The 57,671-nt window shown below is 67.0% G+C and carries 36 protein-coding genes (1 of these 36 running past the window's edge); 23 read left to right on the top strand and 13 right to left on the bottom strand.

Annotation, left to right across the window (positions count from 1 at the left end):
- The 14 genes from AC1DVI_RS07385 to AC1DVI_RS07320 form a co-directional block, all read left to right on the top strand.
- Positions 1-863 carry the 3' portion of a rhamnan synthesis F family protein gene (locus tag AC1DVI_RS07385; protein WP_476957379.1) on the top strand. It extends 181 nt beyond the left edge of the window, so the window shows 863 of its 1,044 coding nt (coding positions 182-1,044); the start codon falls outside the window, past its left edge; it ends in the stop codon at positions 861-863.
- A 146-nt stretch (positions 864-1,009) separates the two neighbouring features.
- Positions 1,010-2,482 (top strand): mannose-1-phosphate guanylyltransferase/mannose-6-phosphate isomerase, encoded by a 1,473-nt coding sequence (locus AC1DVI_RS07380; protein WP_476957378.1) that lies wholly within the window; start codon positions 1,010-1,012, stop codon positions 2,480-2,482.
- Positions 2,483-2,620: 138 nt separating this feature from the next.
- Positions 2,621-3,700, top strand: coding sequence for a glycosyltransferase family 61 protein (locus AC1DVI_RS07375; RefSeq protein ID WP_476957377.1), 1,080 nt, complete (start codon positions 2,621-2,623; stop codon positions 3,698-3,700).
- Between the two features lie 17 nt (positions 3,701-3,717).
- Positions 3,718-6,216 carry a glycosyltransferase family 2 protein gene (locus AC1DVI_RS07370; protein ID WP_476957376.1) on the top strand — a complete coding sequence of 833 codons (2,499 nt, stop codon included), beginning with the start codon at positions 3,718-3,720 and terminating at the stop codon, positions 6,214-6,216.
- A 499-nt stretch (positions 6,217-6,715) separates the two neighbouring features.
- Positions 6,716-7,486: a glucose-1-phosphate cytidylyltransferase gene (gene rfbF, locus AC1DVI_RS07365; RefSeq protein ID WP_476957375.1), complete on the top strand. Its 771-nt coding sequence runs from the start codon at positions 6,716-6,718 to the stop codon at positions 7,484-7,486.
- 58 nt (positions 7,487-7,544) lie between these two features.
- Positions 7,545-8,591 carry an NAD-dependent epimerase/dehydratase family protein gene (locus tag AC1DVI_RS07360; RefSeq protein WP_476957374.1) on the top strand — a complete coding sequence of 349 codons (1,047 nt, stop codon included), beginning with the start codon at positions 7,545-7,547 and terminating at the stop codon, positions 8,589-8,591.
- A gap of 18 nt (positions 8,592-8,609) precedes the next feature.
- Positions 8,610-9,176: a dTDP-4-dehydrorhamnose 3,5-epimerase gene (gene rfbC, locus AC1DVI_RS07355; RefSeq protein WP_476957373.1), complete on the top strand. Its 567-nt coding sequence runs from the start codon at positions 8,610-8,612 to the stop codon at positions 9,174-9,176.
- A complete protein-coding gene (locus AC1DVI_RS07350) occupies positions 9,173-10,111 on the top strand; it encodes an NAD-dependent epimerase/dehydratase family protein (protein ID WP_476957372.1) in 939 nt (312 codons plus the stop codon). Before rfbC ends, AC1DVI_RS07350 begins: the two co-directional genes overlap by 4 nt.
- 89 nt (positions 10,112-10,200) lie before the next feature.
- Complete coding sequence (locus tag AC1DVI_RS07345; protein WP_476957371.1) at positions 10,201-14,949, top strand: glycosyltransferase; 4,749 nt, start codon at positions 10,201-10,203, stop codon at positions 14,947-14,949.
- A 91-nt stretch (positions 14,950-15,040) separates the two neighbouring features.
- Positions 15,041-16,081: a UDP-glucose 4-epimerase GalE gene (gene galE, locus AC1DVI_RS07340; protein ID WP_476957370.1), complete on the top strand. Its 1,041-nt coding sequence runs from the start codon at positions 15,041-15,043 to the stop codon at positions 16,079-16,081.
- 292 nt (positions 16,082-16,373) lie between these two features.
- Entirely contained in the window at positions 16,374-19,373 is a 3,000-nt protein-coding gene (locus AC1DVI_RS07335) for a glycosyltransferase (protein ID WP_476957369.1), read from the top strand.
- Positions 19,370-21,334: a glycosyltransferase family 2 protein gene (locus tag AC1DVI_RS07330; RefSeq protein WP_476957368.1), complete on the top strand. Its 1,965-nt coding sequence runs from the start codon at positions 19,370-19,372 to the stop codon at positions 21,332-21,334. The genes AC1DVI_RS07335 and AC1DVI_RS07330 overlap by 4 nt, the downstream gene beginning before the upstream one ends.
- A 61-nt stretch (positions 21,335-21,395) precedes the next feature.
- Positions 21,396-23,501 (top strand): class I SAM-dependent methyltransferase, encoded by a 2,106-nt coding sequence (locus tag AC1DVI_RS07325; protein ID WP_476957367.1) that lies wholly within the window; start codon positions 21,396-21,398, stop codon positions 23,499-23,501.
- A gap of 66 nt (positions 23,502-23,567) precedes the next feature.
- The gene (locus AC1DVI_RS07320; RefSeq protein ID WP_476957366.1) at positions 23,568-24,491 is read left to right on the top strand and encodes a class I SAM-dependent methyltransferase; all 924 of its coding nucleotides are present in this window, start codon (positions 23,568-23,570) and stop codon (positions 24,489-24,491) included.
- Positions 24,492-24,598: 107 nt separating this feature from the next.
- Here the strand turns inward: AC1DVI_RS07320 and AC1DVI_RS07315 are convergent, their stop codons facing one another.
- Positions 24,599-25,369: a CatB-related O-acetyltransferase gene (locus AC1DVI_RS07315; protein WP_476957365.1), complete on the bottom strand. Its 771-nt coding sequence runs from the start codon at positions 25,367-25,369 to the stop codon at positions 24,599-24,601.
- Between the two features lie 431 nt (positions 25,370-25,800).
- On the opposite strand from AC1DVI_RS07315, the gene AC1DVI_RS07310 reads away from it, so the two are divergent.
- On the top strand, positions 25,801-26,979 hold the full coding sequence (locus AC1DVI_RS07310; protein WP_476957364.1) for a hypothetical protein: 1,179 nt from the start codon (positions 25,801-25,803) through the stop codon (positions 26,977-26,979).
- A 33-nt stretch (positions 26,980-27,012) separates the two neighbouring features.
- Here the strand turns inward: AC1DVI_RS07310 and AC1DVI_RS07305 are convergent, their stop codons facing one another.
- The 3 genes from AC1DVI_RS07305 to AC1DVI_RS07295 form a co-directional block, all read right to left on the bottom strand.
- Complete coding sequence (locus AC1DVI_RS07305) at positions 27,013-28,251, bottom strand: peptidase G2 autoproteolytic cleavage domain-containing protein (protein ID WP_476957363.1); 1,239 nt, start codon at positions 28,249-28,251, stop codon at positions 27,013-27,015.
- Entirely contained in the window at positions 28,248-28,577 is a 330-nt protein-coding gene (locus AC1DVI_RS07300; RefSeq protein WP_476957362.1) for an NAD/NADP transhydrogenase alpha subunit-like protein, read from the bottom strand. Before AC1DVI_RS07300 ends, AC1DVI_RS07305 begins: the two co-directional genes overlap by 4 nt.
- 191 nt (positions 28,578-28,768) lie before the next feature.
- Positions 28,769-30,985, bottom strand: coding sequence for a glycosyltransferase family 2 protein (locus AC1DVI_RS07295; protein ID WP_476957361.1), 2,217 nt, complete (start codon positions 30,983-30,985; stop codon positions 28,769-28,771).
- A gap of 376 nt (positions 30,986-31,361) precedes the next feature.
- Here AC1DVI_RS07295 and gmd point away from each other — a divergent pair, with 376 nt between their 5' ends.
- The 7 genes from gmd (at position 31,362) to AC1DVI_RS07260 (ending at position 40,914) form a co-directional block, all read left to right on the top strand.
- Positions 31,362-32,444: a GDP-mannose 4,6-dehydratase gene (gmd, locus tag AC1DVI_RS07290; protein WP_476957360.1), complete on the top strand. Its 1,083-nt coding sequence runs from the start codon at positions 31,362-31,364 to the stop codon at positions 32,442-32,444.
- A gap of 196 nt (positions 32,445-32,640) precedes the next feature.
- The gene (locus AC1DVI_RS07285; protein ID WP_476957359.1) at positions 32,641-33,486 is read left to right on the top strand and encodes an ABC transporter permease; all 846 of its coding nucleotides are present in this window, start codon (positions 32,641-32,643) and stop codon (positions 33,484-33,486) included.
- Positions 33,486-34,247, top strand: a complete 762-nt coding sequence (locus AC1DVI_RS07280) for an ABC transporter ATP-binding protein (RefSeq protein ID WP_476957358.1) — start codon at positions 33,486-33,488, stop codon at positions 34,245-34,247. Before AC1DVI_RS07285 ends, AC1DVI_RS07280 begins: the two co-directional genes overlap by 1 nt.
- 40 nt (positions 34,248-34,287) lie before the next feature.
- On the top strand, positions 34,288-35,268 hold the full coding sequence (locus AC1DVI_RS07275; RefSeq protein ID WP_476957357.1) for a GDP-L-fucose synthase family protein: 981 nt from the start codon (positions 34,288-34,290) through the stop codon (positions 35,266-35,268).
- A gap of 325 nt (positions 35,269-35,593) precedes the next feature.
- A complete protein-coding gene (locus AC1DVI_RS07270; protein ID WP_476957356.1) occupies positions 35,594-37,831 on the top strand; it encodes a peptidase domain-containing ABC transporter in 2,238 nt (745 codons plus the stop codon).
- Complete coding sequence (locus AC1DVI_RS07265; RefSeq protein ID WP_476957355.1) at positions 37,794-39,152, top strand: HlyD family type I secretion periplasmic adaptor subunit; 1,359 nt, start codon at positions 37,794-37,796, stop codon at positions 39,150-39,152. Before AC1DVI_RS07270 ends, AC1DVI_RS07265 begins: the two co-directional genes overlap by 38 nt.
- Positions 39,153-39,189: 37 nt before the next feature.
- Entirely contained in the window at positions 39,190-40,914 is a 1,725-nt protein-coding gene (locus AC1DVI_RS07260; RefSeq protein WP_476957354.1) for an SEL1-like repeat protein, read from the top strand.
- 15 nt (positions 40,915-40,929) lie between these two features.
- Here AC1DVI_RS07260 and AC1DVI_RS07255 read toward each other — a convergent pair whose 3' ends face one another.
- From AC1DVI_RS07255 to AC1DVI_RS07215, 9 genes are all read right to left on the bottom strand, one after another.
- Positions 40,930-41,784 carry an N-acetyltransferase family protein gene (locus tag AC1DVI_RS07255; RefSeq protein WP_476957353.1) on the bottom strand — a complete coding sequence of 285 codons (855 nt, stop codon included), beginning with the start codon at positions 41,782-41,784 and terminating at the stop codon, positions 40,930-40,932.
- Positions 41,785-41,822: 38 nt separating this feature from the next.
- Complete coding sequence (locus AC1DVI_RS07250; protein WP_476957352.1) at positions 41,823-43,502, bottom strand: glycosyltransferase family 4 protein; 1,680 nt, start codon at positions 43,500-43,502, stop codon at positions 41,823-41,825.
- Between the two features lie 101 nt (positions 43,503-43,603).
- Positions 43,604-45,298, bottom strand: coding sequence for a M10 family metallopeptidase (locus AC1DVI_RS07245; RefSeq protein ID WP_476957351.1), 1,695 nt, complete (start codon positions 45,296-45,298; stop codon positions 43,604-43,606).
- A 509-nt stretch (positions 45,299-45,807) separates the two neighbouring features.
- Entirely contained in the window at positions 45,808-46,380 is a 573-nt protein-coding gene (gene gmhA / locus AC1DVI_RS07240) for a D-sedoheptulose 7-phosphate isomerase (RefSeq protein ID WP_476957350.1), read from the bottom strand.
- A gap of 149 nt (positions 46,381-46,529) precedes the next feature.
- The gene (locus AC1DVI_RS07235) at positions 46,530-48,122 is read right to left on the bottom strand and encodes a methyltransferase regulatory domain-containing protein (protein WP_476957349.1); all 1,593 of its coding nucleotides are present in this window, start codon (positions 48,120-48,122) and stop codon (positions 46,530-46,532) included.
- Entirely contained in the window at positions 48,119-49,396 is a 1,278-nt protein-coding gene (locus AC1DVI_RS07230; protein ID WP_476957348.1) for a glycosyltransferase family 4 protein, read from the bottom strand. Before AC1DVI_RS07230 ends, AC1DVI_RS07235 begins: the two co-directional genes overlap by 4 nt.
- Before the next feature lie 75 nt (positions 49,397-49,471).
- Positions 49,472-50,140: a class I SAM-dependent methyltransferase gene (locus AC1DVI_RS07225; protein WP_476957347.1), complete on the bottom strand. Its 669-nt coding sequence runs from the start codon at positions 50,138-50,140 to the stop codon at positions 49,472-49,474.
- Between the two features lie 21 nt (positions 50,141-50,161).
- Positions 50,162-54,298, bottom strand: a complete 4,137-nt coding sequence (locus tag AC1DVI_RS07220; protein WP_476957346.1) for a glycosyltransferase — start codon at positions 54,296-54,298, stop codon at positions 50,162-50,164.
- A gap of 310 nt (positions 54,299-54,608) precedes the next feature.
- Complete coding sequence (locus tag AC1DVI_RS07215) at positions 54,609-55,628, bottom strand: calcium-binding protein (protein ID WP_094306803.1); 1,020 nt, start codon at positions 55,626-55,628, stop codon at positions 54,609-54,611.
- Positions 55,629-56,154: 526 nt separating this feature from the next.
- Here AC1DVI_RS07215 and galE (AC1DVI_RS07210) point away from each other — a divergent pair.
- Positions 56,155-57,174, top strand: a complete 1,020-nt coding sequence (galE, locus tag AC1DVI_RS07210) for a UDP-glucose 4-epimerase GalE (RefSeq protein ID WP_476957345.1) — start codon at positions 56,155-56,157, stop codon at positions 57,172-57,174.
- Positions 57,175-57,671 lie beyond the last annotated feature (497 nt).

The raw sequence follows: 57,671 nt of genomic DNA, 5'->3' as shown, positions 1-57,671 counted from the left end.
TGTTCGTCCATTACGACCGGCAGGGCGTGGTCCACGACTTCGTACGGCATTACCTGCGCCAGCTCCACGACATCGGCTTCGCCATCGTCTTCGTGAGCAACGCGCCGCGCCTGATGCAGGTGGAGACCTTGCAGGAGATCTGTGCCCTGGTCATCCGGCGCGACAACGTCGGCTACGACTTCGGCGCCTACAAGGAAGGCATCGCGGCCGTTCCGGATCTGGGCGCCCTGGACATGCTGCTGCTCGCCAACGACAGCGTCTACGGCCCCTTGTACCATCTGGGCGGCCTGCTGGACCGGATGGGCCCGGAGGAGGCCGATGTCTGGGGGGCGTCCGACAGCTGGGAGCGCTCCTTCCATCTGCAGAGCTATTTCCTGCTGTTCCACAAGGCAGCCCTGACCGCGCCGGCCTTCGCCGCCTTCTGGCGGCAGCTGCGCTACGTCCAGTCCAAGACGTGGATCGTGCGCAAGTACGAGATCGGGCTGACCCGCGCGCTGCGCCGGTCCGGACTGCATTGCCGGGCCGCCTTCCCGTACCGGCAGGCCGCCGCCGCCCTGATCGAGGCGGTGGTGGAGGGCAACGTCACCGGCGACGCGTTGCAGGACCCGGTGCGCAAGCGGTTCATCCAGCAGGTCTTCCACACGATCAACGCCGGCGTTCCACTGAACGGGACGCACTTCTTCTGGGATTACCTGATCGCCCGCATGGAGTTCCCATTCATCAAACGCGACCTGCTGCAGAAGAACCCGGCGCACATCCCGCTGCTGAACTATTGGGAACGGGTGGTCCGCAGCTCCACCGATTACGACACCGACCTTATCCTGCGCCATCTGGAGATGGCTCTGAAGAACCGCAGCGTTTGACGCGGTGCCGACGCCAAGCGGGGCGCTGAAAGGAGAACCCACTTTGGCCAAGTTGACAGGAATCAGAGACCTCTCGTACCCACAATGGGTTGCTGCCGCACGGCACGTCGGGCGGTGGTCCCTTGCGACGCACACGATCGGCGATCATGACCAACACTTCGCATAACGCCCGCATCTTCCCCGTCATCCTGTCCGGCGGTTCCGGGGTCAGGCTCTGGCCGATGTCGCGGGAACAGTATCCCAAGCAGTTCCTGCCGCTGTGCTCGGAGCGCTCCATGCTGCAGGAAACCGCCCTGCGGGTCGCCGACCCGGCGCTCTTCGCGCCGCCGCTGGTCGTCTGCAACCAGGAGCACCGCTTCGTCATCGCCGAACAGATGCGTCAGGTCGGGCCGATGCGCGGCCAGGGCCAGGAAGGCGTGCCGGGCGGGGCGCGGATCGTGCTGGAGCCGGTCGGCCGGAACACCGCCGCCGCCGCCGCCGTCGCGGCCCTGATCGTCGCGGAGCAGGACCCCGACGGACGCCTCCTGCTGCTGCCGGCCGACCATGTCATCCAGGACCAGGCCGCCTTCCTGAAGGCGGTGGGCGCCGCCGCCCGGGCGGCGGATGCCGGACGGCTCGCCACCTTCGGCATCGTGCCGACTGCGCCGGAGACCGGCTACGGCTACATCCGCCGGGGGCTCCCCCTGGACGGGCACAAGGATGCCTACCGCGTCGCGGCCTTCGTCGAGAAGCCGCCGCGGGCGGAGGCCGAGCGGTACCTGGCCGAAGGGGACGTCTTCTGGAACAGCGGCATGTTCCTGCTGCCCGCGCGCCGCTATCTGGAGGAGCTGGAGCGCTGGGAGCCGGCCGTGCTCGCCGCCTGCCGCGCCGCGCTCACCGGGGCGCGCGCCGACCTCGACTTCTTCCGGCTGGAGGAGGAATCCTTCGCCGCCGCCCCGTCCATTTCCATCGATCATGCCGTGATGGAGCGCACCGACGCGGCCGCCGTCGTGCCCTGCGCGATCGGCTGGACCGACGTCGGCGCCTGGTCGGCGCTGTGGGACATCGGGACCAAGGACGAGGGCGGCAACGTCTGCCATGGCGACGCGATCGCCTGGGACAGCCGCGGCTGCTACGTCCGCAGCGAGGACGGGGCGCTCGTCGCCCTCCTCGGCATGGAGGACGCGGTGGTCGTCGCCACCGAGGACGCCGTCCTGGTCGCCGCGAAGGACCGGGCGCAGGACATCAAACCGCTGGTCGAGCACCTGAAGGCGCAGGGCCGTGACGAACCGCGCCAGCACCGCCGCGTGCACCGGCCCTGGGGCTATTACCAGTCGCTGCACGCCGGCGACCGTTTCCAGGTGAAGCGGCTGACGGTGGCGCCCGGCGCCCGCCTGTCCCTGCAGAAGCACTATCACCGCGCCGAGCACTGGGTCGTGGTGAACGGCACGGCCCTGGTCACCCGCGGCGAGGAGCAGATCCTGCTGCGCGAGAACGAGTCCGTCTACATTCCGCTGGGCACGATGCACCGGCTGGAAAATCCGGGCAAGGTGCCGCTGAACCTGATCGAGGTGCAGTCCGGCGCCTATTTGGGCGAGGACGACATCGTTCGTGTCGACGATCATTACGGCCGCCCGTGACGGGGGGCCGTGAGGGCAGGGCTGTGAGGAGGTGGTTGCCGCGGTTCGCGCCGCGCTCAAATTTTGCATCGATTTTTTGACGTCGGGACGCCATAGGATGGGCCTCCGCCACGGAAAATCCGTCAAGAAGCCCGCTGCATGCCCCCGACACCGATCAGCCTGCCCGACGGCGCCGTCATCCTGTCCCTGACGTCGCCGGGATTCGACGCCGCCTACCCGCGGGTGGTCAACAAGGAGCTGATCCCCCCCGACGTCCTGCAGCCGATGGAATGGGCGTGGACCACGCGGCGCTTCCCGGAGCGCCCGGTCCGCGTCCTGCGCCTGACCGACGTGTGGGTGGCCAAGGAAGGGCTGGTGTTCGACCGTGACGGGACCCTCTACCGCGAGACCATCACCCAGCATTCCATGGGGGAGATCGAGCAGGCCCAGGCGGCGGTGCTGGAGGCGATCGGGCGGGGCGGGCCGGCGGCCGAGCCGGACGCCGGCGGCCCGGTCCTGCTGTGCAAGAAGCGCGGCATCGGCAACTACGGGCATTGGCTGATGGAGATGCTGCCCAAGGCGCAGCTCGTCCACCACCACCTGCCGGAGCTGGAGGCGCGCTTCCTCGTCGCCCATGCGCCGGGCCAGTTGAACGACACAATGGCCTTCTCCCTGTCCATGCTGGGCGTCGACCTGGCCCGGACCATCGTCGCCGACGACACCCCCCGGCGCTTCGCCGACCTGCTGCTGGTGGACGGGCTCAGTGAGCATGGCGGCTACATGTCGCCGCTCGTCCTCGGCAGCGTGGAGGCTCTGGCCGCCCGCGTCCCGGCGGCGGGGGCGGAGCGGCTGTTCGTCACCCGCCGGTCGACCGGCTTCCGCTGCGTCGTCGGCGAGGACGACCTGATCGCCCATGCCCAGTCCCGGGGCTACGCGCCGGTCGACCCGGGCGCCCTGACGCTGCCCCAGCAGGTGTCCCTGTTCAAGGGGGCCAGGCGGATCGTCGGCGTTATGGGGGCGGCGATGACCAACATCGCCTTCGCGCCGCCCGGCGCGCGGGTCGTGACCCTGACGCCCGCCGGCATGCCCGACACCTTCTTCTGGTTCATCGCGACGCTGCGCGGCCTCGACTACGCCGAGGTTCGCTGCCCGCAGAGCGGCCCCGTCCTGGGCGTCATGCCCTGGGACACCGACCTGGTCCTGTCCGCCAGGGACCGGGAGCGGATTTTCGCGGATTGAAGCGGGAGCATGATGCGATGACCACGCACGGGGCGTTCGCGTTCTTCATCGAGCGCATCGAGGTCGGGACCGAGCTGCGGGTCGAAGGGTGGGCCTTCCACGACCGGCACGGCCTCTGCGGCTTCGACGTGGTCGTCGACCACGGCAACCGCCCGCCCGCCCTCCACGTCCAGCGGGGGATCGGCCGGCGGGATGTCGCCCTGGCCCTCGGCGAGCCGATGGCGGAGCGTTCGGGCTTCGTGGTGGTGGCGGCGCTGCCGCCGGGCACCTCCGCCGTCGCCCTGCGGCTCAGCGCAGGGGCGGAGCGGGAGGCCGTCCCGTTGATGCTGCGCACGGGCCTGTCGCTGCGCAGCTGGGAGGTGGGTTGCGAGCGCGCGGTGCCGGCGGTGGAGCACCGCTTCCTGACCGAGCGCGGCCTGCGCTACGCCGCCGCCCTGCCGGCGCCGCTGACCCGCGCGCGGGCGGCGCTCGCCCTGACCAACGGGGCTCCAGGGGCCGGTGCGCCGCTCCCCGCGCCGTTAGCCGCCCCTGTGTCCATCGTCGTGCCGGTCTATGGCGGCAAGGCCTTCCTGACCCCGCTCGTCCACGCGCTGATGGAGACGGTGGAGCCGCGGCACCGCATCGTGTTCGTCGACGACGGCAACCCGGACCGCAGCATCACGGCTTTCCTGGTGGCGCTCGGCGTCTCGCTCGACCATGTGACGGTCGTGGTCAAGCCGCGCAACGAAGGCTACCTGAAGGCGGTGACCGACGGGGTGGAGGTGGCGACCCGCCTCAACCCGGACGGCCACATCGTCCTGCTGAACACCGACGTGGAGGTGCCTGCCGGCTGGCTGGAGCGGCTGGTCGGCCCGATCGAGGCGAGTCCGTCGATCGCCAGCACCACCCCGTTCACGAACGCCGGCACCATCTGCGGCTTCCCCACCATGCCGGAGGACAACCCGCCGTTTCTCGACGCTCCGATCGGAGATATCGATGCCGCCTTCGCGGCCATGGCCGGGCTGCCGCCGGTCGAGGTGCCGACCGGCGTCGGCTTCTGCATGGCCCTGAACCGTCGGGCGCTGCGGGAGATCGGCTTTTTCGACGCGGCGGCCTTCGGGCGCGGCTACGGCGAGGAGGTGGACTGGTGCCGGCGCGCCATGAGGCACGGCTTCACCAACGTGATCGTGCCCGGCCTCTACGTCCACCATCGCCACGGCGGCAGCTTCCCCAGCGCGGAGAAGGCGGCTTTGGTCGAGGCGGCCGGGGCGGTGATCCGGCATCGCTACCCGGAGTTCGACGCGGAGGTGCAGGACTTCATCCGCGCCGACCCGCTGCGCCCCATCCGGGCCGCGGCGGCGGTCCGCATCCTGTCGACGCACGGGCTGCCCGGCCGCCCGCGGACGGTGCTGCTGTTCGACCATCCGGGCACGGGCGGGGCCGCCACCTTCCGCGCCAAGGAGGTCGCGCGCCTGCAGGTGCAGGGGCAGGCGGTCCTGCTGGTGCGGCCGACCGCGGAGCCGGTCCTCGGCATGCCCGAGGGCGCGCTGGACATCGAGCTGCTGCACGGGGGCACCGCCTTCCGCTTCCCGGCGAACGACCTCGCCGACTTGGCCGCCCTGGCCTCCGCGCTGCCGCTCTCGGAGGTCGTGGTGAATTCCCTGGTCGGGTATGCGGACGTGGACAGGATCATCGGCTTCGTCCGGGCGCTCCGGCAGGGCGACGATGGGCGGTCCGTGCCGCTGAGACTGCTGCATCACGACTATTTCCCGGTTTGCCCCTCGTTGAACCTGATCGATTCGGAGGACCGCTACTGCGGCGTGCCGGCGCTGGAGCGCTGCCGGACCTGCGCCCCGGCGAACGCCCATTTCCGGTGGCGGGAGGGAAGCGCCGCCAGGATCGACGCCGGGACCGTCGGCACCGACGCGGACTTCGACATGGCCGCCCGCCGCCGGGCGTGGCAGGTGCTGTTCGACGCGGCCGACCGTCACGTCGTCTTCTCGCGGAGCGCGCTCGCCGTCCTGCGCCGGGCCTTCACACTGCCGGACGAGCGGGTGCGAGTCGTTCCGCATCTGGCCGACCATGTGGCCGTGGCGCCCCTGCCTCCGCCAGTTCCGCGGCCGGTCGTCCGCGTCGCCGTCGTTGGCGGTCTCAACGTCGCCAAGGGCGCCGCGATGCTGGCCGGGATGGTGCGCATGGCCGAGGCGCACCGGCTGCCGGTTCAGTTCGAGCTGTTCGGCAACATCGACCGGCGGCTGGACTCGGTGCATTTCCACGACAACGGCCGCTACGAGCCGGAGCAGCTTCCCAGGCTCCTGGCCGAGCGGGGCTGCCACGCGGTTTTCCTGCCGTCAATCTGGCCGGAAACCTACTGCTACGTGCTGGACGAGGTGGTCGGGCTGGGGCTGCCGGTCGGTGCCTTCGACATCGGCGCGCCGGCCGAGCGGCTCCGCCACTGGCCGAACGGTTTCATCGTGTCGACGGTCACGCCGGAGGCGGCGCTGTCGGCTTTGCTGCGCATGAATGGCCTGCGGTGACCTTCTGCAGGCTGACGCTATCACTTGCCGGCATCATGTCGCGTCTCGGTTCTTCCGCTAGGAATGTTTCCGGATTTTAACAATAGTCATGAGCTATTTTATTGAATTTTTCACCTTTATGCCGGATGGTGCCGGTGCCTAGGGCACTTGGCGTAATCAGGTTATGACAAAGGCTATTATGACTGGGGAACCCGGAGACGGGGCGTGCAAGAGCGCTCCTTCGCATGTTCACGGCGAAGGAAGCCAAGCCTCTTTCGTCACCATCCCAAGGCGTCCAAACATCCTTCGCATCATTCCGAAAGGCCGAAATTCCGGCCAAGGGCAGCGTTCTGCTGTAATATCTTTTGGCAGATGCAATTGTAAGCTTTGAGAATTTCAAAAAAACACCGAAATTCCATTGGAAGAATGGTCTTCCTTTCCAAAGAAGGCCATCAGTGGTTGCAAGTTTTGAAGCAGGTGGGTTGAGAGTCGGGGCAGAGCCATTTAAGGAGAGGGTGTGATGAAGGCGGTAATATTGGCTGGCGGGCTGGGTACGAGAATATCCGAGGAAACGGCGTTGCGGCCGAAGCCCATGGTCGAGATTGGTGGACGCCCTATACTTTGGCACATTATGAAGATGTATTCTTCTTATGGCATCAACGAGTTCGTTGTTTGCCTGGGATACAAAGGCTATTTCATTAAAGAGTATTTTGCGAATTACTTCCTGCACATGTCCGATGTGACCTTCGACATGCGCGCGAACGGCATGGAGATTCATCAGAATTACGCCGAGCCGTGGCGCGTCACGTTGGTCGATACCGGCGAGGAGACGATGATCGGCGGGCGCATCAAGCGCATCCTGCCCTATGTCGAGGCCGACGAGGCGTTCTGCCTGACTTATGGCGACGGCGTGGGCGACGTCGACATCCGGGCCGGCATCGACCTGCACAAGCGCGAAGGCCGCCTGGCCACGGTCACGGCCGTGCAGCCTCCCGGCCGCTTCGGCTCGCTGCGCTACGAGGGGACGAGGGTCATCGCCTTCGAGGAGAAGCCCCTGGGTGATGGCGGCTGGATCAACGGCGGCTTCTTCGTCCTGTCGCCGCAGGTTGGCCGTTACATCGACGGCGACGCGACCGTCTGGGAGCGCGAGCCGCTGGAGAACCTCGCCAAGGACAGCGAGCTCAGCGTCTACTTCCATCACGGCTTCTGGCAGCCGATGGACACGCTACGCGACAAGCGGTACCTGGAAGATCTGTGGAGCGGCGGCAATCCTCCCTGGAAAAGCTGGTAAGCCACCCGCTTCCCGCCCGATCAGCCCCTTGCCCCGCCTTCGATTGTAGAGACGCACGATGAAGATTCTGATCACAGGCAACATGGGCTATGTCGGCCCGGTGCTGACCCGTTACCTGCGCGCCCGGTATCCCCATGCCGTCATCATCGGTTATGATTCCGGCTTCTTCGGCCATTGCCTGACCGGTGCGGGCCTGCTCCCGGAGGCGCAGGCCGACGTTCAGCATTTCGGTGACGCCCGTCTCCTGCCGACGTCGCTGCTGGAGGGCGTCGACGCCGTCGTGCAGCTGGCGGCCGTGTCGAACGACCCGATGGGCAACCGCTACGAGGCGGTGACCGACGACATCAACCACCGGGCCGCCGTGCGCACGGCCGAGCTGGCGCGCGACGCCGGCGTGAAGAATTACGTCTTCGCGTCGAGCTGCAGCATGTACGGCGCGGCCGAGGGCGGACCGCGCCGCGAGACGGACCAGCTCAACCCGCTGACCGCCTACGCGCGCTCCAAGGTGGCGACCGAGCGGGGGCTGCAGACCATCGAGCTGGGCGGCATGGTAGCCACGGCCCTGCGCTTCGCCACCGCCTGCGGCATGTCGCCGCGCACCCGCCTCGACCTCGTGCTGAACGACTTCGTGGCCTGCGCCCTGGCGGCCGGCGAGATCACCGTGCTGAGCGACGGAACCCCCTGGCGCCCGCTGATCCATGTCGAGGACATGGCGCGTGCGATCGACTGGGCGATCCACCGCGAGGCCGGCAACGGGGGCCAGTTCCTGGCCGTCAACACCGGCTGCAACGAGTGGAACTATCAGGTCCGCGATCTGGCCAACGCGGTCGCCGAGGCGATTCCGGACACGCGCGTCAGCATCAACACCGACGCCCCGCCGGACAAGCGTTCCTACAGCGTCGACTTCTCGCTGTACCGGGAGCTGGCGCCCGGTCACCAGCCGCAGGTGTCGCTCGCCGAAGCCATCCTCGGCCTGAAGAACGGGCTGGAGGGCATGAACTTCCGCGACGCGTCCTTCCGCAACTCGCAGTTCATGCGCCTGAAGGTGCTGGAGCGCCACATGGAGGAGGGCCGCCTCGGCGAAGACCTCCACTGGATCCGCTGAGCGACGGGAGCCGACGCGATGAAGTTCCACAAGACCCCCCTGCACGGTGCCCACCTGATCGAGCTGGAGAAGCGCGGCGACGACCGCGGCTTCTTCGCCCGCTTCTTCTGCGAGCGCGAGTTCGCCGAGGCCGGGCTGTGCACCCGCTTTGTGCAGATCAACAACTCGCTCAGCGCCAAGGCCGGCACGCTGCGCGGCCTGCACTACCAGCTCACCCCCGACGCCGAGGTGAAGGTGGTGCGCTGCCTGAAGGGCGCGCTCTACGATGTGATCCTCGACCTGCGGCCCGACTCCCCGACCTACGGCAAGTGGTTCGGGGCCGAGCTGAACGAGGAGAACCGGCTGATGATGTACGTGCCGCAGGGCTTCGCGCACGGCTTCATCACGCTGACCGACAACACCGAGGCGCTCTATCTGGTCAACGCCTTCTATGGTCCAGACAACGAGCGGGGCGTGCGTTACAACGACCCGCGCTTCGGTGTGGAATGGCCGATCGCGCCGACCGAGGTTTCGGACAAGGACCGCAACTGGCGCGACTTCGATCCGGAATGGCACGGCGTGGAGCGCCTGCGGGGACTGGTATGAAGATCCTCCTGACGGGCGCCAGCTCCTTCACGGGCTATTGGATCGCCCGTGCGCTGCACCAAGCCGGCCATCATGTCGTCGCAACCCTCCGGGGTGCCCCGCAGGGATACGACGGCGTACGCGGCGAGCGGGTGCGCCGGCTGGCCGACTGCGCGGAGATCGTGCCCGATTGCGTGTTCGGCGAAGCGCGGTTCCTCGATCTCGTGCAGGCCGGCGGATGGGATCTGCTGTGCCATCACGCGGCCAACGTCACCAACTACCGCAGCCCGGATTTCGACGCGGCCGGCGCCCTTGCGGAGAACACCCGCAACCTGCCGGCGATCCTGCGCCGGCTGGCCGACCAGGGGTCCCGCGGCGTCGTCCTGACGGGAAGCGTGTTCGAGCAGAACGAAGGGGCCGGCACGCAGCCCCTGCACGCCTTCTCCCCCTACGGCCTGTCCAAGGGCCTGACCGATCAGACCTTCCGGTACTGGACGGCGGCCATCGGAATGCCGATGGGAAAGTTCGTCATTCCAAACCCGTTCGGTCCGTTCGAGGAGCCGCGCTTCTGCGCCTATCTGCTGAAGTGCTGGAGCAAGGGCGAAACCGCTTCGGTGAAGACGCCCCTCTACGTTCGGGACAACATCCACGTCGATCTGCTCGCCCTGTCCTATGCGGCCTTCTGCGCGGACCTGCCGGAGACCCCGGGTTTCCATCGCAGGAACGTCAGCGGTTATGTCGAGAGCCAGGGGGCCTTCGCAGTGCGCTATGCCGCGGAGCTGCGGTCGCGCGTCGGGCTCGACTGCCGGGTGGAACTGATGGAACAGACCGATTTCAGCGAGCCGATGGTCCGGATCAACACCGACCGGGTCGACGCCGCGCCGCTCGGCTGGTCGGAGAAGGACGCCTGGGACGCCATCGCAGCCTATTGCCGGGAATTCGGCCTGCTGGCCTGAACATACGCTCGGGGCTTGCTTTTCGCAGGGTATCCGAGACTGTTCTTTGCTGAACATCATCATGACAGACGCTGGGGTTGCGGACGCTCATGAAACTCGTCAAGCCGGTCATAACCGCGAACGCGGCGGCATCGCGCATCGCGACGCTTCAGGCCGAACTGGACGAGGCGAACGCCCGGCGCAAGGCGTCTGAGAGCCGGCTCGCCGACGAGCGCCGACGGGCCATGGACATGGTCGCCGAGGTTACCGGCCGCACGCGGCAGGGGGCGGCGGCCGTTCGTTCGGCGCAGGCGGCCGCCGCGCTTCGCTTCACCCTGACGGCCCCGCCGGCCCCGCCGTCGGCCGGGGAGGCGGCCCTGATGGACTGGATCGCCGTGTCGGGCCTGTTCGACGAGGCCCATTACGGCGGCCTTTTCCGGCTGCATGGCCTGCCGGCCCCGGACGGCGCGCTTCTCCATTTCGTGCGGTTCGGGGTCTCCCTGGGGCTCGATCCGTCGCCGTTGTTTGACACGGCCTTCTACATCCGCCGGAACCCGGACGTGGACCTTTCGGCCTGTCCGGCTTTCGTGCATTTCCTGGCCGTCGGCGGGTTCGAGGGGCGGGACCCCAACCCGTTGTTCGACGTGCGTTTTTATCTGGGCATGGATCCCGGATTGGCGGAGCGCGCGAACTCGCTGTTTCCCCAGGCCGCCCGCGTTCTGCAAAGCGAGGCCGTAGCCCGGCGGTACAACCCTCTCGTCCATTACGTTCGCGAGGGCGCGGCCGAGGGGCGCGCGCCCTCACCCTATTTCGACGGCCGCTTCTACACGGACAGCTATCCGGATGCGGCCTCGGGCGCGAACCCGCTCGCCCATTTCCTGGCGGTTGGGCTTGCGCGGGGCTGCCAGCCCAACCCGCTGTTCGACGTTCGCTATTATCTGGAACGCCACGCCGATGCCCGTGCGTCCGGCCTCAATCCGGTCGAGCATTACGTCGAGATCGGAACCGCCAAGGGCTGCAAGCCGCATCCCTATTTCGACACGGCCTTCTACCTCGACGCCCACCGGGATGTCGGCGATGCCGGCGTCAACCCGCTGGCGCATTTCCTGACGAACGGACGGGCCGAGGGCCGGTCGCCCAATCCGCTGTTCGACCCGGCCTTCTACCGGTCCTCGGCATCGGCCGACCTGCCGCCCGGGACCGATCCGCTCGACCATTACATGCGGCGCGGCGCGGGGGAGCGGCTCCGGCCGCACGCCGACTTCGATCCGGCCTACTATCTGGACGCCAACGCGGACGTGCGCGAGGGGGGATGCGATCCGCTGGCGCATTTCCTGGACTATGGCGTGTTCGAAGACCGCCGCCCGAACGCCGGTTTCGACCCCGGGGCTTACCGCAACCTGCACCCGGAGCTGCGCGGCTCCGCCGAACCGCCCTTCCTCCATTTCCTGCGCCACCGCGGGCGTTCCGGCGGAACCGCTGGGACGGAAGGCTTCGCGGATCTGCCATGGCGTCACGATGGTCCGGCAGAAACGGCGGCCGGGCTCGGGCGGAAGCCCTTCCGGGTCCTGTTCGTCACCCACATCGCCAACCGGACCGGCGCGCCGCTGTGCATCCTGCGCCTGCTCGAACAGCTTGCCACGCGGCCGGACCTGGACTGCCGCGTTCTGGTGAACGAGGACGGCGATCTGACGCCGCAGTTCGCCGCGCTGGTTCCGACCTTGCGGATCGCGGACGTCGCGGCCAGTGGCGGTGGCGCCCGGTCGGCGGCCATCGATCGGGTGGCCCGGCTGTTCCGCGAGGATTCGACCCGTTGCCTGGTCGTCGTCAACACGGCGGCCTGCGCGGAGTACGCCGAGATGTTCGGACGCTGGCGCGTGCCGGTTCTGGCGTGGCTGCACGAACTGCCGACCTCGATCGAAGCCTTCCTGGACGGGGCTGCGACCGTGGCGCGGATCGACCGGGCGGCGAGCCGAATCCTGTGCCCCTCCGAGTGCGTACGCGACGCGCTGGTCTCCCACTACGCGCTCGATCCCGGCAAGGTCGTGGCGATCCGCAACGGCACCGACCGTCCGCCGGCCGATCTCGACCGCGCCGCCGCCCGCCGGCGGGTGAGGGAGGAGTTCCGGCTTCCGCCCGACGCCCGGATCGTCCTGGGCTGCGGCACGGTGGACATGCGCAAGGGCGCGGACCTGTTCGTCCTTGCCGCCCATTCCCTGCTGTCGGCCGACGCCGGGCGCGCGTCGGACACCTGGTTCGTCTGGGTCGGCGACGGTTACGACGGGCGCTTCCGCCGCTGGCTGGAGCATGACGCGGTCCGCCTGGGCGTTGCCGACCGCGTCATCCTGGCCGGGGCGCGGGCCGAGCCGGCACCTTACTTCGCCGCCGCCGATGCGTTCGCGCTCACCTCGCGGGAGGACCCGTTCCCCATGGTGAACATGGAGGCCCTGTCGCACGGGCTTCCGGTCGTTGCCTTCGAGGGGGCCGGCGGGGCCGTGGAGATGCTGGGCGACGGGCAGGGCGTCGTCGTCCCCTACGCGGACGCGCGCGCGATGGCCGTGGCCCTGGGCCGGCTCCTCGCCGATCCGGCGGCCACGCGGCGCCGGGGGGAGATCACGGCGGCGCGGATCGCCCGCGACTGCGGCTGGGACCGGTACGCCGCCCGTTTCGAGGAGCTGCTGGCGCAGGCCTTCCATTACCGCCGGCAGCGGACGCTGACGGTTTCCGTCATCATCCCGAACTACAATTACGCCGCCTATCTGCCGCAGCGGATCGAAAGCATCCTGAAGCAGACCCGGCTTCCCGACGAGATCGTCTTCATCGACAACCGGTCCGAGGACGACAGCGTGGCGATCGCGCGCCGCTACGCCGCCGTCTCCCCGGTGCCGTTCCGCGTCGTCGTCAACGAACAGAACAACGGCAGCACCTTCCGGCAATGGCTGCGCGGCTTCTCCCTGGTGTCCGGGGACCTCGTGTGGATCGCGGAATCCGACGATTGGTGCGAGCCGGATTTTCTGGAGCGCGTGGTTCCGGAATTCTACGACGACGCGGTGAAGCTGGCTTTCGCGCAGTCGGACATCGCCGGCCCGAACGGGGAGATCTACGCCCCAGACTATCACGGCTACACGGACGAGCTTTCCCCGACGCACTGGCGCGGCTGGTACTGCGTGCCGGCGGCGGAGGAGGTGGCTCTGGCGCTGAGCCAGAAGAACAGCATTCCCAACGCCAGTGCGGTCGTCTTCCGCCGGCCCGATCCCGGCGCGGTGGAGGCGAAGCTCCTGGAATACCGCCTGTGCGGGGATTGGTGGTTCTACGCGCACACCATCCAGGGGGGCCGGATCGCCTTCGTGCCACAGGTCCTGAACCATCACCGCCGCCATCCGAAGACGGTCACGCACACCATCGAAAAGGAAGACCGGGCGATCGGCGAGGCCCTGGCCGTCAAGCGGGAGCTGTTCAACACCTTCCGGGTGCCGGCGCAGGCCAAGTGCCGCAGCATCGCCTGGTCGGCCTACGAGTACGACCGGCTGACCCGGCAGCATGACCTCCGGCGGCCGGGGATGTTCGAGAATCCGGCCTTCGCGTCCGTCCTGTCGGACCTCCACCGCAGCATCCACCCGGACGGTTCCGCGCGGCGGCTGCGCATTCTGACCGTGCTTCCCGACGCCGAGGTGGGGGGTGGGCAGACTGCCGCGATCCGCTTGGCCAACGCCTTGGCCGGAGCGCACGACAGCTTCATCGTCAACGCCCGCCCGGCGCTCTGCGACTCCGATGTCACCGGGCTGGTGAGCGACCGCGTCCTGCCATTGGAAGGCACGCTGGGGATGACGGAGTGGGCCGCCCGGCACGACCATGGCCACAATCCCAATCAACTGGCCGAGGGGCCCGACCGCATCCGCCTGCTGCGCGACCTGATCGCGTTCCACCGGATCGACGTCGTGCTGTCCCATGTCTGGTGGGCCGACCGCCTGGCCCATGCCGTCACCCGCGGCCTCGGCGTCCCCTGGTTCCTGCGGATGCACGGGTGCTACGAGGGGCTGATGAACCATCCGGACTGGGACCCGGAGTTCCACGGCCTGGTGCCGTCTCTGCTGCAATCGGCGTCCGGAATCATCTACTCCACGACACGCAACCTCCAGGTTTTCCGCCAATACGGCCTGCCGATGCCGCAGGTGACCGTGCAGCTCTTCAACGGTTTCGATCCGGCGGAAGTGCCGAAGGCGCCCAAGACCCGATTGCGGCGGGCCGCGGACGAGTTCGTGTTCTGCCTCTGCTCGCGCGCCATTCCGGAAAAGGGCTGGGAGGAGGCGATCGAGGCCGTGGCCGGCATCAACGCCCTCCCGCCCGCGCAACGCGGCGGGAAGCGCGCCCGTCTCGTGCTGGTCGGCGGCGGCCCGTACGCCGACGAGCTGGCCGAGCGCTTCGCCGGGCTGGACGCCGTCGATTTCCTTGGCCAGATGCCGCGCGTGGTGGAGGTGGTGGCGCAGTGCGACGCCGGGCTGCTGCCCAGCCGCTTCCTGTCGGAATCCCTGCCGTCCACCATCATCGAGTATTTCGCCTGCGGCATTCCTGCGGTCACGACGGACAACGGCTCGATCGCGGAGATGGTGTCGGCCGATGGGCGCGCCGCCGCCCTGGTGCTGCCGTTGCGCGGGGTGCTGTCGTTCCAGGCCGGCGATCTCGCGGGATTGATGCTGCGCTACATGACGGAACCCGGTCTCTACGCCGAACACAAAGCCAACGCGCGCTATGTGTTCGACAAGCTGTTCGATGCAAGTCGTGTGGCGGGTGAATACTTGCGGATCATGGAAGAGACATTGCGGAAGAACAAGAAGCTCGTCATGCTTCTTACGGTCTGAGGACGGCGAAGATGAAGCGTGCGCGCTGGACGCGGGCAGTGGACCGTGGCGATCCCGAACGCGGGGATGCCGGGACCGAAAAAGGTGCTCCATGACAGCCGTGCTGGTGACGGGCGGCGCCGGCTATGTCGGCAGCCACGCCTGCAAGGCCCTGGCGGCGGCCGGCTTTCTGCCGGTGACCTTCGACAGCCTGGAGCATGGCCGTCGCGACGCGGTTCGCTGGGGGCCGCTGCTGCAGGGCGATCTCGCCGACCGCACCGCGCTCGACCGGGCCTTTGCCGAACATCAACCCGTGGCTGTGCTTCATTTCGCCGCATACGCTTATGTCGGGGAGTCGGTGGCCAAGCCGTTGCGCTATTACCGGAACAACGTGGCGGGGACGCTGACGCTGCTTGAAGCCTTGGCCGCGGCGGAGGTCGGGATGCTGGTCTTCTCCAGCACCTGCGCCACTTACGGCGTGCCTCGGGTGACCCCCATTCCGGAGGATCACCCTCAGCAGCCGGTGAATCCGTACGGGGCCAGCAAGCTGATGGTGGAACGGATGATCATGGACGTCGGTGCCGCCTCCGGCCTGCGCGCCGTGATCCTGCGCTACTTCAACGCCGCCGGCGCCGACCCGGAGGGTGAGATCGGAGAGAACCACGATCCGGAAACCCACCTGATCCCCCTGGCCCTGGATGCCGCTCTGGGCCGCATTCCGCATCTGACGGTCAACGGCGACGACTACGACACCCCGGACGGCACCTGCGTGCGCGACTACATCCACGTTTCCGATCTGGCGGACGCCCATGTCCGAGCGCTGCGCCATCTGCTCGACGGCGGCGACAGCGTGGCGCTGAACCTGGGTAACGGCCAGGGATTCTCGATCCGAGAGGTGGCCGATGCGGCCGAGCGCGTCACCGGCCGGCGGGTGCCGTTGACGGTGGGGCCGCGGCGGCCGGGTGATCCGCCGGTTCTGGTGGGCGATGCCAAGCAAGCCCGCGCCTTGCTGAAATGGCGACCGCAGCGCGATGACCTCGACGTGCAAATCGCCGATGCGTGGCGGTGGCGGCAACGGGAGTACACAGTCAGTCAGGAAGCGGTCCGGTGCCGGTCACCCGACGGCAAGGAGACAGGAGCGGAGAAAAAATAATGTCTCCGATTCTGGACTTGTCAGAACGGGCCGGACCACGTAATCCATTCGGTCGTTCCTCTTACTACTTTGCGCCTGGGGCGGTTTTCCGGCCTTTGGGACGTGTCGTGTTTGCTCGGCTGGAAGAGCGGCTTTAGAAAGTTGGATCGCCCCTATGGACGCAACAAAGAGTCTCCGAATGATGCAAGCCACGTCGAATGAAGCCGATCTGAGGGGACGCTTTGAAGGTTTCTCCGGTGTCTTCGCCACTGGTTGGGCAAGCTGGGGAGAGGGCTGCGAAGACCATGCGAGGGTGGTCGTCCATATAGACGGGCAGACGATCGCCCAGAGCATCGCCAACTGCCACTTCCCGTATCTCGGCAACGGCCCGGAAGCCCACACGGGCTTCCGCATCCCACTGCCCGGCCGGTTCTTCAGCGGCGCCGCGCACAAGGTCGAGGTGTTCGCCGTCCAGGAAGACGGCGTGCTGGCCCCGTTGCCGGGAGGCCCCTATTTCCTGGGCAAGGATCAGTTCGACGGCTTCTTCGACTACATCAAGGATGGGGCGGCAGAGGGCTGGTGCTGCCCGCGCTCCTTCACAGACCCGTGCCGCGTCGACTTGTACGTGGATGGCGTGCCGAGCGGCAGCGCGACGGCGGACCATCCCCGCGCCGACCTCGCCTCGACAGGCATCCACATCAGGAATTCCGCCTACTCGATTCCGCTGCCCCCGATCTGCGTCGACGGCCGTCCGCACACGATCGAGGTGCGCTGCAACGGGGTCCCGCTTCACGGTTCGCCGAGGACCTACCAGGCGGACTATCGCGGATTCATCGATTCCGTGGACTTCCATAAGATTTCCGGCTGGATCATCAACAAGACCCCTGGGTCCGGGCCGGTGAAGCTTGATATCTCCGCCAACGAGAAGACCTTCACGGTTCTGGCCGATGGCGTCAGAACCGATCTTTTCGGCGAGTACGGCAGCACCCGCCACGGCTTCCACCTGGACATCTCAAGGGAGAATCTGGGAAGCGATGTCCTGAGCATCGCGGTCAAGCTGCATGGCGTGGATGTCCCGCTGACCAAGGCGCCGCTGACGTTCTACTCGGCGCGGGGCCTGGACAGCATGAAGGCCCGTTTCATCGATGCCATCATGGGGATGTGCCCCTCGGTGCCGGGGAGCGGCGGCGTCGATCTCTCCATCCTCCACTCCTCGCTGCACAATCTCCCGGCCATATTGGGGGTTCCGCGGGAGAGCTACTGGAACGACGATCAGACGATCTACGGCCCGGAGCGTCAGCTCCATGTCCTGGAGACCGTCCATTCGCCGACCCGCGGGATGCCGGTCACCATGGCGGTGCTCGTCGACGAGAAAACGGCCGATGCAATCGACTTCGGCGCGTTTCTGGCCTCCCTGAAGGCCTTCACGCTTCCGGGACTCGATGTCGCGGTTGTCAGAACGGGAACGGTGGGCGCGGAAATCAACGACTTCATCAAGCGGCTGTACGAGGCCGGTGTCCCGTGCCTTGCGGAATCCGCTTTCGTCCGCCTGTTCATGCAGGCCCCCGCCGCGTTCGTCGAGGGGCGTGGGGAAAAGAGCCTGCGAGGCTTGATGATCGTCCCCGCCGACAGTGTTCCCTCGCCCGAGGCCGTTCGCGTGTGGTGCCGGCAGTTCGAAGCCCACCCGGCTTTGACTTCCCTGTCGTTGCTGACCCTGTCCGACGCCCAGGCGTTTGCGCCGAAGGGCCGGGGGCCGCAGGCGGCCGCGGCGATCCGCCGGAACCTGGGGATTGACCTGGAAGCCGGCCCGGCGGTGACCGCGGCGGCGCAGCCGAGGCTGGCCTTCCTGAAGGCGCCCCGAACCGGATTCACCCTGTTGCGGTTGGCTCCCCTTCTCGACGCGGCCCCGGTGGAGGATGAGGACGAACTCTCCCTTGCCGATTTCCTCGATCTCTGGCTCGGCACCCTGTCCGACAGCGAGAACCTGCACGGGCTGACCGACGCCGTCTGCGTGCCGAGCAGCGTCCCGGCCCTGCGGAGGACGGATTTCCTCTCCTCCAACGATCATGCGCTTTGCCGGTCGATGGCTGAAGCGGTCGCCGTTGATCTGCTGCTGCGGGATGGGCGTCCCACCGTCCTTCATGTGATGCACAACCTCGACGGGGGAATTCTGCGGCATTGCAGGGACGTGGCCGAGATGCTGGAGGAGGCAGGGGTGCGCCCCCTGTTCTTCAGGCCCGTCCATGGCGGGCTGGCCGATCTGTACGATCCGGTGTCCGGGCTTGGCCGCCGCGTCGCCTTCAGCGAAACCGAGGACGGCCTGACCGAGGTCGCCCGGAACCTGAACATCCGTTCTGTCCACATCCACCATGTCATCAATCATGTGGAGGCGGTGTGGAAGATCGCGGAACGGCTGGGCGTTCCCTACGATGTGACGATCCACGACTATTACTGGGTCTGTCCGCGGGTGACCCTGATCGACGACAGCGGGCAATATTGCGGCGAGCCGTCGGCCTCCGCGTGCAATCGCTGCATCGCGATGTCGGGCTGCTACGACAACGTGCAGGACAGCTACGATGCCCTGGGCGGGACCGTGTCGGCGTGGCGCCGGCACCATGGCGCGCTGCTCGCGGGGGCTCGAACGGTCCTCGCGCCGTCCGGCGACGTCCTGGAACGGATGAAGCGGTACGTTCCGGAGGCCAATCTCCACGTCCTGACCCATGCGGAAGCCGTTCCGTCCGCCGTCCACACCCGCCGGAGTGCCGCGTCCAGCCGGATCGGCGTCGCGGTCATTGGCGGCATCGGCCCGCACAAGGGGTTCGAGCACCTGATCCGGCTCGCCCGTTGGTCCGATCGGCGCAACCTCAATCTTCACTTCTATGTCGTCGGCACGGTTCCCGACACGTCGAAGTTCGATGGGCTGGACAACATCACCCTCACCGGCGGCTACAAGCAGCCGGAGCTTCCGGAGCGGCTGGCCGCGCTGGACTGCCAGCTCGCGCTGTTCCTCAGCGTCTGGCCGGAAACCTACTGCTACACCCTGTCGGAGGCGCTCGCCGCCGGGCTGACGCCGGTGAGCTATGACCTGGGGGCGGTGGGCGAGCGCCTGCGCGCCCTGGGCGTCGGCACGCACATTCCCTTCCCGTCCACGCCGGAGATCATCGTGCGCGCCCTCATGGAGACCTACACCTGGCGGTCCACCCTGGCCGCCCCGGTCTCCATCGACATTGGCCTGTCTCCGGACCGGTACACGGACGCGTATCTCACATTCATCGATCTGCGCGAGCGGTCGCAGGCGGGGGCAGCCCAATGAAGTGCTACATCGAGAATGTCGGCTATGACGGCCTGCTGAACCTTCGCGGCTGGCTGTTCGACCCTGAACGCCCCATCGCCCGGATCGAAGTCTGCTCGACCGGACCGTTGGGGAGCGATGTCCGCGCGGCGACCTGGGGATTCGTGCGGAACGACGTCTTCGAGGACAATGGCCGCTGCGAGGCCGCCCTGAAATCGGGCTTGCATGTGCTCGGGCTCCAGGTGGGGACGCGGGCGCAGATCGACCTCCGTGTGGTCTTCGAGGACGGCACGGCGACCGAACTGCCGCTCGCCCTGTTCAGCCACGACGAAGCCGCGGCCGATCCGGACAAGGCGTTCTCGCTCACGCCGCTGGCCCCGGTCATCACTTCCGGGCTCAGCGTCGGCCACGCCGGCGGCCATGATCTTGCCGATGTGGTCGGCCGCTTCGGCGCCGCTCGCCCGCCCAGCGGCGCGGGTGCGGCGGCGGAGCCCGTCAATGTCCTGGTGTCCGTCTACAAGGGCCTGCATTTCCTGGCTCCCTTCTTCGAATCCATTTTCGCCGATCCTGGCTTCCCGTTCGAGCTGACGGTCGTCGACAACGGAAACGACGACCCGGCGGTGATCGGTCTGCTGTCCGAGGTCTGGAAGCGGCACAAGCCCCAGATGCGTCTGGTCCGGGTCGAGAAGAACGAGGGCTACATCAAGGGCATCAGCGCCGCCTACGAGGCGGCCACGCCCGGCCGCCATGTGGTCGTTCTGAACACCGACCTCGTCCTGCCGCCGCGTTGGCTCGAACGGTTGATGCAGCCGATCCTCGAGAACGACGACATTGCGACGGTGACTCCCTTCACCAACGCCGGCGCCTCCTGCAGCTTCCCCATCGTCGGCGAGGACAACCTCCGTTTCCGTGACCTGCCGGTGGACGTGATCGACCGCGCCTTCCAGGACATCGGCTGGGAGGGCGGGGGGCTCACCCTGCCGTCGGGCGTCGGCTTCTGCATGGCCCACAACAAGGCCGCCCTGGAGAAGATCGGCTATTACGACGCGGAGGCCTTCGGCTTCGGCTACGGCGAGGAGAACGACTGGTGCCTGAAGGCCCATCGCCTGGGCTACCGCAACATCCTGCTGCCCAACATGCATGTGTGGCACAAGCACGGCGGCGTGTATCTGGCGGAGGAGAAGCGCGAGCTGATCGCCCGCAACCTGCGCACCATCAACGCGCGCTATCCCGAGTATGAGGGGATGGTGCATTCCTACTTCAGCAAGGACGAGCTGTTCGGGCTGCGCACGATCATCGCCGCGCGGCTCGTCTCCACCCAGCTGAAGGCGCCGGCGCGGGCCATCGTCGCCGACCTGGCCGCCGCTTCGGCCAAAGCCGCCCAGCGCGAGAAGATCGAGCTGTGCGAGCAGGGCGGCGCCTGTGTGTGGATCACCCCCAGCGGCGAGCACAGCCTTCGGGTTTCCGTCTTCGTGGAGGAAACCGCCGCCTCCTTCCACACCAGCTCGGCCGAGGCCCTGCTCGCGCTGTTCCGCCTCCTGGACATCCGGGAGATGGGCGTCTACAGTCTGATCCCCAACGGCGTTCTGGCCGAGGCATTGCGGCTGCTGGCCCGCCGGCCCGCCGAGGAGCGGGTGAAGCTGCATGTGCGGCTGGGCGATTACGCCCTCTTCTGCCCGACCCGCACACTGATCGACCACAGCGGCTCCTTCTGTGGCCTGCGGAACGACGCGGCGTGCCAGTCCTGTCTCAGCCGGAACGAGCTGAAGGGCGGCGGTCCCGCCGGCGACGGCTCGATCGAGGACTGGCGCCGCCAATGGGCGCCCTATGTCGAACTGGCAACCACGATGTCCGTGGAAGCGGGCTGCTCCCGGCTTCTGGTCGAGGACGGGTTGCGGCGTTTCTTCCTGGGTCCTCGCCGGCCCGCCGGAAAGGGCCTGCCGCACAGCCCGGCGATTCAACCGGTGCCGCTGAGCGCCTGACGCGGCCGGCACCCCGCGTGTGCGGCACGGATCATGGGTTTAGGAGCAGGGCGGAAAGACGATGCAACTCGAGCGGCAAGCCGATCTCCACAATCTGCTCATCGACACCGATCCGGCCGCGCAGATCGCCTACACCGACGGCGATGCGACGGAAAACGCCATCCTGGCGATCGTCGAATCCGAGCCGGACGTCGGCCCCGGATCGCCGGGCCTGAGCCGCCACATCAAGGATTGGCCGACCGAGTATCATTTCAGCCCCTTGCGCCTCAACCTGCTGCGGCCGGTGAGGCATCTCCTGCGGGGCCGCGTTCTGGAGGTCGGCGGCGGGTGCGGGGCGCTGTCCCCCTACATCGCCGAACAGGCCGACGAACTGATCGTCGTGGAGGGGGCGCTGCGCCGCGCGCGCATCTGCGCCACCCGCTGCCGCGGGCTGGCCAACACGCAAGTGTGGGCCACCAACTTCTCCTGCCTTCCGGAAACGGAGACGTTCGACACCGTCCTGGTGATCGGCGTCCTCGAATACAGCCCCTCCTTCTTCAAGGACGGGGAACGGGACCCGTTCGACGCCTTCCTCGCCAAGGTCCGCAAGCATCTGGCGCCGGGCGGCCGGGCGATCATCGCGATCGAGAACCGGTTCGGCCTCAAATATTTCTGTGGGGCGCCGGAGGACCATGAGATGGTCCAGTTCTACGGGATCGAGGACCGGTACCGGCCGAACCAGTTCAAGACCTTCGGGCGGCGCGAACTGCTCGACCTTCTCGGCCGGGCCGGGCTTGGCCACACCGACCTGCTTCTGCCCTTTCCGGACTACAAGCTCCCGCAGGTCGTCCTTCATCAGACGGCGCCCGACCACCCGGAGATCGATCTCCAGGCGCTCCTGCTGCGGGCCGCGGCCCCGACGCAGAGCCGTTCCTACCAGCGGCTCGCCACCGAACAGTTCGTCTGGCCGAACCTCGCGAAGAACGGCCTCGCCGCCGATCTGGCCAACTCCTTCCTGGTCGTCGCCGCCCCCGAGCCCCTGCCCGCCGGGAGCGGGACGGATCTCGTCTTCTACTACACGGCCCGGAACGGCAAGGCGTTCAGCAAGGAAACGATCATTTCACGGAACGACGGGGGGCATCTCGGCGTCCGGCGTGCGCCGCTGTACGGCGACGGGGACGGTGGCGAGGATGATGGCGGCGGCCCGCCTGGCATCGTCTGGAAGCTGGAGAGCGAACCCTTCTTTGCGGGGCGCTGGTACATGGGCGGCCTGCTGGAGCTTGCCAAAAGGCCGGTGTGCGACGTGGCGGCCATCGCCGAATGGTGCAGGCCCTGGATCGGCTATCTTGAGGAGAACGCCGTCGCTTCCGGCGACGATCGCGTGCTTCCCGGGGAATTCATCGACTGCAATCCCCTCAACATCGTCCAGAGCGCCGAAGGGCTGCGCTTCTTCGACCGGGAATGGGAGCTTATGGGCAAGCCGCCCCTTTCCCATGTGGTGTTCCGGGGGCTGCACTGGGCGTTGAGTTCGATCGGCTCCCTGACCTATTGGAGCGACGTCGCGGGATCGCGGATCATCGACGTCACCCGGTCCGTGCTGACGACGCTTCTCCCCGACTGCGGACCGAACATCGTTGACGGTCTCGTCGAGCAGGAAGTCGCGTTGCAGCGGCTGATGGGGCAGGACGGCGATGCCATACGCACGTTGCTTCTGACCCAGATCATCTCCGCACGGGTTGAGGTGCAGGCGTCGCTGGACAGCCTGTCGACGTTGGTCCGCGCCGAACATCAGCTCAACCAGCAACTCCAGGATCTGTCGGCACGGGTCGCCGCCGACTTGGCCGGCGACCTTCCTAATCTGCGTGTGCGGGGGTACATCGACTCCGTCCGCAATGGCGAGGCGGGACATCGGATCGTGTCCGGTTGGGCTTTCGATCCAATCCTGAAAAGGGCACCGAAATACGTTGTTCTTCTGCACAAAGGAAAGCCGGTGGCAAGTGCGCCGGTCAATGTGGTGCGCAATGATGTCCACCAATCTCTCGGGGTGCCGGAATGCTCCAGGGAGCTAGGCTTTTGGATTGCCGTGCCGAGTAATGCCGTTGCAGAAGCAATTAGTCCCCACAACTCTAAGGTCGGCGCATTCTCTCCAGACTATATTGGGGAGTTAGAATGGGCTAGCTTTCCTTAGCGTTTTATTGCCATTCGAAAGTCGAAGCAGAACATCCGCAGTTTCACACATCGTTCGGAGAAGAAAATGCTCTATGACAAAGAATCTCGCTGTAACGTTGATGTCGTTGAGGCCAGTTTTTGTGAATATAAGGATAAGCATCCGGAAAAATTCGAGAGGCTTGTTCCCTTTTTTGAGGTTGGTGAGAGCGATGAATATATTCCAGGCCCCTTGTCAAAGGAGAGATTAATTTCTCGTGATTTAGAGAGAGCTAGGGGCTTGGCTCCTTGGGGGTATTCATTTGATATTTGCCCAGGAATTTCTACTGATTCTATAGATATTGGCCGACTCGATGACTATATCCGGGCGGAGGGGAGAAATGATTATATCATTCGAATGTCAATGTTCTCATATCTTATGAAGAAATTTTCTGTTGAAGGAAGCTGGTTAGATATTGCAACGAACAGCGGCATTATTCCTCTTATGTTAAGTCATGGGAAAAATTTGTCAGTAACCGGAATTGATATTGGCGAAGTTAATATTGATAAGGCTCAGTTTCTAAAAAGTATTTCTGGTGACCAGAAGTCAAAGTTTTTTGTTGCTGACGCTTATGAGTTTCTAGAAGGAAAGGGCAATGAATGTTATGATTTTATTTCCGCATTAGGGATTTTTTACCACTTGTCAAATCCTCTTGGCCTTCTTCAGCTCATGCATGAAAAGTCAAAGAGGTTTGTTCTGATTGACACGATTATTCACAATTTTGAATTCTCGGGGTGGGTCCAAACTGTTTCGCGGCATGTAAAGTTTTCACATCTTGCGCATGCAAATGATACGCGGAAAATCGTCGAGCTCCACCCGACGTATCGTGGGATGATTGATGCGCTTTATCAGGTCGGATTCGATTCTGTGACTGAAATTCTGCCCAGCGAGGAGCTGCTTCGGAAGTACCCTGGGACAGTGTATGGGACCAGAAATCGCCGAGTTCTTCTTGCGGAAAAGAACCAAGCATAGCTAAAAAAATCTAATTGCGGCTGGGACTCCAGAAGGCCCAGCCGCAATTAGATTCTGTCTTATAATATTATAGGAATATAAATTTTTTAAATTTCTGTTATATATTATTAAGCATTAGCGTTTTTTAAATTTTCTGTAATTCCTTTTACTGTTATTAGATCTGGACGGTAGGACGTTATTAGGTTGTTTTCCTTCTTCTCAATAATCTCGTCAATCGCCCTTTCAGTGTCGGCAAATGATACATCGGTGAGGTCCCAAGGTGCGTAGTCCCACCATTTGATCGAAAGAAGTTTTTCTACAGTTTTTTCGGGAAAACGCAAACGCTTTACAACGGCAGGGTTTCCAACCACTATCGAGTAGGGAGGAACATCTCGGGTGACAACCGAGCAGGCACCGATGACAGCGCCATCACCGATGGTTACACCCATTTTAATAAAGGCCCCATGACCGATCCACACATCGTTTCCAATGACCGTATCCTTCGGGCCGTGCAAATTTGAGTTAGGTTGCGGCGGCACGCTGTAGGAACGGTAGAGATCGGCTTGCGGCCATCCTTGGCCAACCGGAAACCGGAAATCATTCATATATTGAAACGGGCTGGTGCTCAACCAATCCATAGGATGATTCCCGCGTCCGCATTGAATGCTCTCGCCGAACGAGCAATAGCGGCCAATGCGGGCACCAAAGAAATAGCCGCTCACCCCGTAGCTGAAAGCCCCCATGGAACCGCCATAAGCCCAATTCATCCACTGGACATGGCATGGCGGTTCAAACGTCGCGGCCAGCGGTACGTTCGTCATCCCAGGTGTCCAGAAATTCGCAACGCCAGCTTCGGTAAGGGCTTTTTTTAGTTCTTCGGAAACTGGAACCAAACTCATGGGGACGGCACCTTTGCAAGGCTTCAGGACGGAAAGAGGGTAATTCATAAGGAGCATGACAGCAACAGCGAATCGCTAATGTGAAGTTCAAAACGTAAAATTGAACTTTGCATATCATGACGAAAATCTTATCCACATCATAATAGTTGCAGCAATTTTATGAAGTAAAAATTTTTTAATAGATGATTGTGGAGCGTTATTGATCGCCAACATTTGTGGGATGACGGGGCGTATTCGAAATATTACTGGATACGTAGAATTTTGTTTTTTTATCGAGGCAAATATAATTTATTGACGGGTGTGGCCTATTCGTTCAATTAACCGTAAGGTGGTGTTCTGGTAAGGTTTTCAATGTCATGATTCTACGAAGTGCGGGTTTCGACGGCCGGCGTTGCCTTGTCGTATGCGGCATCGAACGGGGCGGAACCTCTATGGTTGCGGTGGCACTGGAAACGCTCGGCGTCTTCATGGGCGAATCGCTGGAGGCGACCGGTGAGGACAATGAAATCGGTATTGCGATCAAAAGCTTGATAGCCGGACGCACCGAAGAAAAGGTCCTGACCATCAAGGACATCTTTGGACGCCGGGATGCCGCCCATCCGGTCTGGGGGTTCAAGATCCCCAACATCTTCCGCACGCCGGAGATCTTCGAGTGGCTCGAGAAGCCCGTCCTGATCTTCATTTTCCGGGATACGATCGCCATCAGTCAGCGCATGAGCAAAGCGATGCGGCGCGATCCGGCCGAAGCCGTGGCAAGCACCGGGCAGCTTCAGGCCGAGTTGCTTGACTGCTTCCTGACGACGCGCTTTCCGGCTTTGGGCTTCTCGTATGAGAAGGTTCTTCATGACCCTGCGAAGTTCGTCGACGAACTGATCGGGGCGCTCGGGCTGAGTCCGACGCCCGAGCAGCGGGACGCGGCGATCGCGAAGATCATGCCCTCACCGGAGGCGTATCTCAAAATCAGCGGAAACGCCCAGGTTGTCGGCCAGTTGGAGCGATTCCAGGCCGGCTACATCTATGGCTGGGCCCTTGACCTGACGAACGAGCACACGACCATCACCGTCCAGATCGAGATCGATGGAATCGTCGTCGGCAACATCGAAGCGAATCTGCACCGTGGGGATTTGCTGGAATACTGCCGTGAGAATTTCCACCACGGCTTCCAGTACAAGGTTCCGGCTTCCTATTACGATGGCGTTGAGCGCACCATGCGGCTGTCCATCAAGGACGCGTCGTCCGTGCGGATCGGTGGCCAGGATCAGGTTCTGAAAATTCCCGCCGTCTTCGGAGTCCTGGAGGACATACTCAATGAGACGCAGCGCGGATGGGTCTACCGGCACGGCCAGTCCGCCGAAGGCCTCACGATCCGGTACAAGATCGACGACCAGGAGGTCGCCACCGTCAAAGCGGACTATCCGCGGGACGATCTCGAGCCGGCCGGGTTCATTGGCGCAGCGGGTGTCTGCGTCGCGCTCGACGACCGCTTTCTGGATGGAAACGTCCACAAGATCGAATTCGAAGTCGAGGGTGTCGATGAATGGGTCATCGAGGGCAGTCCACGATATGTGAGATTTCCAGAGGCGGCCCCGCGAGCCCCGGAGTCCACATGATGTGAACTCCAGGGTCCGGGGACGGGCAAGCGGCTACCGCACCAGCCATTCCTCGACGGCGGGGGAGACCGTGCACAGCTTCATCCAACGGTCGCCCGTGGGCTGGCCCTGGCGGACGCGCAGTTTCCCCATCAGGCCGACAATCGTCCATTCCGGTCGTTCGGCGCGCGGGCGATAAGGCCGGGCCGGATCGAAGGCCGGGTTGAGGATCGGTCGCCGCTGCACCGTCCGGCGGGCCTCTGGAGGAACCGCCGTGTCCTCGGGGATGGCGTCGGCGGGGCAGCGGTGCGGGCGGGTGCCGGGCAGGCCGCCGGAGTCGGCGGCCGGCACCGTTTCCTGCCACTCCACGAGTTCGTACTCTTCGGTCAGCAGGCCGCCGTAATCGTCGCGCCGGTATTTGCCGGCCCAGCAATTCCAGGCGGCGTCGCCGACGATGGTCGGGTTGGCGCCGACCACGCCGACGATGCGGGCGGGCGGGTCGCTGGCCAGTGCCGGACGGATGCGCCCGCCCTCCAGCACCACGGCCAGACCACGCCGGTCCTCGGCGTCCGGGTTGCCGTCGGCCCATTCGAAGAACTCGGCGTAATCGGCGCCCCCGCCGGTCCAAGCCCCGTCAGCGTAGGCGCTGCCGTCGCCCAGGAGTTTGAACTTGGTGTCGGGGGTGGAGGAAACGCCGGCCCGCGCCTGCAGAAACATGAACCCGTTCGATCCCGGACGGTCGGCGTCGAGCAGAAGCGCCTGACTGGCGTAGGCGCCGTGGCTGACATGGGCGCGCATCGCCGGCGAGGCGGAATCGCTGGTTGTCGCCAGAAGGCTCTGGCCGGTGCCGGCCACATGGAGCCGGGCGCTGGGAAAAACCGTGCCGATGCCGACCTTGCCGTCAGGCTGGCCGCGCAGGAACTCCGCGCTGTTGGCGTAGAGCGCCAAGGCATGGTTGCTGAGGTTGCCGAAGATGGTCGCACCGCTTCCGCCGGCGGTGTACCAGCGGGCATCGACGGCGCTTCCGTCGTACAGGCGGATCTGCGGCGTTCCGGCCCGGACTTCCAGGGGAACCGTCGGGCTGCATCCGACGCCCATCCGACCGCCGGCGTCCACCCGGACCCGTTCCGCTCCCCCGGTCGCAATCGCCAGCGTGTCGGCGACGGGCGAGAACAGGCCGGTGTCCGGGTCCCCGGCGAAGCCGACGGCCGCCGCCGCCGCCGAGCCGCCGGTCACCTGCAACGGGGGCAGCGGCTGCGGCACGATCATGCCATGATGATAAGCCCCACTCATGACCGTCCTCCAAAGAAGGACAGCGACACGAGGCAGGCGGCCGGAGCAACCAGCCCCAGGACGGTGCCGGCCTCGACCCGCCGCGCCTGGGGAGCCAGTTCGGGAGCGCCGCCGCTCAGGTCGCTTCCCGTCGGCAGCGCGGCGCCGCCGCCGTACTGCACCCAGAAGAGGCCGGTGGCGTTGAACAGAACACTGGCCGCTTCATTCGGAACGGTGACCGTCTGGCCAACCCCGGCCGTCAGCGCCACGACGTGGCGGCTGGAGGACGGATGCAGGATTGCGGTCGGCAATCCCATATCGTCCTGATAGGTTCGAAATCCTTGCATGGCTTTCTCCCGGCTCGTCGTCGCGAGCACAAAAAAACCCGCTACGGCGAAGCCGGGCGGGGTAAAAAAAAGACACAGTAGGGCCTTGATCGGCGCAGCCTAGGCGGCGCCGCAAGGCTATGTCAAGGTATATTGTCCTAGAAAAATCTTACCATCACCGGAGAAGGCGGATTCCCCCCCGCAAGGGTCTCTTACCGACGGAGCATCGACTCCCCCCAGATATGGCGTGGCGGAAGGGCCAGGCCGGTGAAGGGACGCTTGTCGAGGTTCAGGTTCGGGCTGTAGTGCGGGTCGCGCAGCATGGCGTGCCGCCACCGCGCCCGCATGTGCATCTCTTCCCGGAGCGCGCGGGCTTGGCGGTCGGGTGGGACATCGCGGCCGCGGCTGACCGACTCGTCGTGATAAAGTTCGACATGCGGCGTCCAGACGATCAGCTTTCCGCTTTCCCGGATGCGCAGGCACAGGTCCACGTCGTTGTACGCGACCGGAAGGTTTGCGGAGTCGAAGCCCCCGACCGCGTGGAACGTTTCCGTCCGGCAGAACAGGCAGGCGGCGGTGACCGCGGAATAGTTCCCCGCGACGCTGGTCCTGCCGAAATACCCGTCGTCGTTCCGGTGCGTGTGTTGGAACGCGTTCTCCGCCAGCCCGTCGACGCCGATGACGATCCCGCCATGCTGGAGCATCTCGTTGCGGTACAACAGCTTGGCTCCCACCGCCCCGACCTCGGGACGGCTGAGGATCCCGACAACCTCCTCCAGCCAGCTGGGCGTGATGAGTTCGACGTCGTTGTTGACGAAGCCCAGCACAGCCCCCTTGGCGATCCCCGCGGCCAGGTTGTTCATGTCCGAAAAGTTGAAGTAGGAATCGTAGGAAACCACGCGGATGCTTCCGGTTGCGGATTCCCGCCGCAAATACGCCACAGTTTCCGCGTCCCGGCTTTGGTTGTCGATCACGATGATCTCGTAATTCGGATAGGTCGTGCGCCCGCGGATGCTGTCGATGCAAGTCCTGAGCAGATCGAGCCGGTCGCGCGTGGGAACGATCAGGCTGACCAGGGGACGGGAATGCGGGACGGGCCACCGCACGCGGCGCCTCGCTCCGTTCCCGGCCGCCGCCTGGACGGTTGCGGGGAAGCCGCGGCGATGCAGGTGATTCTGGATGGCGGGGATCCAGCCGTCGGTGCATTGGTCCGCCCCTTTCAGGCGGCTCAGCGTTTCTGGAACATGGACGATCCGGTCGGGCTTGGCGTCCTCGATGGCGGAGACTTTCGCATCCGGGATGGTGAGGGCGGGAGGCTTGCCGGCCAGAAGGCCCGAGCGGACCAGAAAGATCCCGCAGGTGTAGTCCTGCGACAGGAACAGGTCGTAGTTCCAGTCCGGGCGGAACCATGGCCGGATCCCATCCGGGGTTTCCACCTCCGCATCGGCATACAGGATATCGGCGCCGGTTTCGGTGAACAGCCGCAGCGCGCGGTGCAGCGCCCCGGGCAACAGCTGCGCGAAGGAATCGACGAACACCAGGATCTCGGGCTGGTCGGCCAGACCCGGAAGCATGGATATGGATGAGGTGCCGCCGATTATTCGATGGGCGGGAAGGGCGGTCGGCGGGAGGTCGTCCCCGCGCGCGAAGCCGCCGAAGCACATCCGCCAGAATTCATAATCGTGCCAGGGAATGGAGCAGGGATGGCGCGCTTCGACCTGCTGGATGTAGCGGTCGATGACGCTGACCTGCGCCATGATCCGCTGGGAGCTTTCGAGCGGCAGCGCGCGCATCAGCGAATGGAGCACGGAGCGGGGGCCATGGGGGAGGGCCAACACCCGCACCGGGCCGCCTTTCAGGGCAACGCCGTCTTCGGCTTCGATGGTGACCGGGCGTTCCCGGCCATCCGCCAGCTCCGGCGGCAGATGAATTCTGAAGACATGCCTGCCGTTGCCGAAGCCGGCGTCGAGCAGGTCCCCGCGGAATTCATCGGCCGTGGCCCACGCCACCGCCACACCGTCCACGATCGCCTTGACGCGAAGCGGCCGGTCGGGTGCCGCCTGGTCCCAGCACCAACCCTCCACCACCAGGCCGCGGCTGTGCTCGACGTAGCCCTCGACGGTCGGAGCCGTGGCGCGGGCCGGACCGAGCGCCTCGCCGGGCAGCATGAAGTGGCTGTTGGCGACGCGCACGCGGGCCAGATCCCCCTCGTCCAAAGGCAGTGGAATGCTGAATCCGTAGCTTCCGTCGCCGCGTCCGGAGGTGGCCGAAGCGTCCTGCGTCCGGTTGGCGATGCCAAGGGCCCTGACCGTGTCGTCGACAACCACCTCCAGCACGAGACTCATGCCCGGCTGGCGCGGATTCCAGGCCCATCCGACGATGTTGCCGTTCCAATAGCCCTGAACACAGCCTTCAATCGTATCGATCATGCGCACCACGGCTGCTGACGGTTTCCGCCTCGGAGAAAGTATAGGACCTCATCCTCGACCGTAGGTTTGGCGTTTGAAAGCGGCGGGCGATAGAGGTTTTTTCAGACGCCAGTCGTTTTCGGCCAAATTCTCCAGACTGCCTCCGGGCGTTTGGGGGGATGGATTGCGCGCCCTCTCCATGCCATAGGCCGTGTTCTTGGAGGCCGATGAGGACCGGTGAGCAAAAACGTTGAAGTGAGCGGCTGAACCGCGCATTCATGCAGCACTCCGCCATGGAGCCCCTTCGGCGTCGTGAAGGGGGGCGGCCAGGGCCACCCGGTCCGACCCGTGCTGCCCGATGCACGCGTGGAACAGGTTTCGGAAACAGGAGCATGCGTTGAGCAAGGTTGCTTTGATCACCGGGGTTACAGGGCAAGACGGTGCCTATCTTGCCGAGCTTCTGTTGTCGAAGGGCTACATCGTCCATGGGGTCAAGCGGCGCTCGTCCTCCTTCAACACGGAACGGGTGGAGAATCTGTACCGCGACATGCACGAGGAGGACGTCCGCTTCCGGATGCATTACGGCGACCTGACCGACGCGACCAACCTGATTCGCATCGTCCAGGAGATCCAGCCGGACGAAATCTACAACCTCGCCGCCCAAAGCCATGTGCAGGTCAGCTTCGAGACGCCGGAATACACCGCGAACGCCGACGGGCTGGGGACGCTGCGCCTGCTGGAGGCGATCCGTATCCTGAAGCTGGAAGGCAAAACGCGCTTTTACCAAGCCTCCACCTCGGAACTGTTCGGCAAGGCGCGGGAGACGCCGCAGCGGGAGACGACGCCCTTCTACCCGCGCAGCCCCTATGCGGTGGCCAAGCTCTACGCCTACTGGATCACGGTCAACTACCGCGAGGCCTACGGCTTTCACGCGTCCAACGGCATCCTGTTCAATCACGAAGGGCCGACCCGCGGGGAGACCTTCGTAACCCGCAAGATCACCCGCGCCGTTGCCGCCATCCAGTTCGGCCTCCAGAAGACGCTCTACCTCGGCAACCTGGATGCCAAGCGCGATTGGGGCCATGCCCGCGACTACGTCGAGGGGATGTGGCGCATCGTCCAGCAGGACCGGCCGGACGACTATGTGCTGGCCACCGGCGAGACCCATTCCATCCGCGAGTTCGTGGAACTGGCCTTCGCTCACGTCGGCCGCCGGATCGAATGGCGGGGAACGGGCGTGGACGAGAAGGGGGTCGACGCCGACACCGGTGACGTGCTGATCGAGGTCGATCCGCGCTATTTCCGTCCGACCGAGGTGGACCTGCTGCTGGGCGACCCGTCCAAGGCGCGGGATAGGCTGGGCTGGACGTACAGCACCAGCTTTCCCGACCTCGTCCGCGAGATGATGGAAAGCGACCTCGCCCGCTTCGGGCGGGAGGGGCCTGTTCATCTTGCGGACGAAGCCGGGCGCCGGGCCTGATTTCGGGCTCTCCGCCCCTCTGGGGCGGTCCGGCGCGTTAAGGCTGTGAAGCCACTGACGAACGGAGTATACAGGCCGCCGTTCGGTTGGCTTCGTTCCGGAGTTCGCGTGGTGTTGTCCAGAGCCTCCTCGCCGTGGCGCTGCCTCTGTGCGGTCACGGCTTGCACCCAAGGCGCCTGCAATGACGAGTGAGAGCATGACCGCCCCCCGGATGCGCCGACGCAATACGGATGTCTATGATTCCGGGGGGCGCGGCCAAGCGGAGCGGGCCTGGGAAGACCTGCTGGAGGGCGGCCGGCGTTGGCGGCTGTGGAGCAAGCTCGGCTGGCACGACATCCGCAAGCGCTACCGCCGCTCGGTACTCGGACCCTTTTGGCTGACCCTCAGCATGGCGGTCATGGTGGCCAGCCTCGGCCTCATCTACGGCACGCTGTTCCGGCTCGACCTGGAAAATTACTTGCCGTTCCTCGCCATCGGTCTGGCTACTTGGACCTTCATCGCGTCCTTCCTCAACGAAGGCTGCACGAGCTTCATCGACCTTGAGCCGCTGATCAAAAATGTGCGCATCCCAATGTCTCTGCACATTTTGCGCGTGCTTTGGCGGAACCTGATCATCTACGCCCACAACATCGTCATCTTCGCGGGGGTGGCGGTGGTCTTCGGGATATGGCCGGGGATCGGGGGCATCCTGCTCGCCGTGGTGGGGCTCGGGCTCCTGCTGGTGAACGCCGGCTGGATCATGCTGCTGTGCGGTATGATCTGCACGCGCTTCCGCGACGTGCCGCCCATTGTCGCCAGCGTGATCCAGCTCCTGTTCTTCGTGACGCCGGTCATGTGGAAGCCGGAGTTGCTGGGGGACCGGCGCTACCTGATGGCGCTCAACCCCCTCTATCATCTGATCGAGGCCATCCGGGCGCCGCTGCTCGGCCAGCTTCCGGGTTGGGAGAACTGGGTGGTCGGCCTGCTGTTCGCCGCAGCCGGCTGGGCCTTCACCTTCGCTGTCTTCGCCCGTTTCCGCAAACGCATCGCCTACTGGCTCTGATGGCTTCGATACATCTGAACAACGTCTCGGTCGATTTTGTGCTTTACCAGGGAAGCGCGCGCTCCCTGAAGAAGACCCTGCTGCGCTCCTCCACCAGCGGCGTGCTGAAGCACGACGCCCATCACCGGGTCACCGTCAAGGCGTTGAGCGACTTCTCGCTGACCCTGGAGCATGGCGACCGGGTGGGGCTGATCGGCGGCAACGGCGCCGGCAAGACGACGCTGTTGCGCGTGCTCGCCGGCGTCTACGAGCCGACGGCTGGGCGCATCCGTGTCGACGGGCGCGTCACGCCGCTGTTCGACATCGGGCTCGGCCTCGATATGGACGCGTCGGGCTACGATAATATCCGGATGCGGGCAGCCTATTTCGGAATCGACGCCGACGAGGTCGAGCGGAAGATGGACGACATCGCCGCCTTCACCGAACTGGGCGATTATCTCAACCTGCCGGTCCGCACCTATTCAGCGGGCATGACGCTCCGCCTCGCCTTCGCCGCGGCGACCTCCGTCGATCCGGAAATCCTGTTGATGGACGAGTGGCTCGCTGTCAGCGACACGAGGTTCCTGGAGAAGGCCCAGCGCCGGGCCGAGGGGTTCGTGAGCCGGTCCAGCATCATGGTAATCGCCTCCCATGTCGAGGACGTGCTGAAGCGGCTGTGCAACAAGCTGCTCTGGCTTGAGCGCGGCACCATCCAGCGCTTCGGGCCGGTCGACGAGGTCCTGGCGGCCTATCACGCCCAGAGCGTCGAGAGGCTTTCGTAAAAGAACTTTGCTCGACCCCTGCGTCGAGAAGGTGGGATGCATGACCACGGGCGCGGATTTTTCCCTGCATGGCAAGCGGGTTTGGGTCGCGGGGCATCGCGGCATGGCGGGGGCGGCCATCGTCCGCCGGCTGGAGCGGGAGGCGTGCGACATCCTGACGGTCGGCCGTGACCGCGTCGACCTGAGCCGCCAGGCCGAGGTCGAGGACTGGATGGGCGAAGCGCGGCCGGACGTCGTCTTCCTGGCCGCGGCGCTGGTCGGGGGCATCCAGGCCAACAACAGCCGTCCGGCCGAATTCCTCTACGAGAACCTCGCGATCGAGACCAACGTCATCCACGCCGCCAAGCGGGTGGGGGTGCGCAAGCTCGTGTTCCTCGGCTCCTCCTGCATCTATCCCCGGCTGGCGGCGCAGCCGATGCGCGAGGAGGCGCTGCTCACCGGTCCGCTGGAGCCGACCAACGAGTGGTACGCGGTCGCCAAGATCGCCGGCATCAAGATGTGCCAGGCCTACCGCCGGCAGTACGGCTGCGACTTCATCGCGGCGATGCCGACAAACCTCTACGGTTATGGCGACAACTTCGACATCGCGCAGGGTCATGTCGCCGCCGCCCTGATGGTCCGCATCCACCGGGCCAAGGAAGAGGGGGCCGACAGCGTCGAGCTGTGGGGCGACGGCAGCCCGCTGCGTGAGTTCCTGTTCGTCGAGGACCTGGCCGACGGGCTGGTCTTCCTGACAAAGAACTATTCGGGCGAAGCGCACGTCAACCTCGGGTCCGGCCACGAGCTGTCCATCCGCGGGCTCGCCGAGTTGCTGGGCGCGGTGATCGGTTACCGGGGCGATTTCCGTTTCGATCACTCCAAGCCGAACGGGGCTCCCCGCAAGATCATGGACGGCAGCCGGCTCCAGGCGATGGGCTGGAGCGCGCCGACCAGCCTGCGCGACGGCTTCGAGCGGACCTATCGCTGGTATGTGAAAAATTTGGGCTCCGGGACGCTGCGTGGCCTTCCGGACAACCGCTGAGCGCGGAGCGGGCCCGCGGGAACCCATGGCGCGGGCGGCGCGGGTCCGCTATTTGATCCTCGCCCAATCCAACGAATTCCCTGATAAACCGGGGGGGTACGGGTGTACGGAAGGAGTGGCCTATGCCAAGCGGCATCATCAATAAATAGTTATAAGCGCAACTTTGAGGGCATCGCCCTACTGAGTTCGCTCGAATTGAGCTACACAAGTGCGGTGCTTGAGTCCGATGTAGGTGGTACAGTACAGTCCCACCTCCGGATGAGCCGCCGGTCCAGCCACCGGAACTGCGGCTGGTAACGACGAGCGACTGGAACACAGGGGCCAGATGCAGAGCAAGACCGCCATCGATCCGCAAAGCGCCTCAGCCGAGGCGCCGCGGGCCACCAGCCTCCACGCGCTCGCCATTGTTGCGCGCCATCATGGGCTGCATCTTTCGGTCGACCAGATAAGGCGCGACTACGCCATTGAAAGCGGCGAGCCGCCCACCCGGCTGCTGCTGAAAATCGCCGAGGAGAACGGCCTGACCGTCCGGTCCGCGACGTTGCGCTGGAAGCATCTGGCGCGCCTGGAGAAGGCGCTGCCGGTTCTGCTCCGCCTGCGCGACGGCAGCACCATGGTCCTGGTCTCCTTCCGCAAGGACGGCGACGCCCCGGCCGCGATGCTGCAGGACCCGCTGAGCGCCGACCAGGCTTGCATCGCGGTGGACGAGCTGCGGCTCAGCTCCGTGTGGGACGGCGACGCGATCTTCGTCAAACGCCGCCACCGGATCAGCGACCAGGAGCGGCCGTTCGGCTTCGGCTGGATGATCGGCCAGATCCTGCGCGAGAAGCGGATCTTCCGCGACATCGGCGTCTCCGCCTTCGTGCTCAGCCTGTTCGCGCTGGTCCCGCCGATGGTCTTCATGGTCATCCTGGACCGCGTGCTGGTCCACCAGCGCCTGTCCACGCTTTACGTGCTGGTGGGGATCATCCTCTTCGTGCTGCTGTTCGACACCGTCTTCGGCTATCTGCGCCGCTATCTGGTGGCGATCGGCACGGCCAAGGTGGATGCAAGGCTCAGCACCTACATCTTCGACCGGACCATCGGCCTGCCGATCGACTTCTTCGAGCGCACGCCGACCGGCGTGATTTCCTACAAGCTGAACGAGGTCTGGCGCATCCGCGGCTTCCTGACCGGCCAGCTGTTCGGGACGCTGCTCGACAGCATGACGCTCATCGTCCTGATCCCGGCCATGTTCATCATGAGCCCGCTGCTCGCCTTCCTGGTGCTGGGCGTGGCGTTCCTGATGTGCCTGGTGGTGGCCATATACATCGGTCCGCTGGCGCGGGCCTACGCCGACGTGATCAAGGCGGAGCAGCGCAAGGGCTCCTTCATGATCGAGGTGCTGCACGGCGCCCGCACGGTCAAGTCGCTGGCGCTGGAAGGGCGCAAGCGCTTCGACTGGGATGTGCGCGTGGCCGAGGCGGTGCGCGCCAACACGAAGATGCAGCTGCTCTCCAACCAGCCGCAGACCATCCTGCAGCCGCTGGAGAAGCTGATCTACTCCGGAACGCTGGCGGTCGGCGCCTATCTGGCCCTCAGCGACGGCGGTTCCGCCTACGGCGGCATGCTGGTCGCCTTCAGCATGATCGCCAGCCGCGCGACGCAGCCCTTCGTCCAAATCGCCTCGCTCATGCAGCAGTTCCAGGAGGTCCGTGGCGCCGTCGCCCAGGTGGCCTCGGTGGTCAACCAGCCGCAGGAGCAGGGGCTGGGGCGGCAGGGCGTCCGCCCGGTGATCAAGGGCGAGCTGAGCTTCTCCGAGGTGCGCTTCCGTTACCCCGGCTCGCAGAACCCGGCGCTCGACAACATCTCCTTCGAGGTCAAGTCCGGCCAGGTCATCGGCATCATGGGGCGGTCGGGGTCGGGCAAGACCACCGTCACCCGTGTGCTCCAAGGCCTCCATCAGAACTACGAAGGCCTGGTCAAGATCGATGGCGTCGACCTGCGCGAGATCGACCTCACCCACCTGCGCTCGAACCTGGGCGTGGTGCTGCAGGACAACTTCCTGTTCAACGGGACCATCCGCGAAAACATCATGGCCGCCAACCGCAGCGCCTCCCTTGAGGAGGTGATGCGTGCGGCCCGGCTTGCCGGCGCGGAGGAGTTCATCGAACGCCTGCCGCGCGGCTACGAGACGATGATCGAGGAGGGCTCGGCCAACCTGTCCGGCGGTCAGCGTCAGCGCATCGCCATCGCCCGCGCCCTGCTGGTCGACCCGTCGGTCCTGATCCTCGACGAGGCGACCAGCGCGCTCGACCCCGACAGCGAGGCGATCATCAACAACAACCTGACGCGCATCGCCCAGGGCCGGACGATGATCGTCATTTCCCACCGCCTCGCCTCGCTGGTGAACTGCGACCAGATCATCGTGATGGAGCGCGGCAAGCTCTACGACATGGGCAAGCACGACGAGCTGCTCCAGCGTTGCGACGTCTATCGGCATCTTTGGTTCCAGCAGAACCGCCACCTTTCCCCGGGAAGCACTCATGACCGCGCTCCTCTTACGCCGGCCGCAAACTCCTGATCGGGCTGCCGAGCAGGTCATCAACGATTTCCAGGGCGAAACTGCGGAGATCACCGGCCGGCCCGAGCCCGTCGTGGCGCGGGCCGTCGTCTGGACGCTGGCCGTCATGGTCGCCCTGTTCATCACCCTGGCGTCGGTGACCAAGCTCGACCGTGTGGTGACCTCGACGGGGCGCATCGTGTCCCAGTCGCCGACCATCGTCGTGCAGCCGCTGGAGATCTCGATCATCCGCAACCTGAACGTCCGCGCCGGTGAGACCGTGCGGCGCGGGCAGGTGCTGGCCACGCTCGACCCGACCTTCTCGTCGGCCGACGTCGCCCAGCTCGGGCGGCAGGTCGCCAAGCTGACCGCCGAGATCGCCCGCATGCAGGCGGAGGCCCGGAACGAGGCCTTCACCGCCGGCGGCAACGATCCGGACCGTCTGCTGCAGGAATCGATCTGGCGCTACCGTCAGGCGGAGTACACGGCCAAGCTGGCGAACTTCGAACAGCGCATGGCCACCCTCCAGGCGACGATCAAAAGCAACCAGACGGACGCCGAGCATTTCCGCTCGCGCCTGAAGATCGTTGGCGAGATTGAGACGATGCGGCAGACGCTGGAGAAGAACCAGACCGGCAGCCGCCTCAACTCCCTGATCGCCAGCGACACCCGGGTGGAGACCGAGCGCAACCTCGGAAACAGCGAGAACACCATCCGCACGGCTTCCCACGACCTGGAGGCGCTGCGCGCCGAACGCGAGGTTTACATCCAGCAGTGGCGCAGCAGCTTGCTGACCGACCTGTCGACCCGCCAGATCGATCTGGAGCGCGCCCGCGAGGAGCTGGCGAAGGCCCAGCGGCGCCGGGAGCTCGTCGAGCTGCGCGCCGTGGACGACGCCGTGGTGCTGGAGGTTGGGAAGTACTCCGTCGGTTCGGTGGTCGAGCAGGCCCAGCCGATCTACACTCTGATGCCGCTGAACGCGACGCTGGAGGTGGAGGTGGAGATCGCCGGCATCGATCAGGGCTTCGTCAAGCCCGGCGATCGGGTGCAGGTCAAGCTCGACGCCTACCGCTACGTCGAGCACGGCATGGCCAAGGGCGTGGTGAAGACGATCAGCGAGGACTCCTTCACCAAGCGCGAGGACCAGAGCCAGGTGCAGCGCCCCTTCTACCGGGCGCGGATCGAACTGACCGACGTGTCGCTGCGCGACGTGCCGGCCGATTTCCGTCTGGTTCCCGGCATGCCGCTGGTGGCCGACATCGTGGTCGGCGAGCGGACCATCATGTCCTATCTGGTCGAAGGGGCGCTGAGAAACGGTTCGGAAGGCATGCGCGAGCCCTGAGGGCCGCGCCGGCTGCAAGGAAAGGGTGTGGAGGCCGATGCGCAAGCTCATCAAGGCCGCCGGGCGGCTGTTCGGCGCCGCTTCGCCGGACGACCAGTACGCCAAGGGCCTGAAGGCGCTGGAGCGCGAGGATCACAAGGCGGCGCTGGAGTTCTGGCTTCCGGCGGCCCGGGCCGGCCATGCGGATGCCCAGAACCAGATCGGCCGCCTGTACGACCTCGGCAAAGGCGTGGTGCGCAACGCCGTTGACGCGGTCGGCTGGTACCGGCAGGCTGCCGACAACGGCCATGGCGACGCCCAGGCGCGGCTGGCCGAAATCTATTACTACGGCTGCGACGCGCCGAAGGGGATCACCCCGACCGACGAGACGCTGTCGCTTCTCTTCCCCAACGGCCTGAAGATCGAGCAGGACTACAAGGAAGCGCTGCGCTGGGCGCGCGCCGCCGCCGAACAGGGCGTCGTGGGCGCGCAGGCCATGCTCGGCTACATGCACGCCTCGGGTTTCGGCATCACCCCGGATTATGCCGAGGCGGAGCGCTGGTACCGCGTCGCCGCCGAGCAGGGGAGCGCGGCGGCCCAGCTCGGGCTGGGGACGCTGCTGGCCGGCGGCTATGGAGGGACGTCGGACCCCGAAGCCGCGCACCAGTGGTTCCGCAAGGCGGCCGAGCAGAAGAACGTGATGGCTTGGTACTATCTCGGCACCCAGTACGCCTCCGGGATCGGGGTGGCGCAGGACCCGGCCGAGGCGGTTTCCTGGTTCCGCCGCGCCGCCGAGGCGGGCGCCGCCGCGGCGCAGCGGGCACTCGGCCTGCTGTACGCGCGGGGGGTCGGCGTGGCCGCCGATCCGCACGCGGCCGAGACTTGGCTGCGGAAGGCAGCGGTCCAGGGCGACACCGAGGCGATGCTGCAGCTTGGCCACCTGAACAGCCGCGGGGCGGGGATGCAGCCAAACCTGTTCGACGCCGCGATCTGGTACCGGGCGGCGGCGGAGATGGGGCAACGCGAGGCGCAGAAGATCATCGCGCAGATGTATTTCGCCGGGTCCGGCGTGCCGCGCGACGAGATGGAGGCGGTCCGCTGGCTGGAGCGCGCCGCCGGCCAAGGCGACCCGCAGGCCCAGCTGCGCATCGGCGCGCTCTACGCCGAAGGGCGCGGGGTGGCGCGCGACTACGACCGGGCGCTCGACTGGTTCCGCCGGGCGGCCGAGCAGGGCAACAGCGACGCGGTCTACAACATCGGCACGCTGCACAGCCTCGGCCTCGGTGTCCCCCGCGACCCGGCGGGTGCCCTGACCTGGTACGAGCGGGCGGCCGAGCAGGGCAGCGTGCTGGCCCAGTTCCGGCTCGGCACCATGTTCGCCGCGGGCGACGGGGTGCCGCAGGACTACGCGCGCGCCGCGTTGTGGTCGCGCAAAGCGGCCGAACAGGGCCATGTCGGCGCCATGATCAACCTTGGCCGCTTCTGCATGCAGGGCTTGGGGATGGAGCGCGACATCGAGGAGGCGCTCCGCTGGCTGACCCTCGCCGCCGAGCATAAGGAGCCGTCGGCCATGACGGCGCTCGGCGAACTGCACGGCCATTGGAGCGAGCAGAAGGACTTCGCCCGTGCCCGTGGCTGGCTGGAACGTGCGGTGGCCCTTGGTGATGAGCGGGCCAAGCTGCTGCTGCAGCGGCTTCCCGCCACCGATCCGTCCGATGACCCGACGGCCGGCCCGCTCGACGGCCAAGCCTCCGGCCATCTCCGCGCGGTCCGCGAGGGCTGACGCCGTCCGGTCCGCTCAGGTCACCAGGGTGACGCCCCGTCCAACGTTCCCGCAAGGCGCGGGCAGGCAGAGGGCCATGTGGCGGTGGATCTCTCCCGTCTCCGGAAGAGACACTGGCCCGAGGTCGGCGTAACCCAGGGCGTGGTAGAGCGCAAGGGCGCGGGCGTTGTGCGGCAGAACCGCCAGCTCCAGCCGCGCGCAGCGTCCGGCGGCCCAGCGATGCGCGGCCAGCATGATCTGCCGGCCGAGTCCGAAGCCGCGGACGTCCGGGTGCAGTTCGATGCCGAGGGTGAGGGCTCCCGAGTCCGAGGAGGCGGGCCAACCGGGGCCGATCCGGACATGCCCGACGATGTCCCCCCTCCGTTCCGCGACCAGCCAGCAACGGTCCGCTCCTCCGAGGCCACTCTGCGCGGCGGCCAGCCAAGCCAGGAGATCCGCAACGCCGGGAACGGCGGTGTCGGGGCATCCGCCGTTCAGCCGGACCATGCCGGCCAGGAAGCCGCGCAACCGCTCCAGATCCCCGTCCGCCGTCAGGACATCCCGCAGGACGACGAGGCCGAGCGCGGCGATGGCCCGCCGTGGGGTGCCGCGCAGCCGGGCGGCGGGGAAATCCGGCAGACGCACGTCCACCATGGGTTCCCGACCGGCCAGGGCGTCGGGCATCGGCACGGTGAAGCCATGACGCCCATCCCCCTTGCCGGCGGCCTCCAGGTCGGGGCGGTGCTGGTCGGCCAGGGTCTCGACCCGCAAGGGGAGATCGCCGAACAGGACCTCCACGCGCAGACGCCGGTCCGGCTCCGCCGGCAGCCAAGCCCAGCCGGCCACCTGGGAACCGACGAGGTCGAGACAGCCTTCGGGTTCGATGGTCATGGCGATCCCCTCCGCACCCGGCCGGGTGCCGCCGGCCTTCAGGGCGCGCGGGCGGCGAGTGGCTCGACCGTGCGCAGAAGGCCGAACTTCATCAGGTGGACGAGGCTGCGCAGCAGCAGAAGCTGGCGCTCCGGCGGCACCAGGGCCGCGAGTTCGTCCACCGTCCGGCCCGGCGGGTCCAGGGCGTCCAGTGCCAGGACGAGGTCGGCCGCCGGGGACAGGATGCCGCGCGCCGGGGAGTTCAGCGGGTCGGCGTGCAGCACCGCCAGGGCGTCGCTGACGGCCACCCGCGAGGCGCCGTCGGCGCGCACCAGCCGCAGCCCCGGCTCCAGCACGCGCGTCGGGTAGGTCTGGAACATGCGCAGCGGATCGGGGCGCAGCGGGTTGCCGTCCTCCTCGGGGAGACGCGCGGCGCGTTCCGGCGCGTGGCGGCGGATGTCGGCCAACTGGCGCCAGACGTCCAGATACTGCGGGATGATCGCCCGCCAGTCGAACAGGGCGACGGCGCGGGCGCGCCCGGCCTCGCCCATCCGGCGGCGCAGGTTCCCGTCCGCGGCCAGCCGCGCGAAGGCCTGTGCCGCCGCCTGCACGTCCACGGCGCTGACCTGCGAGGTGCGGCCGATGTAATGGTCGTAATTGTCCAGCCCGGCGGCGTAGCGGTCGGCCAGGTCGGCGCCGGCGCCCGGCGGCGGCAGGACGGTCGGCACGCGGAAGCCGTCCACGCCGTCGCGCACCGTCTCGCGGTAGCCGTTCCAGTCGGTGACCACGCAGGGCAGCCCGGCGGCCATCGCCTCCACCGGGGTGATGCCGAAGGTTTCCTGGATGTTGTCCACCAGCGAGGTGAACAGGTCGGCGGCGGCCCAGACGCGGGTCCGCACCTCCGGCTTGCGGCCGTCGAGGAAGATCGCGTTGACGCTGGGGCAATAGCGCCGCGCCCCCGCGGCGAAGGCGGCGCCGATGGCGTCGTTGCCGAACCAGCCGGCCTGAATCAGATGGATCCGTTTGCCCGTGAGGCGGGCGGCCTGCTCCAGCGCCAGATACATGGGCACTGGGTGCGCCTTGGCGTGGAAGCTCAGGCGGCCCATGAAAAGCACCGCCACCTCGTCGGCGCCGATGCCGAGCGCCGCACGCTCCGCCGCGCGCACCGACGGGTCGAAGCGGAAGGCGTCGGTGTCCACGCCGAGCGGGACCACCGGCAGGTTCGGCATCGGCACCTCGGTGGCGCCCAACCGGTCGCGCAGATAGGCCGCGTAGGGGCGCAAAACGGCTTCCACCGACGCGCGCGCCGCCTGGGAGGTGCAGATTACCGCGTCCCAGGGCTGCAGCGGTGCGGTCGCCAGGGCGCCTAGATTGTCCGGGGCTTCCGACGTGGTGTGGGTGATGCCGCACAGGCTGTAGCCGCGCTGGTCGCGGGAGCGCCGGCGCCAAGCGTAGTGGTCGATGCCCGGCCCCGGCACGAACAGGCAGCCCACGGCGGCGAGCTTCGACGGCTCCGACGTCGGGTAGAGGGCCACGCGCCGCCCCGGGGCGTGACGGGCGGCAAGATCGGTGAACAGGCCTGCCAACTCCGGCCGGTCGATGTGGCAGGCGAAGCTGTCCAGCCCCGAATGCCGGAAGAAGCCGATGAGGAAGGATTCGCCGGCGACATGGCGGCCCTTCAGGTCCGCCCGCGCGGTCTCGTAACCCTCGGGGTGGAAGTAAATGGCGGCGTTGGACACGGGCGGCGGACGTCCTGGATGTTGCAGCGGAGCGGAGATGCCCGCCGGAGAGTAGCGGGGCCACTCGCCCCGGGCAACGCGCCTGAACGCCGCGCCGTGCGTTACCCGTTCAGCCAGAGCGCGAGGTAGCCGTTGCCCTGCACGGTGCCGGGCAGCGTCGCGACCGCCCCGACCGTCTTGCCGGTCAGCGTCAGGCTGGCGTCGATGCGTCCGTCGCCGTCGATGTCGATCTGAGCGGTGGCGCCCTTGTAGCCGTCCGCTCCATTCATCTCCGCCCAGGACAAAGCCGAGCGGCCGTCCTGCCAGCCCCAGACGGTCACCGTCTCTCCCGCCTCCAGGTCCGTCACGGTGGACCAGACCGGCTCCCCCGTGCGCCCGTCGACGAAGAAGGTGTCCCGTCCCGCCCCGCCGGTCAGGAAGTTCGACCCCGTGCCGCCGTCCAGCACGTCGTCGCCAGCCCCGCCGTCGATGGCGTCGTCGCCCCCCAGGCCGTTGATGAAGTCGTTGCTGGCGCTGCCGGCGATGACTTCGTTGGTCCCGCTGCCGATCCACTGCCATTGCAGAGAGGACAAGGGGCCGGAGTAGGACGAGGCTTCCTGAAGGATGCCCTTCCCGGTCGCGCTGTCGGCCACCGCGTAGAAGGTGGTGGGCACGGTCCCGGCCTGGGCGTCGGGGTTGAGGGCCAGGGTCATGTCGCCGAAGGACAGCCGCTCGATGCTGCGCAGGGTTGTCGTGCCCTGGGAACTGGTCACGGCGACCTCGCCGTCGCCGGTGTGCAGGATGCTGTAGGCTTCGGGCGGATTCTCGAACAGGACGGTGTCGATTCCCTCGCCGCCGTCCAGCGTGTCGTGGCCGCCGCCGCCGATCAGCGTGTCGTTGCCGCCGCCGCCGACCAGAAGGTTGTCGCGCTCGTTGCCGATCAGGACGTCGTTGCCCGATCCGCCGACCGCATTCTCGATCCAGCAGTCGTAGGCGATGCCGAGCGTCCGCCTTTCCAGAAGGAAGCCAGACGACCAGGCCGGGCCCAGGTCGCTGTAATGGCCGGGGCGCAGGTCGATCCGCGCGTCGGCCGTCTGGTTGGACCAACTGATGGTGTCGTTGCCGCCGCCGTCCCAGATGGTCTCGTAGATCGCCTGGCCCGGCGCCCAGGAGTAGACGGTGTCGCCGGCGTTGGTCGCCATGTTGGCGCCATAGAGATACTGGATCGCCTGGATGTCGTTGATCATCGGTGTGGTGGCGAAGCGGTCCTGCCAGTAACCCATCGTCGGCGATGCCCCGACGAAGGACTTGTAGCTCATCACGCTGTAGAGCTGGCTGTCGATGGCGGTGGGCGCCGCGGGGAAGCCGGCCCCGCCGTCCTCGTGCGTGTGCTTCAGACCGAGCGCGTGGCCGATCTCATGCATGGCGGTGAGGTAGGCGTAGGAACCGCCACCCCAGGACAGGGAAGGGTCGGCGAAGGTGGTGCCGAACCAGACGTCCCCCCCTTCGGGCAGATCGGCCGTGGTCATGATCGTGTAGGCGACCGCGGGCGATGCGCTGCCGCCGATGCGGAGGTCGCCGCAGGAGGCGGCCGTGTCGGCGACCTCGGTGCAGGAGATGTTCGCCACCGCGCTCCAACTGCCGATCGCCTGACGGATTGCCGCCTGGGCCGTGCCGGACAGCGTCCAGACGCTGGCCGGGTCCGGCGTCGCATAGCCGTCGCGGTAGGTGGAGAGCCCGGCCACACCGAAGGAATAGGTCAGGGAAGCGCCGGTGCCGGGCGTGCTGTCCGCCCCCCATTTGTAACCCCAAAGCAAGGAATCGATCGCAATGGTGCCGCTCGCGGTAATCCCGGATACGGGATACGCGTAATCAATTGCGCTCATCACTCAATATCCTGAAATGAAGATGGACCGCGCGGAGCGGATTGATCTTCATTTCAGGATGGATCTGAGACAGACAATTATTCGATTGAGCGGCTATCCAGAAGCTTCCGCCGCCATATGGAGAGCATTAAAGAAGTATTATTTTATTTCTTTTGTGAATTGCTGTGGCGCGGGGATGTAGCTCCGCCGGATCGCGGACGCCATCGGTGTGCGCCGGGTTGTCGGTGGCCGCAACCGGCTGCGCATGGGAGTGCAAAGGGGACAGCGGATCGGATGAGGTCCGCATGAAGGCGGCGCCCCGGTCGCGCCCGGGGCGTCTCCGCATCGCTCATCCGCTTGGCAGTTCATCCGGATGTTCTCACCCGAACGCACGGCGTGCGTCCGGGCGGGCGGGTCGGGGGCCGTCTTTCCCGCCGGTCCGGGGCGGCTTCCGGTCTGCCTCAGACGAAGGCGTTCTCGACCAGCTCGCACAGCATGTGGCCGGCGGCGATGTGCATTTCCTGGATGCGCGGGGTGTCGGAGGAGGGGACGCACAGGCAGACGTCGCACAGTTCCTTCATCCGCCCGCCGCCGGCGCCGGTCAGGCCGACGGTGCGCAGGCCGATGGCGCGCGCCGCCTCGAGGGCGGCGACCACGTTGCGGCTGTTGCCGCTGGTCGAGATGCCGACGAGCACGTCGCCCGCCCGGCCGAGCCCGCGCACCTGCCGCGCGAAGACCTCGTCGTAGGAATAGTCGTTGGCGATGGCCGTCAGGGCCGACGTGTCGACCGTCAGCGCCACCGCCGCCAGCGGCGGCCGGTCGCGCAGGTAGCGCCCGGTCAGTTCCGCCGCCAGGTGCTGGGAGTCGGCCGCCGAACCGCCGTTGCCGCAGAACAGCACCTTGCCGCCTGCCCGGAGGCCGTCGATCATCAGCGTGGCCGCGGCGACGATCGAGTCCGCCTGATCGGCGAAGGCGACGAAGTTGCGGGACGTCTCGAGAAAAGCATCGCGGACGCGGTCGGCGGGGTGGGTCATGTAAGGTTCCTGGAAACGTCGGGAGAGCGGGTCCTTCGTCCCGCACCATACGATGGCGGCGCCCGGCGGCGCCATCCTGCTCTTTTCCGCCATCCTCGGGCCGTATGGCGGCCTTCTCGGCGGTTCCCTTGGCGGATCGCGAAGGATCTTCAAAGGAGTCCGGTGCGCCGCCAAGCGGGCAGCTTTCGGTTTAGCAGATCGGGCAGCACCACGGCGAGCCGGTCCCGCATGGCCGTGGGATCGGTGACCGGGCTGCCGTCCTCGGCCAGCACGGACCGCTTGAGCCTTTCGAGCGCTCCGGTCACGAAGCCGCCAAGGGCTTCGGTATCCGGCGCTCCGGTATCCGGCGGTTGGCCGTCCCGTTGGCCGGTCAGCAGGCCGGCCAGGACGAGGCGGTCCAGCGAGTCCGCCGCCACGCTCTGCCCGACGACCGGAGCGGCCAGATGGAACAGCGACTCATCGAGGCCCATGCGCCGGGCCACCGCCCGGTTCAGCCGGCCGGCCGCCGCACGACCGTCCTCCGGCGCGTCCACCAGGGGATGCGCTTGGTTGGAGGAGACCAGCAGCGCGAGGAACCGTGACAGCGTGCCGAAGTCGTGCCGGGCCATCTCCGGCATCGCGGCGATCTCGCCCAGGCTCGGCGTGCCGGCGGCAAGCGCGTCGAGGATCGGCAGGCCGAGCGATGGGTCGTGGCGCAGTTCGCCCAGCGGCACCGGGATCGCCAGGCTCGCGTCCTCGCGCGGGACCAGCAGCGTGAAGCGCAGCCGCCGCAGCGCCTCCTCCGTCTCGGCCGGCGGCATCGTTTCCGGGCCGCGCACGAAGACGTCGCGACGGAACACCTGGTTCATCGCGAAATCGCGCACCGTCTGGGCCAGGGTCGGGTCGGCGATCTCCCCCAGGATGGCGCGCAGTTCCGCCCGCACCGCAATGTCGTCGAAATTCTGTGGAATGGTCGCCGAACCGGCGTAGCCGAGCTTGGCGCGGGCGAGATCCTTGGCCACCTGGGCGTGGCCCAACGGCTCCCAATGGGCGTTCAGGTATTCGTGGCTGAGATAGCGGCGGTCCTGCCCGGCCATCATGCCGAGATGCTGTCCGGCCGCGCCGTTCACCGCGAAGTAGCCGGCCCCGGCCTCGTTCAGCCGGTTGAGGAAGCCCAGCGCCGCGTCGAACTGGCGGTCGCTGCGCCCCGGATTGGCCGCGGCGTGTGCCAGGATCAGCTTCTGCAGGGGCATCAGCGGCGCCCAGCCCGGCTGGCTGTTGTAGCTGAGATAGACCAAACCGCCCGGCTTCAGCATCCGCTCCAGGATGTCCACGACCGCCTGACGGTTCTCCGGGCTGATCCAGCTGTAAACGCCGTGCAGAGCGATGAAATCGAACCCCTCGCCGTCCCTGGCCCCGGCGCCCTCGGCAGGCAGCCCCTCGACGGCGACCTGCTGGAAGCTGCGCTCGTGGAAGGCGACGTTGGGAAGCTCCGCCTCCTCGGCCAGCCGGCGGGCGCCCGCGATGTGCAGCGGGTTGAAGTCGATGCCGGTGAAGCGCCCCTGCGGGTGGGTCGCGGCCAGGATGTTCAGGGTCATCCCCTGGCCGCAGCCCAGCTCGCAATAGCGGAAGGGCCGGTCGGTGCGCGGCGGCCGGATGCCGTTCAGCAGGCAGACATAGGAGAGATAACCGGGGGCCAGCTCCCGATAGGCGCCATGGGTGTAGGCGATGTCGGCGTTGTAGCCGTCGCTCCAGCCGCTCATGCCGGGGTCCTTTCGGCGAGTTTCCCATCCGCCGACGCGCCCTGGGACGGCGTCCGACCGGCGATCAGGTCGTCGGTCAGGGCGAGGAAGCGGGGCAGGGTGACGGTGCGCAGGTCGTAATGCTCCACCGCGGTCCGTCGCGCCCGGTCGCGCAGCGTTTGCATGCGGTCGGGATGCTCGAACACCTCGTCGATGCGGTCGGCCAGCCCGGCGCCGTCGAAGAAGTCCACCAGCAGCCCGTTCTGCCGATCGCGCAGCACCTCCTCGACCGGGATGGTGGAGGAGCCGATGACCAGGCAGCCGGCCGCCATGGCCTCCAGGAAGGACCAGGACAGCACGAAGGGGTAGGTGAGATAGATGTGGGCCGAGGAGACCCGCAGGATGGTCAGGAAGCTGGGGTAGGGCACCTTGCCGAGGAAATGCACCCGCTCCCGGTCGATGCCGGCCCCGACCTCGTCGAGCAGGATGTCGCGGTAGCTCCGGCCGCCGGGAGCCGCATGGCCGTAGCTGACTTCGTCGCCGCCGACGATCAGCACATGGGCCTTGGGGCGCCGCTTGAGGATGTCCGGCAGGGCGCGCATGAAGACGTGGAAGCCGCGGTAGGGCTCCAGGTTGCGGGCGACGTAGGTGATCACCTCGTCCTTGCGCGTCAGCGTCAGGCCCGAGGGCAGGCGCAGCCAGGCGTCCGGTTCCGGCCGCACGATGCTGGTGTCGACGCCTTCGTGGATGACGCTGATGCGGGACCGCATGTAGTCGGGGTAGAGCGACCACTGCCAGCCGGTCGGGGTGTGGCCCCAGTCGGCGGCCTCGAAGCCCAGCGTGTTGATCGCGTTCTTGGTGCGCACCCGCGGGCCGTCGTTCAGGCTGACCGGCAGCGACGGGTCGAAGCCGATGTCGGCCCCGGCCAGGTGGTAGAAGAACTCGAAATAGGCGAGCAGCGGCACGTCCGGCCAGACGTCCTTCATGTACAGCGTCTCGCCCCACCCGTTGTGGCCGATCATGATGTCGGGACGGAAGCCTTCGGCCTGCAGGCGCCGGCAGACCTCGTAGACGCCCTGCCCGTAGATGACCGCCTGCTCCAGCTCCTGGAGATAGTGGTGGGTCGATGGCCGCGCCGCGCGGAACGGTTGGTAGATCGCGCGTTCCACCCCGGGAATCTGCACGGGGCTGTCGTGCGAGATGAAGACCACGCGGTTGCCGGGCTGCGCCGCCAGATGCTGGACGATGTGCTGGTACTGGCCCGGAAAGTTCTGGTGGACGAAGAGGTAATTCATGCGCGTCGCCGATTCCGCAGGGGGCCCGTCATGGGCCGTGTCATCGTCAATCTGTGGCCGTCAGGTCTATCGCCGTCAGGTCGTCGGGATGTTCTGGACGATGCCGTCCAGCGCGCCGGCCGGCGCCGGCGATCGGTAGGCCTTGACCTGCAGTTCGTAGGCCTCAGCCCAGCGCCACATAGCGAAGGATTCGAAACCCGCGTCCTGCAGCGCCTTGCCCAGCGTCCGCGGCGTGAAGCCGGTGCGGTGGGCCATGAAGCGGTTGCCGCCGGCAAGCGCCGGTTCGTATCCGTAGAGGGCGTCCAGGGGATAGATCGGGCGGCCGTCGGTCCGGTAGAGCGGCTCGTCGGTCCGGTCCGCAGCCACCAGCCGCGCCACCGCCTGAAGATCGGGCACGGCCAGCAGGAGCTGGCCACCCGGCCGGAGCACGCGCAGGAACTCCCGCAAGGCCTGCGGCACCTCGTGCCGGTCGAGGTGCTCCAGGTTGTGCGACGACCACACGGCGTCCATCGACATGTCGGGGACGGCCGGCATGTCGGTCATGGAGGCGACGATGTCGGGATCGACCGCCGGGTCGATGTCGAGCCGAAGCTCCTGCCACTCCGTCGCTGGGAAGGCGGTGCCGATGACGGTGGCGGTCCGCGGACCGCTCCCGACGTTGAGCACGGTCTTGCGCGGGGCTGGCGCCGCCGGCTGGTCGCCGACGGCCTCCGGGCCGGCAAGCTCCGGAATGCTCTGAGGCATCGGCCTGCAATCCACTCCGGATCAGAAGGGGCGCGGCTGGGCCTGGGCGCCCTGCTTCTCGACGAGGCGCAGCAGGATGCCTTCCAACGGGTCGCCGATGGCGTCCGACCGGCAGGGGCTGCCGTTCTGCCCCGTGGGCGAGCGATAGCCGCTGACGAAGGCGCCCTCGTAGACGCAGTCGAACCGCTCGGCCGTGGCGCCGCGCAGGCGGATCGAGAAGCCGATCAGCGGCGTGCCGAGACCGCGGCTGCCGCACATGCCGCCGCCGGTGATCCAGGGCGTTTCCCAACCGTTGGCGGTCAGGCCCTTGTATTCGAGATCCTCGGGCGGCAGCCCCTCGACCGGGGTGATCGAGAAGGCCTCGATCCACAGCCGCTGCCCGACGGCGCCGGCCCAGTTGGAATCCGCGAAACGCAGGTCGCCCTGGCGCTGGACATGGGCCAGGATCTCGGTGCGCGGGAGGCGGACGGCCGGAACCGGTGCAGGGGCTGGTGCGGCAACCGGAGCGGCGGCCGTGGGGGTCGCGACCGACGGCTGGGCGGCGGCCGGAACGTCGTCGATGCGGGCGAACTGGAGCGACAGCAGCGCGTTCGTGCGGTCGATGTGCTTGTAGGAGCTGAGGATCACATTGGCGGGGCCGCCCGTGACCTTGATGATGACCGTGTCGCCCGGCTTGGTCAGCCAGTTGCCCGGAACGCTGCAGATCATCTCCACGGCGGCGCCGGCCAGGCCGTTGGGAGCGACCGCCAACTGCACGCTCGGCAGCGGAAACTCGCCCGGGGCCGCAGCGCCGCCGCCGCCCGTGACGATTAGGGAGTAGAATCCCGGCACCAAGGACAGGGTCTGCGCCGTGGCCTTGATCTGGCTGGACTGAGTGGCTTCTGCGGACGCAACGCTACCGATCATCGACGACCCCCTGCGGGCGTGAAAGGTTGAGAAATGATGAACGGGCGCTTCCGAATCCGTCACTGGACCGGCACGCCTGTAATCAGGCCGAAAGGAAATAGGCCTTTCGATTGCTACGCTATGCACTGTGTGAGCGTCAAGGATACCCAGGAGCATATCGTTGATTGTCGCAGGGGCGAGTTCCGGTGGCAGAAGATGGCCGCCGCCATCGTGCCGGATCCGCTCGCCGAGCGCCCCCAGATCGAAGGCGGCGACCTCCAGCCCGGCCCGCCAGGCGGTGGACAACGCATAGCACCAGGTCTCCGGCGAGATGGAGGGCAGGAAGGCGAGGTGGGCCTGCTGCGCCCGCACCAGGGCGACCGCCTCTTCCTCGGCGAAGCGGCCGGTCACGACGATGCGCCCGGTCTCGAAAAGCGGCGGGTCCTCCTCGCTGAAGCCGACGACCACGAACTCCAGCGGCAGGTCGCGGGCCGCGGCGTCCCGCGCGCAGGCGAGCAGGACCTCGTAGCCCTTCTGGATGCCGACGGCGCCGATGGTGCAGACGCGCCAACGCCCCCCCGGCGGAAGGATCGGTCGGAGGTGGGGTCGGCGGGGGGGCTCCTCCGTTTCCCAGGGGCGCAGGTCGATGGCGCGCGGGTCCGTGTAACGGGCCAGGCGGGCGGCGACGTCCCGCGTCGGGGCCGTCACCCGGCGGGCCCCGGCGACCAGGGCGCGCGTGCGCCGGCGCAGAGCGGTCACCGTCAGGTCCGGATCGGCGCGGTCGTCCGGGTCGGCGGTGCAGCGCTCGCAGGCGGCTAGATCCGGCTCCCCGCAATAGCGCCCGCTCCCATCTACCAGGTTCACGCGCGGGCAGATCAGCCCATAGTCGTGGACGGTGACGTCGTAGGGCACGCCGAGCCGGGCCGCGAGGTCGAGCACGGCGGGATCGTGGCCGAGCGTGTGGTGGATCTCCACCGCCGCCGTTCCGGCCTGCCGCAGCACCGCGACCAGCTCCTCGAACTCGGCGCGCGTGCGGAACACCAGGTCGCGCAGCTCGGGCCGGTCCGCCACCTCGATCCGGCAGCGCCGTTCGGGCGGGTCGGCCGGGGGCCGGGCCGGTGCCCCGTCGCTCCCGTTTCCATCATCCTCGGCGGGGAGGGCGTCCGGGTCCTCCCCGGTCTCCGGCGTCAGGCGCAGGACGCGCCGGCCCTCCGCGCGCAGCGCCGCGACGCGCTCGGCCACGAAACGGGCGACGCCGCCGCGGCCGGACAGCGTGACCAGCAGGACGGCCGGAGGACGCGGCTCCGGCTCCTCGGCGGCCCAGCGGGCGAGGTCCAGGCGCCGCCGTGCCGCCAGCAGCGGGTCGGCGGCGATGAACGCCTGCACCAGCGTGTCGTAGCCGGGGTGCAGCCGCTCCATCAGGCGGCCGTTGCGCGCGGCCAGGATGACCTTCTGCCGGCCGAAGGACCGGCCGCCGACATGGGCTACGAAGACGTCGGCCGCCCCCAGGTGGCGCCAGCCCAGACCCCGTGCGCGCAGGCAGAAGTCGTTCTCCTCGCCGTAGCCGCGGCCGAACAGGCGCTCCTCGAAGGGGCCGGTTTCCTCCAGGCAGTCGCGGCGGATGTACATGCAGAAGCCGACCGCCGTCGGCAGATCGACCCGGACGCCGGCGTTCACCGCGCGGGCCCGCCGGTCGAGCAGCGCCGTCCCGGCGGGGGAGGGGGGAGGGGGGCGGTCCTTCCCGGAGGGGTAGCTGAGAATGGTGGCGTCGTTGGACAGGGGCGTGACCGTGCCGACGTCGTGCGAGTCATGGGCGGCGGCGCGCAGGCGGGCCAGCCAGTCCCCGGCGACCAACGTGTCGGCGTTCAGCAAAACGACATCGCGGTCCGGGTGCAGGCGCAGGCCCCGGTTGACCGTGGCCGGGAAGCCGAGGTTGCGGTCGTTGCGCAGCAGGGTGATTCGCCCTTCCTCGGCAAGCGCCGCGAGGTCGCGGGCAAGATCCGGTTCCGGGCTGGCGTCGTCGATGACGATGATCTCGTGCGGCGTGCCGTCTTCCCGTGCAGCCGCGAAGATCGACCGCAGGCAGGCCAGCGTTTCCTCCCGTCCGCGGTAGACCGGGACGATGACGTCGACCATGGGGGAAGCGGGTGTTCTTCCTGATGGGCGGGCTGGGATCGGCCCGACCGGCGATGGCCGGAACGGCGGATGACCGGTCCCCGGCCAGGGCAGAGGGCTGCCGGCGAGCGGAACCTCCCCCGGTCCGGCAACCACCTGCAGCGGGCCGGGTTCGAGGCCGCTGCCGTCCAGGTCGAGCGCGAAGGCGTAGTCGCCCTCCTCGATGCCAAAGGCCTCGGCGATCTCCATGGGGCGGTCGGTGACCAGCGTGATGGAGCGGCCGGCGGAATCGCTGACCCGCACCGTCACCCGCTGCGGCGGGTCGCCCGGGCACCAAGCCCAGCCGGACAGGCGCGTGGCGACGTTCGGCCCGTCTTCGAGCACGGCGCTGCCTTCGATGGCGGCGTGGCGGCGCGGATGCAGCGCCGCGCCAAGAAGGGGCCGGCCGTCCAGCGTGACGGACAGGGTCTCGCCCTCGGCCTCCGGCCCCAGGGGCAGGGTGAAACGGACGAGGCCGGAGGCCGGATCGGGCTGGCCATGGCGTTGCAGAAAGGACGGGCCGTCAAGAACCAGAAGCGGCCCCCGCCCGGATTCGATGCGCAGGACGCTGCCCGCCCCCGCCCGGTCCGGGTGCAGCGCGCCGACGATCCGCAGGCCGAGGTCGGCCGACGCCCAGCCGGCGGCGGCGCCGGACCGCGCGGCGTGGTCGGCGAGATCGGCCAGCAGCGGAGCGACGCTCACCGGAAAGCGATGCAGCAGCCGCTCGACGAGCGGGATGAAGCGGTCCATGGCGTCGAGCCGGGCCAGAGCCTGGCCGAGCACGATCGATGCGGTCGGGGTGGGCGCCCGCTCCGCCACCGTCTCCAGCAGGGGGGGCACGTCGCCGGGGCGGTCCGCTGCGACCAGCAGGGCGGCGAAGAAGGCCTTGAGCGCGATGTCGTTGGGCGCGAAGCGCGTGCTGCGTTCGGCCCAGCGCAGGGCCTCGCCGAGGTCGCCGCGGGCGACGGCGCAACGGGCCAGCCCGGTGGCGCCATTGATGTGGCTGCGATCGTCGCGCAGAAGGGCGCGGGCTTCCCGCTCGGCCTCGGCCCAGCAGCCGTCGGCGATGGCGCGTTCCAGAGGTCCCGGATCGGGTTTGGGAGTCTTCGGGGGACTCATCCGATGCGCCGCGTGGAAACCTGCACACCGGCAGAACGGAGATTCATCATGACGTCAGGCCCTGGCCCGTGAACGGAATGGCGACGATGGCCGGATGCCCCGCCGGTTCCGCATCCACCCGACGCTGACGGCACGAACGAAGCGTCCCGAGTTGGTGTGGCGGAACGCGGTGTCTGGACCGCTCAACGTGCCTCTTGGGAAGGCTTCATGATGAAGGCCATCCAAGGAAAAGGCACGGCACAAAAACGGCATAAAAATGGACCTGCCGATCGCTCGGCAGGTCCATCGCGGTCTTGCAGGGGCCCTCTTATCAGACGGCGAAGTTGCTGGCGGTCAGGTTGGTGACGCCGGCAACTGTGATCTGCGTGCCATCCGACAGGGAGATGACCGAGCTGCCGCCCGTCACCGTGACCTTCGCCGCCACCTGCGACGCGGAGAGGCCGTAGCCCTGGACCGCGATGAGGTCGGTGCCGGCCTTGAAGTCGCCGATAATGTGCTTGCCGCCGCCGAACACGGTGCTGAACACGAAGACGTCGTTGCCGTCGCCGCCGAACAGCGTGTCGTTGCCGACGCCGCCGATCAGGGTGTCGTTGCCGGCGAAGCCGCCCAGGACCGCCTTGCTGGTCTTGGAGGTGCCGCCGATGAGCAGGTCGTTGCCGCCGCCGCCGGCGATCGTGGTGTTGCCCGAGCCGCCGAACAGGGTGTTGTTGCCGGCCGCGGACGCGATGGTCGAGTTGCCCGAACCACCGATGACCAGGTTGGAACCGCCGACGACGTTGATCACGGCGTTGCCCGCGCCGGCGCCGATGGTGGCGTTGCCGCCGCCCGCGATGACGGTGTCGTTGCCGGCCGCGAAGACCTGGTTGTTGCCGCCGACGAGGCCGATCAGGTTGTTGCCTTCACCGGCGGTCAGCACGTTGTTGCCGGCCGCGGCCACAACGGTGTCGGCGCCCGTGCCGCCGAGGATGGTGGCCGAACCGCCGGCGACCGTCGAAGTGCCCAGCAGCTGACCGCCGGCGCCGCCGACGATGGTCTGGTTCGTGCCCGTGCCGGCCTGAAGGATCGTGCCAGCCTTGTCGTTGGCGACGAGGAGCTGGTTGTTGCCGGCGCCGCCGATCAGGGTGACCGGGGCGGTGTTGTCGGAGGCGATGACCGCGCCGCCCGAAACGGTCGACAGCGAGTAGACGCCGCCAACGGTGGCGTTGACGATCGCGTTGGCGTCCAGCTTGTTGGAATCAACCAAGCTCGTGTTCTTCAGAATCGCACCCGCCAGCGTGGACGGAGCGGCGGCATTGGTGATACCACCTGTGACCGTAGTGACCGTGGACATAGTAAGGACCCCCCGCAAAAGCGAATAAAACTTATGCCTAAGGGTCGGATACCATTGGTAATCCCTTTTTGCAAGTGCGGAATGGAACATGTCATCGGGGGGACCACCATCAGGTTACCTATGTCACAGACCGATGCTCCTGGGCGATAATGTTTCATTTCTAAAATATGCTCATGGGGTTGCGTAAAACCCTAGTACGGTCAGGGATTCACGCGGTTGGACGCATGAGGCCCATGTCGGAATTGAAGTGTTGGGTTCCGTTGGCAATGAACCGCCTTTCTTCGGCGCGGTCTTCGCATTCCGGTGGGCATCGAGGGGAGTGATTCGCGTCGCTCCAGGAGCCGGAGCCAGAGCCGGCTGGCCGTCGATCGGGGCAATCCCCTTACGCCGCGACTTGGCCGGTCCGGTTTGGTCCGGCCATTCCGGTCAGGTTGACAGGCATTTCCCTCCCACTTAGTTCCGGAGCACGCCGCCTGGGAAACCGGCCGGCGCTGTCCGGACGACACGGGATAAGGAAGTGCCCAGCATGCTCGACCAACCGGCGGCTCCGCGCCGCGTCCTGGTGACCGGAGGGGCCGGCTACATCGGCAGCCACGTCCTCCATGCCCTGACCGACGCCGGGATTCCCGCGGTGACCATCGACAACCTGTCGACCGGCCGCCGCGCCGCCGTGCCGGAGGCCGTGCCCCTGGTGGAAGGGGATGTCGGGTCGGCCGATCTGCTGGAGCGGGTGATTCGCGCGCATAGCGTGGACGCGGTGATGCACTTCGCCGGGTCCATCGTCGTCCCGGAATCGGTGGAAAAGCCGCTCGCCTATTACCGCAACAACACGGTCAACAGCCTGACCCTGCTTGACGCCTGTGCGCGGTTCGGGATCGACAAGGTGGTCTTCTCCTCCACCGCGGCCGTCTATGGCGCCACCGACCGCGTGCCGATCGACGAGGAGACGCCGACCGCCCCGATCAACCCCTACGGCGCTTCCAAGCTGATGACGGAGCGGATGCTGCGCGACGCCGGGGCGGCGCACGGACTGCGCAGCGTCATCCTGCGCTACTTCAACGTGGCGGGGGCCGACCCGGCGGGGCGTACCGGCCAGGCGACCCCGACCGCGACGCACCTGATCAAGGTGGCCTGCCAAGCCCTGCTCGGCCGGCGCCCGGCGCTGTCGATCTTCGGCACCGACTACGACACGCCCGACGGCACCTGCATCCGCGACTACATCCACGTCAGCGATCTGGCCGATGCCCATGTGCTGGCGCTGCTCCATCTGCGGCGCGGCGGCGAGAGCCTGACGCTGAACTGCGGCTACGGGCGCGGCGCCTCGGTCCATGAGGTCGTACGCACCCTGGAGGAGGCCAGTGGGGAAAAGGTGCCGGCCACGCTCGCCCCGCGGCGCCCCGGCGACCCGCCCCAGCTCGGTCCGGCGCGAACACGGCCTCGCGCCGGACCAAGCGGCACCATGGGCAGCACCATGGAAAGCATGGCAATCCCGCCGGCCGAAGGCTGCAGTGCGCCCGCCCGCACACACCACCTTCCTGCCGGATGAGATTGCAAACCACCTTTCCCGCTTTCCCGGCCTCGGGGGATGAACCCCGGTTGGTCCGCGGCAGGTTCGGGACCAGGATGGCACGCGCCGGCCGGCGCGCGGTTCGGCGGGCCCGGCATGTTGCCGGCGGCCTTGCTTCGCCTACCCTGTCCCACGGAAGCCGAGACGCTTCCGAAAACGCTGTTGCGGACCGTACCCATGACCGTTGAAGCCCTTGAGGAAACCGTGTCCGGCACCCCCGCCGGAGCAACTTACGGGCGCTGTTCGACAGCCTGGCTCGCGAGCGCGACCGCTGGGTCGAGCGCAACCGCGCCTTTCACGAGGCCGACCACGCCTATCTGCGTTTCCTAGAGCAAATTTCTGTTGGGAGCGAAGAACGGAAGTGAGGCTTGGCTGTTGGAGCGATTGCCCCATTGTGGAGGGTGTCGCGATGAGCCGAGCCTATTCGAGAGATTTGCGGGAGCGCGTGCTGCGGGCGTGCGCTGTCGGGACCGAGA

The sequence above is a fragment of the Azospirillum sp. P4_B5 genome, assembly GCF_056402275.1.
The sequence above is the reverse complement of the archived record's forward strand: the minus strand, read 5'-3'. Positions and strand labels throughout refer to the sequence as shown.

Bases quoted from the DNA above. Each gene is read 5' to 3' on its own strand.
- AC1DVI_RS07305 (WP_476957363.1), bottom strand. From the start codon at position 28,251: ATGAGTGGGGCTTATCATCATGGCATGATCGTGCCGCAGCCGCTGCCC.
- galE (WP_476957370.1), top strand. From the start codon at position 15,041: ATGACAGCCGTGCTGGTGACGGGCGGCGCCGGCTATGTCGGCAGCCAC.
- AC1DVI_RS07225 (WP_476957347.1), bottom strand. From the start codon at position 50,140: ATGCCTCAGAGCATTCCGGAGCTTGCCGGCCCGGAGGCCGTCGGCGAC.
- AC1DVI_RS07375 (WP_476957377.1), top strand. From the start codon at position 2,621: ATGCCCCCGACACCGATCAGCCTGCCCGACGGCGCCGTCATCCTGTCC.
- AC1DVI_RS07345 (WP_476957371.1), top strand. From the start codon at position 10,201: ATGAAACTCGTCAAGCCGGTCATAACCGCGAACGCGGCGGCATCGCGC.
- AC1DVI_RS07370 (WP_476957376.1), top strand. From the start codon at position 3,718: ATGACCACGCACGGGGCGTTCGCGTTCTTCATCGAGCGCATCGAGGTC.
- AC1DVI_RS07220 (WP_476957346.1), bottom strand. From the start codon at position 54,298: ATGAGTCCCCCGAAGACTCCCAAACCCGATCCGGGACCTCTGGAACGC.
- AC1DVI_RS07330 (WP_476957368.1), top strand. From the start codon at position 19,370: ATGAAGTGCTACATCGAGAATGTCGGCTATGACGGCCTGCTGAACCTT.
- AC1DVI_RS07360 (WP_476957374.1), top strand. From the start codon at position 7,545: ATGAAGATTCTGATCACAGGCAACATGGGCTATGTCGGCCCGGTGCTG.
- AC1DVI_RS07380 (WP_476957378.1), top strand. From the start codon at position 1,010: ATGACCAACACTTCGCATAACGCCCGCATCTTCCCCGTCATCCTGTCC.
- AC1DVI_RS07285 (WP_476957359.1), top strand. From the start codon at position 32,641: ATGACCGCCCCCCGGATGCGCCGACGCAATACGGATGTCTATGATTCC.
- AC1DVI_RS07310 (WP_476957364.1), top strand. From the start codon at position 25,801: ATGGTTGCGGTGGCACTGGAAACGCTCGGCGTCTTCATGGGCGAATCG.
- AC1DVI_RS07280 (WP_476957358.1), top strand. From the start codon at position 33,486: ATGGCTTCGATACATCTGAACAACGTCTCGGTCGATTTTGTGCTTTAC.
- AC1DVI_RS07235 (WP_476957349.1), bottom strand. From the start codon at position 48,122: ATGAGCGGCTGGAGCGACGGCTACAACGCCGACATCGCCTACACCCAT.
- rfbC (WP_476957373.1), top strand. From the start codon at position 8,610: ATGAAGTTCCACAAGACCCCCCTGCACGGTGCCCACCTGATCGAGCTG.
- AC1DVI_RS07260 (WP_476957354.1), top strand. From the start codon at position 39,190: ATGCGCAAGCTCATCAAGGCCGCCGGGCGGCTGTTCGGCGCCGCTTCG.
- AC1DVI_RS07270 (WP_476957356.1), top strand. From the start codon at position 35,594: ATGCAGAGCAAGACCGCCATCGATCCGCAAAGCGCCTCAGCCGAGGCG.
- AC1DVI_RS07325 (WP_476957367.1), top strand. From the start codon at position 21,396: ATGCAACTCGAGCGGCAAGCCGATCTCCACAATCTGCTCATCGACACC.
- AC1DVI_RS07265 (WP_476957355.1), top strand. From the start codon at position 37,794: ATGACCGCGCTCCTCTTACGCCGGCCGCAAACTCCTGATCGGGCTGCC.
- AC1DVI_RS07300 (WP_476957362.1), bottom strand. From the start codon at position 28,577: ATGCAAGGATTTCGAACCTATCAGGACGATATGGGATTGCCGACCGCA.
- AC1DVI_RS07255 (WP_476957353.1), bottom strand. From the start codon at position 41,784: ATGACCATCGAACCCGAAGGCTGTCTCGACCTCGTCGGTTCCCAGGTG.
- AC1DVI_RS07230 (WP_476957348.1), bottom strand. From the start codon at position 49,396: ATGAATTACCTCTTCGTCCACCAGAACTTTCCGGGCCAGTACCAGCAC.
- AC1DVI_RS07215 (WP_094306803.1), bottom strand. From the start codon at position 55,628: ATGTCCACGGTCACTACGGTCACAGGTGGTATCACCAATGCCGCCGCT.
- AC1DVI_RS07315 (WP_476957365.1), bottom strand. From the start codon at position 25,369: ATGAGTTTGGTTCCAGTTTCCGAAGAACTAAAAAAAGCCCTTACCGAA.
- gmhA (WP_476957350.1), bottom strand. From the start codon at position 46,380: ATGACCCACCCCGCCGACCGCGTCCGCGATGCTTTTCTCGAGACGTCC.
- AC1DVI_RS07275 (WP_476957357.1), top strand. From the start codon at position 34,288: ATGACCACGGGCGCGGATTTTTCCCTGCATGGCAAGCGGGTTTGGGTC.
- AC1DVI_RS07350 (WP_476957372.1), top strand. From the start codon at position 9,173: ATGAAGATCCTCCTGACGGGCGCCAGCTCCTTCACGGGCTATTGGATC.
- rfbF (WP_476957375.1), top strand. From the start codon at position 6,716: ATGAAGGCGGTAATATTGGCTGGCGGGCTGGGTACGAGAATATCCGAG.
- AC1DVI_RS07320 (WP_476957366.1), top strand. From the start codon at position 23,568: ATGCTCTATGACAAAGAATCTCGCTGTAACGTTGATGTCGTTGAGGCC.
- galE (WP_476957345.1), top strand. From the start codon at position 56,155: ATGCTCGACCAACCGGCGGCTCCGCGCCGCGTCCTGGTGACCGGAGGG.
- AC1DVI_RS07295 (WP_476957361.1), bottom strand. From the start codon at position 30,985: ATGATCGATACGATTGAAGGCTGTGTTCAGGGCTATTGGAACGGCAAC.